This window comes from Enterobacter sp. C3_dUdeg, from assembly GCF_057536195.1.
In genome coordinates this window covers 1-57671 of the sequence record NZ_BAAKFX010000003.1, presented here as the reverse complement: position 1 = coordinate 57671, position 57671 = coordinate 1, and the positions used below count along the sequence as shown (strand labels likewise).

Sequence of the window (57671 nt, the reverse complement as noted above, 5' to 3'; positions counted from 1 at the left end):
TACACTGTGCCGACCGGAAGCCGGATTGCCATCCGTTATCATGAGGATAATCCGCCGGCGCTGGCGGTTCGGATGCAGGAGATGTTTGGTGAAGCCACCACGCCGTCCATTGCGGAAGGGCGTGTGCCGTTAGTGCTTGAGCTGCTGTCGCCTGCGCATCGTCCATTACAAATCACCCGAGATTTGGGAGCGTTCTGGGCGGGAAGCTACCGTGAAGTGCAGAAAGAGATGAAGGGGCGATATCCCAAACATGTCTGGCCGGACGATCCGGCGAATACGGCGCCGACGCGGCGAACGAAGAAATATTCGTAGGTTAGGTGAAAGAGGGAGTGCGGCCTGATGCCCTCACCCCGGCCCTCTCCCACGGGGAGAGGGAGAAAACACTAAAGACTTTCCTGACAGGAAAGTCTTGCTGTTTATTTTGAGAGATTTCTTCTTTCACAGGCCTGTGAAAGAAAAGAAAATCTGGCCTTTGCGCCTGAAAGTTGCGGAGAAAAAGCATGGCGGGGAATGACCGCGAGCCAATAGGACGTAAGGGAAAACCAACGCGTCCGGCGAAAGAAAAGGTAAGCCGTCGTCGCCTCAGAGATGAGGACTATGACGATGACTATGAAGACGATTATGAGGATGAAGAACCGATGCCGCGTAATGGAAAAGGCAAAGGGCGTAAGCCTCGGGGCAAGCGCGGCTGGTTCTGGCTGCTGCTGAAGCTGTTTATTGTTTTTGTTGTCCTGATGGCGATTTACGGCGTGTATCTGGATCAGAAGATCCGTAGCCGTATCGACGGTAAAGTCTGGCAGCTCCCTGCGGCAGTGTATGGCCGTATGGTGAACCTTGAGCCAGATATGTCCATCACCAAAAACGAGATGGTTAAACTGCTGGAAGCCACCCAGTATCGTCAGGTGTCAAAAATGACGCGGCCTGGCGAATTTACCGTGCAGTCCAACAGCATTGAGATGATTCGTCGTCCGTTTGATTTCCCGGACAGCAAAGAGGGGCAGGTGCGCGCGCGTCTGACCTTTGACGGCGATCGTCTGGACACCATCGAGAACATGGATAACAACCGTCAGTTCGGTTTCTTCCGTCTCGATCCGCGTCTGATCACCATGCTTTCGTCAGCAAACGGCGAGCAGCGCCTGTTCGTGGCGCGTAACGGCTTCCCGGATCTGCTGGTTGATACGCTGCTGGCAACCGAAGACCGTCACTTCTACGAGCACGATGGCATCAGCCTCTACTCGATTGGCCGTGCGGTACTGGCTAACCTGACTGCCGGTCGCACCGTGCAGGGAGCGAGTACGCTGACCCAGCAGCTGGTGAAAAACCTGTTCCTCTCCAGCGAACGCTCTTACTGGCGTAAAGCGAACGAAGCCTACATGGCCGTGCTGATGGATGCGCGCTACAGCAAGGATCGTATCCTTGAGCTGTACATGAACGAGGTGTACCTCGGTCAGAGCGGCGATAACGAAATCCGCGGCTTCCCGCTGGCGAGCCTGTACTACTTTGGTCGCCCGGTAGAAGAGCTGAGCCTGGACCAGCAGGCGCTGCTGGTGGGCATGGTGAAAGGGGCGTCCATTTATAACCCGTGGCGTAACCCGAAACTGGCGCTGGAGCGTCGTAACCTCGTTCTGCGTCTGCTGCAACAGCAGCAGGTGATTGACCAGGAGCTGTACGACATGCTGAGCGCGCGTCCGCTGGGCGTTCAGCCGCGCGGCGGCGTGATTTCGCCTCAGCCTGCGTTTATGCAGCTGGTGCGTCAGGAGCTGCAAAGCAAGCTCGGTGATAAGGTCAACGATCTCTCCGGCGTGAAGATCTTCACCACCTTTGACTCCGTGGCGCAGGATGCGGCCGAAAAAGCGGCGGTGGAAGGCATTCCGGCACTGAAGAAACAGCGTAAGCTCTCCGATCTGGAAACCGCGATGGTGGTGGTTGACCGTAACACCGGCGAAGTGCGCGCGATGGTGGGCGGGGCCGAGCCGCAGTTTGCGGGCTACAACCGTGCGATGCAGGCGCGTCGCTCAATCGGCTCTCTGGCAAAACCGGCAACCTACCTCACAGCCCTGAGCCAGCCAAATCAGTATCGCCTGAATACCTGGATTGCGGATGCGCCGATCTCCCTGCGCCAGCCTAACGGCCAGGTCTGGTCACCGCAGAACGATGATAAACAGTTCAGCGGCCAGGTCATGCTGGTGGATGCGTTGACCCGTTCCATGAACGTGCCAACGGTGAACCTGGGCATGTCGCTGGGACTGCCGGCGATTGTCGATACCTGGCAAAAGCTGGGCGTGGCGAAAGATCAGCTGCATCCGGTGCCGGCGATGATCCTCGGTGCGCTTAACCTGACGCCGATCGAAGTGGCGCAGGCGTTCCAGACCATTGCCAGCGGGGGCAACCGCGCGCCGCTGTCTGCCCTGCGCTCAGTGATTGCCGAAGATGGTTCCGTGCTGTATCAGAGCTTCCCGCAGGCGGAGCGTGCCGTTCCTGCTCAGGCCGCCTATATGACGCTGTGGACGATGCAGCAGGTCGTGCAGCGCGGTACCGGCCGTCAGCTGGGCGCGAAGTATCCGGGTCTGCATCTGGCGGGTAAAACCGGGACCACCAACAACAACGTCGATACCTGGTTCGCCGGTATTGATGGCCGTGAAGTGGTGATCACCTGGGTAGGCCGCGACAACAACCAGCCGACCAAGCTGTACGGCGCGAGCGGGGCGATGTCGATTTACCAGCGCTATCTGGCGAATCAGTCTCCTGTGCCGCTGAATCTGGTTGCGCCGGAAGATATCGTCGATATGGGCGTAGACAGCTCCGGTAACTTCGTCTGCGGCGGCGGGATGCGTACGCTGCCTGTCTGGACCGCAAACCCGGACTCGCTGTGCCAGCAAAGCCAGCCAGAACAGCCAACGGGTAACCCGTTCGACCAGTCTTCTCAGCCACAGCAGTCGCAGCAGCAACAGCCGCAGCAGCAGAATGAGAAGAAAGACAGCGACGGTGTCGCGGGCTGGATTAAAGACATGTTCGGCGGTAACTAACCTTTTAAAGCCCTCTTCCCTGGAAGGGGGCTTTTTTTACCCGTAAACCTCATTTCGTTAACCCTCGCTTTAACTCTGATTAACCCTTCGTTTTCTCTTGATGATTTCTTAAACCCTTAATTCTCATAGGGCCGCTTACTGCTTGCTATGCAACCAGCGTTTCGCATATTATTCTGGCGCTCATAATAATAATTCTCGTTTACGTTATCATTCACTTTCACATCAGAGATTCAACATGGCGCTTTCCAATACTGCTCAGCCAATGAACACGTCGCTGCGTAAGCTCGCGGTCGTCGTCGCCACAGCGGTTGCCGGCATGTCTGCTTATGCTCACGCGGCCGAAACCCCGAAAAAAGAAGAAACCATTACGGTAACCGCAGCACCTGCGGCACAGGAAAGTGCCTGGGGGCCTGCTGCGACCATCGCCGCACGGCAATCCGCGACCGGAACCAAAACGGATACCCCTATTCAAAAGGTTCCACAGTCTATTTCTGTGGTCACGGCCGAAGAGATGGCGCTGCATCAGCCGCGCTCGGTGAAAGAAGCCCTGAGCTACACGCCGGGCGTTGCGGTAGGCACGCGCGGCGCGTCTAACACCTATGACTATTTGATCATCCGCGGCTTCGCGGCCGATGGCCAGACGCAGAATAACTACCTCGACGGCATGAAAATGCAGGGGAACTTCTATAACGACGCGGTAATTGATCCTTACATGCTGGAGCGCGCCGAAATCATGCGCGGTCCGGTTTCCGTTCTGTACGGCAAAAGCAGCCCGGGCGGTTTGCTGAACATGGTCAGTAAGCGCCCAACAACCGAGCCGCTGAAAGAGATCCAGTTCAAAGTCGGCACGGATAGCCTGTTCCAGACCGGGTTTGACTTTAGCGATGCGATCGACGACGACGGCGTTTACTCTTATCGCTTAACGGGCGTTGCGCGTTCTAATAACGCTCAGCAGGAGCGTGCGGAAGAGCAGCGTTACGCCATCGCGCCATCGTTCTCCTGGCGTCCGGATGATAAAACCACCTTCACGTTCCTCTCCTACTTCCAGAACGAGCCTGAAACGGGCTACTACGGCTGGTTGCCAAAAGAGGGAACGGTTGAGCCGCTGCCGAACGGCGATCGTCTGCCGACGAACTTCAACGAAGGCGCGAAGAACAATACCTATTCCCGTAACCAGAAAATGGTGGGATACAGCTTCGACCACGAGTTCAACGATACCTTTACCGTGCGTCAGAACCTGCGCTTTGCCGAGAACAAAACCTCGCAAAACAGCGTATATGGCTATGGCGTCTGTACCGATCCGGCAAACAGCGGCAACAAACAGTGTGCCGCGCTAGCGCCATCGGACAAAGGCCATTATCTGGCGCGTAAATACGTTGTCGATAACGAAAAGCTGCAGAACTTTACCGTTGATACCCAGCTGCAGAGCAAATTCTCAACCGGCGAGGTGGACCACGTCCTGCTGACCGGCGTTGACTTTATGCGCATGCGAAATGACATCAACTCCTGGTTTGGTTACGACGACTCTGTTCCGCTGCTGGATCTCTACAATCCGGTGAACAGCGATTTTGATTTCGGCTCAAAAGATCCCGCGACCTCCGGCCCATATCAGATCCTCAACCGTCAGAAACAGACGGGGCTGTACGTTCAGGATCAGGCGCAGTGGGATAAAGTGCTGGTAACCCTGGGCGGCCGTTATGACTGGGCCGATCAGGAATCCTACAACCGCGTGACGAACACCACCTCCAAACGTGATGATACCCAGTTCACCTGGCGCGGTGGCGTTAACTATCTGTTTGATAACGGCGTAACTCCGTACTTTAGCTACAGCGAATCGTTTGAACCGGCTTCGCAGACCGATGCCCAGGGCAAGCTGTTCTCGCCGTCTAAAGGCAAACAGTACGAAGCGGGCGTGAAATACGTGCCGAACGATCGTCCGATCGTCGTCACCGGTGCGTTGTACCAGCTGACCAAAACCAACAACCTGATGGCGGACCCGGCGGGCTCCTTCTTCTCGGTTCAGGGCGGTGAAATCCGCGCGCGTGGCGTAGAACTGGAAGCGAAAGCGGCCCTGTCTGCAAGCGTCAACCTGGTGGGTTCTTATACCTACACCGATGCGGAATACACCACGGACACCACCTACAAAGGCAACACGCCTGCTCAGGTGCCAAAACACATGGCATCGTTGTGGGGTGATTACACCCTGTTTGACGGTGCGCTGTCGGGTCTGACGCTGGGTACCGGCGTGCGTTACACGGGCTCAAGCTATGGCGATCCGGCGAACTCCTTCAAGGTGGGCAGCTACACCGTTGTCGATGCGCTGGTCAGATACGATCTGGCACGCGTTGGCATGGCTGGCTCAAACGTGGCGCTGCACGTGAACAACCTGTTCGATCGTGAGTACGTTGCCAGCTGCTTCAATACCTACGGCTGCTTCTGGGGTGCTGAACGTCAGGTTGTTGCCACCGCGACCTTCCGCTTCTAATCTCTCTTCGGGCACGGTTCGCCGTGCCCTTTTTATTTAAGTTGGCTGATATGCAGGATATTCAAACGCAACCCGACACCACCTTTACGCTCAATCATCTCTCCTTTCGCGTACCCGGGCGCACGCTGCTGCATCCGCTCTCTCTGACGTTCCCTGCCGGTAAAGTGACGGGCCTGATTGGTCATAACGGTTCCGGTAAATCCACGCTTCTCAAGATGCTGGGGCGCCATCAGCCGCCTTCAGAAGGCGATATTCTGCTGGATGACCAACCGCTGGAGAGCTGGAGCAGTAAAGCCTTTGCCCGCAAAGTGGCCTATCTGCCGCAGCAGCTGCCGCAGGCGGAAGGGATGACGGTGCGCGAGCTGGTGGCGATTGGGCGTTATCCGTGGCACGGTGCGCTTGGGCGCTTCGGCGTCGCCGACAGAGAGAAGGTGGAAGAGGCGATTGCGCTGGTCGGGCTAAAACCGCTGGCGCACCGTCTGGTGGATAGCCTGTCCGGCGGCGAACGTCAGCGCGCGTGGATCGCGATGCTGGTGGCGCAGGACAGCCGCTGTCTGCTGCTGGATGAACCGACCTCTGCGCTGGATATCGCCCATCAGGTCGACGTCCTGGCGCTGGTGCATCGCCTGAGCCAGCAGCGTGGCCTGACGGTCATTGCGGTCCTGCACGATATCAACATGGCCGCGCGCTATTGTGACTACCTCGTCGCGCTGCGCGGGGGCGAGATGATTGCCCAGGGGACACCGGCAGAGCTGATGCGCAGCGAAACGCTGGAACATATTTACGGTATTCCGATGGGTATTCTGCCTCACCCGGCCGGGGCTGCACCGGTGAGCTTTGTCTACTGATGCTGAATAACACACGCATTAGCCGCCGTCGCCTGCTGACGGCGATGGCGCTCTCGCCGCTGCTGTTAAAAATGAATACGGCGCGTGCCGCCGCCGTCGATCCGCACCGTATTGTGGCTCTGGAGTGGCTGCCGGTCGAACTGATGATGGCGCTCGGCGTCACGCCCTATGGCGTGGCGGACATTCCTAACTATAACCTCTGGGTGAACGAGCCAAAGCTGCCGGACTCGGTGATCGACGTCGGCCTGCGTACGGAGCCAAACCTTGAGCTGCTCACCCAGATGAAACCCTCGTTCCTGTTCTGGTCCGCGGGCTACGGCCCGTCAGAGGAGACCATGGCGCGCATTGCGCCGGGACGTGGATTTGCTTTCAGCGACGGTAAAAAACCGCTGGCCGTGGCGAAAAACTCGATTAACGAGATGGCGCACTTTCTCAACCGCGAAGCGGAGGCCAAAAAGCATCTCGACGAATTTGATGCCCTGATAGACTCCCTGAAGCCGCGCTTTGCTCACCGGGGCGATCGTCCGCTGCTGATGGTGACGCTGCTGGATGCCCGCCATATGCTGGTCTTCGGTAAAAACTGTCTGTTCCAGGAGGTGCTGGACAGCTTCGGCATTCGCAATGCCTGGGAAGGGGAGATGACCTTCTGGGGCAGTACCGCCGTGGGTATCGACCGCCTGGCGGCGTTTCGCGATGTGGACGTGCTCTGTTTCGACCACGGTAACGAACGCGACATGCAAACCCTGATGGCGACCCCGCTCTGGCAGGCGATGCCGTTTGTGCGCGAGAAGCGCTTCCAGCGCGCCCCGGCGGTCTGGTTCTACGGCGCGACGCTGTCGGCCATGCATTTTGCCCGCGTGCTGGATAACGCCCTGGGAGGTAAAGCATGAGTACGCGTATCGCCCGCTTCCCGGCGCTGCTGTTATCTCTGCTTTTTCTGGTTGCGCTGGTATTAACCGGGTTCAACCTCTCCGCGGCCTTACCGCGCGCGCAGTGGGGGGCCGCTCTGGCCTCGCCGGATATCGACAATATTCAGCAGATGCTGTTCCACTACAGCCTGCTGCCGCGTCTGGCGATCTCCCTTTTGGTCGGGGCCGGCTTAGGGCTGGTGGGCGTGCTGTTCCAGCAGGTTTTACGTAACCCGCTGGCAGAGCCAACCACGCTCGGCGTCGCGACCGGCGCGCAGCTTGGGATCACCATCACCACGCTGTGGGCGCTGCCGGGAGCGTTAACCTCGCAGTTTGCAGCACTCGCGGGGGCGTGCGTGGTGGGCGCGCTGGTCTTTGGCGTGGCCTGGGGCAAGCGCCTTTCTCCTGTGACGCTTATTCTGGCCGGGCTGGTGGTGAGCCTGTACTGCGGGGCGATTAACCAGCTGCTGGTGCTGTTCCATCACGATCGGCTGCAAAGCATGTTCCTGTGGAGTACCGGCACGCTCACCCAGACCGACTGGAGCGTTGTAGAGCACCTCTGGCCGCAGCTGGCTGGCGGCGTCGTGCTGACGCTGCTGCTCCTGCGCCCCCTGACGCTCATGGGGCTGGATGATGGCGTGGCGCGTAACCTGGGGCTGGCGCTGTCGCTGGCTCGTCTGGCGGCGCTGACGCTGGCGATTGTATTGAGTGCCCTGCTGGTCAACGCGGTTGGCATCATCGGGTTTATCGGCCTGTTTGCGCCGCTGCTGGCGAAAATGCTCGGGGCGCGTCGCCTGCTGGCGCGTCTGATGCTGGCGCCGCTGATTGGAGCGCTGATCCTCTGGCTTTCCGATCAGCTTATTCTCTGGCTGGCGCAGGTCTGGAGGGAAGTGTCCACCGGCTCTGTGACCGCGCTTATCGGGGCGCCGCTGCTGCTGTGGCTGCTGCCGCGCTTGCGCAGCATGAGCGCACCGGCGATGGACGCCGGCGATAAAGTCTACGCTGAACGTCAGTCGGTGCTGTGGTTTAGCCTTGCCGGTCTGGCGGTGCTGATTATCGCCTCGTTCGCGGCGCTCTCATTCGGACGCGATGCCATGGGCTGGCACTGGGCAACGGGTGATTTACTCAATGAACTGGTGCAATGGCGCTGGCCGCGTATCTTCGCTGCGCTGATCGCAGGGGTGATGCTGGCAGTGGCGGGGTGCATTATTCAGCGTCTGACCGGCAACCCGATGGCAAGCCCTGAAGTGCTTGGGATCAGCTCTGGCGCCGCCTTTGGCGTGGTGCTGATGCTGTTCTTTGTGCCGGGGAATGCATTTGGCTGGCTGATGCCTGCCGGCAGTATCGGCGCGGCAATCACGCTGATGATTATCCTGATTGCCGCCGGTCGCGGCGGGTTTTCGCCGCACCGCATGCTGCTGGCCGGGATGGCGCTCAGCACCGCATTTACCATGCTGCTGATGATGCTGCAGGCCAGCGGCGATCCGCGTATGGCGAAGATCCTGACCTGGATTTCCGGCTCGACGTACAACGCCACCGGCAGCCAGGTGGTCTGGTCCGGGATCGCGATGCTCGTGCTGCTGGCGATGGTGCCGCTGTGCCGCCGCTGGATGACCATTCTGCCGCTCGGCGGCGAAACCGCGCGTGCGGTGGGAATGGCGCTGACGCCAGCGCGCGTGGCCCTGCTGCTGCTGGCGGCGTGCCTGACGGCTGTGGCAACCCTGACGATTGGACCGCTGAGTTTTGTCGGATTAATGGCGCCGCACATTGCCAGAATGATGGGATTCCGCCGGACGATGCCGCATATCGTCATGTCGGCCCTGACGGGCGGGGTGATGCTGGTGTTTGCGGACTGGTGCGGAAGAATGGTGCTGTTCCCGTATCAGATCCCGGCGGGTCTGCTGTCGACCTTTATCGGTGCGCCGTACTTTATTTATCTGTTGAGAAAGCAGAGTCGGTAATAAAAGTAAACGGCAATCCTTTAATTGCCGTTTTAGTGTTTGCTCCCTCTCCCCGTGGGAGAGGGTTGGGGTGAGGGCATCAAGCCGCACATCTTACAGCTTCGCAAACACCTTGCGCGCCGCGTCGATGGAGTTGTTGATATCTTCTTCGCTGTGCGCCACGGACATAAAGCCCGCTTCGAACGCGGACGGCGCCAGGTACACGCCTTCGTCCAGCATCAGGTGGAAGAAGCGCTTGAAGCGTTCAACGTCGCACTTCACCACGTCCTGATAGCAGGTCACGGTTTTCGCATCGGTGAAGAAAATCCCGAACATGCCGCCCACGTGGTTAACCACCAGCGGAATACCCGCTTCTTCTGCCGCTTCCAGCAGACCGTTTGCCAGCTGCGAGGTCAGGTCGGTCAGGGTTTCGTGAATACCCGGCTGTGCCACTTCGGTCAGGCAGGCAAAGCCCGCCGCCATGGCGATAGGGTTACCGGAAAGCGTGCCCGCCTGGTAAACCGGGCCGGTTGGCGCCAGGGCTTCCATCACGTCCTTACGACCACCGAATGCGCCGACCGGCATGCCGCCGCCGATGATTTTGCCGAGGCAGGTCAGGTCCGGCACGACGTCGTAGTAAGACTGGGCACCTGCCAGCGCCACGCGGAAGCCGGTCATGACTTCATCGATGATCAGCAGCGCGCCGAACTCGTCGCACAGGGCGCGCAGGCCCGGCAGGAAGTCAGGCTGCGGTGGGATACAGTTCATGTTGCCGGCAACCGGCTCAACGATGATGCAGGCGATTTCCTGCGGATACTGCTCGAACGCCGCGCGAACGGTAGCAAGATCGTTGTAGGTGCAGGTCAGGGTGTGCTTCGCGAAATCTGCCGGTACGCCAGGCGAGTTCGGCTGGCCGAGCGTCAGCGCGCCGGAACCGGCCTTCACCAGCAGACAGTCGGCATGGCCGTGGTAACAGCCTTCAAACTTGATGATTTTATCGCGACCGGTAAAACCGCGCGCCAGGCGGATGGCGCTCATGGTGGCTTCGGTACCGGAGTTCACCATACGCACCATGTCCATGGTAGGCACCAGTTCGGTCACCAGCTCCGCCATTTTCACTTCCATTTCGGTTGGCGCACCGAAGCTCAGGCCGCGCTGGGCGGCTTCAATTACCGCGTTACGAATGGCCGGATGGTTGTGCCCCAGCACCATCGGCCCCCAGGAACCCACATAATCGATATAGGCTTTGCCATCGACATCATACAGATACGCGCCGTCAGCACGTTCGATAAACAGCGGCGTACCGCCCACGCCGGTGAAGGCGCGCACAGGTGAGTTCACGCCACCCGGAATAAGCTCGCGGGCTGCACTGTAGAGGTTTTCAGAGTTGCTCATGGCGTCGTTCCTGGTTCGAATAAAATGGTTAAGCCCACTATTCTATGTGATTCGGGGAAGGTTATGAAATTTTTAGCCGGGCAATGCTTTAAGATTTGTTAAGTAATTTTCAGGAGACGGTAGGGCCGTCTCTGGTAAAATCCTCGCGGCTTTTTGTGTGACAAATAAGAACAGGACATGAAATCAGATTCTCCGTCTTTTGAAGAACAACAGTTTACGCGCGCCCAGCACCGAATCAGCATTCGGCGGCTGCTCAATCGCGATAAAACGCCGCTGGCGATCCTGCTGGCCGCTGCCGTGGTGGGTACTCTCGCGGGCCTGGTTGGCGTGGCGTTTGAAAAAGCGGTTAATGCCGTACTCAACTGGCGAGTGGGCACCGTGGCCGGTTTCGCCGACAGCGAATGGCTGGTCTGGGTGTGGGCATTCGGGCTGTCCGCGCTGTTTGCCATGGTGGGGTATTTTCTGGTGCGAAAATTCGCGCCGGAAGCGGGGGGATCGGGCATCCCGGAAATTGAAGGCGCGCTGGAGGAGCTGCGTCCGGTGCGCTGGTGGCGGGTGATTCCGGTTAAGTTCATCGGCGGCATGGGGACTCTGGGCGCGGGAATGGTGCTTGGACGGGAAGGACCCACGGTACAGCTGGGGGGGAACGTCGGCCGTATGGTGGGCGATCTGTTTCGGATGCGAAGCGCCGAAGCGCGCCATACGCTGCTGGCAACCGGCGCGGCGGCGGGGCTTTCCGCCGCGTTTAACGCGCCGCTGGCGGGCATTTTGTTCATTATCGAAGAGATGCGCGCGCAGTTCCGCTACAACCTGATCTCAATTAAAGCGGTATTCACCGGCGTCATTATGTCGAGCATCGTGTTTCGCATCTTTAATGGCGAGGGAGCGGTCATTGAGGTGGGTAAACTGACCAACGCGCCGGTCAACACCCTGTGGCTTTACCTGATCCTCGGCATGATTTTTGGCGTGGTGGGGCCGCTGTTTAACACCTTTATCCTGCGCGCTCAAGATATGTTCCAGCGCATTCACGGCGGGAACACCACGAAATGGGTGCTGATGGGCGGTCTGCTGGGCGGAATGTGTGGCGTACTCGGGTTTATCGAGCCGAATGCCGCAGGCGGCGGGTTCGGGCTGATTCCCATTGCGGCGGCGGGGAATTTCAGCGTGGGTCTGCTGCTGTTTATGTTTATCTCCCGGGTTATCACGACGGTACTGTGCTTCTCTTCCGGCGCGCCCGGGGGGATTTTTGCCCCGATGCTGGCGCTGGGTACGCTGCTCGGCACCGCGTTTGGTATGGCGGCTGAAGTGGGCTTTCCCGCCTATCACCTTGAAGCCGGGACCTTTGCGGTGGCCGGAATGGGGGCGCTGCTTGCCGCGTCCCTGCGTGCGCCCTTGACCGGGATCGTGCTGGTGCTGGAAATGACGGACAATTACCAGCTCATTTTGCCAATGATCATCACCTGTCTCGGCGCGACACTATTAGCCCAGTTCCTGGGTGGAAAACCGCTATATTCCACCATCCTCGCGCGTACCCTGGCGAAACAAGCGGCTGAGCGGGCCGCCACGCAGAATACTTGAATGAATTACCAGGGTATTAGATAATGAGACAAAGAATTGGGTGAATTTTACCCAATGGCAGTATTCATGGGAGCATAAGATGAGTGATGACGTAGTAGCTGTACCGCTCGAATTTACCGAAGCAGCAGCCAACAAAGTGAAAGTCCTGATTGCCGACGAAGACAATCCGGATCTGAAACTGCGTGTTTATATTACCGGTGGCGGCTGCAGCGGCTTCCAGTATGGTTTTACCTTTGACGATCAGGTTAACGATGGCGATATGACTATCGAGAAACAGGGCGTCGCGCTGGTGGTTGACCCGATGAGCCTGCAATATCTGGTGGGTGGTTCGGTGGATTACACCGAGGGTCTGGAAGGTTCGCGCTTTGTGGTCACGAACCCGAATGCGACAAGCACCTGCGGGTGTGGATCTTCGTTCAGCATCTAAGAGAGTGCGGGCTGATGCCGTTACTCCGTCCCTCTCCCACAGGGAGAGGGAGAAAAGACTAAAAACGGTAACCTTGCGGTTACCGTTTTGCTTTTACCTGCCATTATCATCCAGCGCAAACGTCGGCAGCTTCAGGTGCCAGCGTATCGCCGCTAAGCGTATCACCAGCGTCACGACCATCCCCAGCATCGCGGCATTTTCCAGCGGGAGGGCAAAGGTGTAGTACGCGGTAGCGTGAACAATCCCGCCCACGATGCAGGCCGTCGCGTAAATTTCAGTACGCAGGATCATCGGCACTTCACGCGCCAGAATGTCGCGAATGATCCCACCGCCCACGCCGGTTAATACGCCCATGCAGATTGCCACCATCGGACCGGTACCGGCATTAAACGCCTTGTTGACGCCAATACCGACAAACACGGCCAGACCCACGGCATCCAGTACCGGCAATATCCACTTGGGTAAGCGGCGGGGCTGGCGAACCAGCACAATGGTTAACAGGCAGGTGACCATCGCGACCACCAGATCGGTAGGATCTTTCACCCAAAACACCGGGCCATTTGCCAGCGCCATATCGCGGATAGTCCCGCCGCCGACGGCGGTCACGACGCCCAGCACCAGCACGCCAAACGGATCCATGCGTAGTTTTCCGGCGAGCAGAACGCCGGAGATAGCAAAAACGGCTGTGCCAAGAATATCCAGCCAATAAACGAGCATCGTTAAATCCTCGAAAAGGGTCTTATGTTAGTGACTCTCTGCCAGCGCGGCACAGAGCTGTTTTGCGGCGAGGATAATACGCGGGCTGGCGCGTTCAAACCAGTCGCTGTTGAGCGGGATCACCGGAATTTTTAGCTGCTTTTGCCAGAATTGTTCAATTTTAGGAATCTCGCTCGCATTTCCGACCACGACGATGGCCTGCGGCTGGCGCGCCAGCACCTGTTCGCGGCTCACCTGAGGCCACGGCACCCGGCTGGCAGCAAAGATATTTTCACCGCCACAGACTTCCAGCACCTGGTTCTGAATCGACCCTTTTCCTGTGGTGAACAGCGGCTGGCTGCCAAACTGCAGGAAGATGCGTTTTTTAACAGGGGTATCGTATCGGGATTTCAGCGCGGCATAGTCGCTCAGCATCTGTTTCGCCGCAGCCTCGGCTTTTTTGGGCGTAGGGCTGTAGGGTGCCAGGGCGCGTAGCGCCTGAGCGACCTGCTCAATGCTGACGGCATCAATCCACATGACCTTTATGCCAAGCGAGGTGAGCTGGTTGACCTGCCGCTCGGCGTTGCCGCCGCGCCAGGCCAGCACGAGATCCGGTTTAAGCGCCACGATGCGCTCAAGGTTCATCCCCTGCCAGGTTGCCACCTGTTCAATACCCGCGGCTTGTGGTGGGTAATCCGAAAAGCTACTCACGCCAACGGGCGTGATCCCGGCGGCAAACGCCAGTTCCGTATTTGCGGGAGAGAGAGTAATCACGCGCGGTAACGCATAGAGCCACAGCGGGGCGAGAAGAAGCAGGGCGGCCAGCGCCCTGACGGTATGTTTAGCCACGTGCCAGATTCTGCACCAGGCGCTCCACCATCACGGTGGACTGTTTTGCCGCAACGGTCAGGAACTCGTCGAAGCTGATGTGGGACTGCTGGTCTGCCACGTCAGAGATGGCGCGAACCACCACGAACGGTACGCTGAAGTTATGGCAGACATGAGCGATCGCGGTCGCTTCCATCTCAACGGCAACCGCCTGAGGGAAATTATGACGGATTTTCGCCAGCCCAACGGAGCCGTTGATGAAGGCATCACCGCTGACAATCAGACCGCGTACCGCGTTGAGGTTGAGTTCTGCGATGCAGGTCTCTGCCGCCGCAATCAGTTTGTCGTCAGCTTTAAAACCAGCAGGGCAGCCCGGGAGCTGGCCGTACTCGTAACCGAACGCGGTGACGTCGGCATCGTGGTAACGCGCTTCGTCGGAAACAACGATATCGCCCACTTTCAGCGTCGGCGCCAGGCCGCCCGCAGAGCCGGTATTCACGATCACGTCCGGCTTGCAGCGCTCAAGCAGCAGGGTTGCACCCAGCGCAGCAGCCACTTTACCGATGCCTGATTTCAGCAGAGCCACGTCAACACCGTTCAGCTGGCCGGTGTAGATCTCACAACCTCCCAGAGAGAGGGTCTGACGGTTCTCAATTTTGTCACGCAGCAGCGTAACTTCTTCTTCCATTGCACCAATAATGCCGATTTTCATAGATTTACTCGCGATGTGCCTTGTTAAGATGCATAGTCTATCATGCGGTTAAGGGGAAACGCATTCTCACGCGGGGGAGCACATGTCACCAATCGATTTTCGCACCAAAATAAACTGGCACCGACGTTTCCGTTCGCCGCAGGGCGACAAGAGCGAACATGAGATCCTGCGTATCTTCGAAAGCGATCGCGGGCGGATCGTTAACTCGCCTGCCATCCGCCGTCTGCAGCAAAAAACTCAGGTGTTCCCGCTGGAGCGTAACGCCGCGGTGCGCACGCGCTTAACCCACTCGATGGAAGTGCAGCAGGTCGGGCGCTACATTGCCAAAGAGATTTTGAGCCGTCTCAAAGAGCAGCGTTTACTGGAAACCTATGGTCTGGACGAGCTGACGGGGCCCTTCGAGAGCATCGTTGAGATGGCCTGCCTGATGCATGACATCGGCAACCCGCCTTTCGGCCACTTTGGTGAGGCGGCTATCAATGACTGGTTTAAGCAGCGGCTTTATCCTTCGGATGCGGTAAGCCAGCCCCTCAGCGATGACCGCTGCATCGTACGCGATTTACGCCTGCGTGAAGGTGAAGAGGGGCTGAACGATCTGCGCCGCAAAGTGCGCCAGGATTTGTGTCACTTCGAGGGCAACGCGCAGGGGATCCGGCTGGTTCATTCCCTGATGCGCATGAACCTGACCTGGGCACAGGTCGGCTGCATTCTGAAATATACGCGTCCCGCGTGGTGGATGGGGGATACGCCCGCGTCCCACAGCTATTTAATGAAAAAACCGGGCTATTACCTTTCCGAAGAGGCCTATATTGAACGGTTACGTAAAGAACTTTCATTGACGCCAAACGGCCGCTTTCCATTGACGTGGATTATGGAAGCCGCCGATGATATTTCCTATTGCGTGGCCGATCTGGAAGATGCCGTGGAGAAAAGAATCTTCAGCGTCGAGGAGCTTTATCAACATCTTTATGCGTCCTGGGGTACCCATGAAAAAGGTTCGCTGTTTGCGCAGGTGGTCGAAAATGCCTGGGAAAAATCGCGCTCAAATACATTAAGCCGCAGTACGGAAGACCAGTTCTTTATGTATTTGCGGGTCAATACATTAAATAAGCTGGTGCCGTATGCGGCGTCGCGTTTTATTGATAATTTGCCGCTCATTTTCAGCGGGGAATTCAACCACGCGCTGCTGGAAGATGACAGTAGTTTCAGTCAACTCCTTGAGCTTTATAAACATGTGGCGATGCGGCATGTATTCAGCCATCCGGATGTCGAGCAGCTAGAGCTGCAGGGCTATCGGGTAATCAGTGGGTTACTGGAAATTTATTCCCCGTTGCTTCAGCTGTCGGTCGATGAATTCAGCGAACTGGTGGAACACGAGCGCGTGCGCAGAATACCCATCGAATCGCGGCTTTATCAGAAACTTTCTACCCGGCATCGTCTGGCGTATGTCGAAGCGATTGGTAAGCTGGAACGCAACTCTCCCCAATGGCCGGTGATGGAATATTATTATCGCTGCCGTCTTATCCAGGACTATATCAGCGGCATGACGGATTTGTATGCCTGGGATGAATACCGCAAGCTCATGGCGGTGGAATAATTCCGGAGTTTTGTAAAGACGGCCAATAAATTTTTACCTTTTCCATAAACTTATCGCCGGAACTAAGCGGTATAAAATGAATCTGAGTTACACAGCAATTTTGCGTTACCTGTAAATCGAGATTGAGAAACATGAAAAAAACCACATTAGCAATGAGTGCACTGGCTCTGAGTTTAGGTTTAGCGCTGTCTCCTCTGACTGCTACTGCAGCCGAGACCGCGTCGTCGGCAGCAACCGCGCAGCAGATGCCAAGCCTGGCACCGATGCTCGAAAAAGTGATGCCATCGGTGGTGAGTATTAACGTTGAAGGCAGTACGACCGTCAATACGCCGCGTATGCCGCGTAACTTCCAGCAGTTCTTCGGCGACAACTCGCCGTTCTGCCAGGACGGTTCGCCATTCCAGAGCTCTCCGTTCTGTCAGGGCGGCGGTGCCGGGGATGACAGCCAGGGCGGCGGCCAGCAGCAGAAATTCATGGCGCTTGGCTCGGGTGTCATTATTGATGCGGCGAAAGGCTACGTCGTCACTAACAACCACGTTGTCGATAACGCGAACAGCATTAAGGTTCAGCTGAGCGATGGCCGTAAGTTCGACGCCAAAGTAGTGGGTAAAGACCCGCGCTCCGACATCGCGCTGATCCAGATTCAGGATCCGAAAAACCTGACGGCGATTAAAATTGCCGACTCCGACGCGCTGCGCGTGGGCGACTATACCGTGGCGATCGGTAACCCGTTCGGTCTGGGTGAAACCGTGACATCCGGTATCGTCTCAGCGCTGGGTCGTAGCGGCCTGAACGCGGAAAACTACGAAAACTTCATCCAGACGGATGCGGCGATCAACCGCGGTAACTCCGGCGGTGCGCTGGTGAACCTGAACGGTGAGCTGATCGGTATCAACACCGCTATCCTGGCACCGGACGGCGGCAACATCGGCATCGGTTTTGCTATCCCGAGTAACATGGTGAAAAACCTGACCGCGCAGATGGTGCAGTATGGCCAGGTGAAACGCGGCGAGCTGGGTATCCTCGGTACGGAGCTGAACTCCGAACTGGCTAAGGCGATGAAAGTTGACGCTCAGCGCGGGGCATTCGTCAGCCAGGTGATGCCGAATTCTTCTGCGGCGAAAGCGGGCATTAAAGCGGGGGATGTGATCACCTCCCTGAACGGTAAACCGATCAGCAGCTTTGCCGCCCTGCGTGCCGAAGTGGGCTCGATGCCGATTGGCAGTAAAGTGACCCTCGGCCTGCTGCGCGACGGTAAGCCGGTTAACGTGAGCCTGGAGCTGCAGCAGAGCAGCCAGAATCAGGTGGATTCCAGCACCATCTTCAGCGGTATTGAAGGTGCCGAGATGAGCAATAAAGGCGCAGACAAAGGCGTGGTGGTGAACAACGTGAAAGCGAATTCACCGGCAGCCCGTATCGGCCTGAAAAAAGGCGATGTGATCATGGGCGCTAACCAGCAGCCTGTGAAAAACATCGCTGAACTGCGCAAAATTCTCGACAGCAAGCCTTCCGTGCTGGCGCTGAATATCCAGCGTGGTGATACCTCTCTTTATCTGCTGATGCAGTAATCCTCTGAAGCCCCTGTTCGCGGGGGCTTTCTCGTTTTTGTGATTCTTGCCACAACTCCATACTTCTTCCTCTCTCTTTGTGCATTCGCACAATGCAGCCGTCGCTGAACTTCCCTATTCTTGAGCTCTGCTCACGGGAGGGTTACATGGCTGGCTGGCATCTTGATACCAAAATGGCGCAGGATATTGTGGCGCGCACCATGCGCATCATTGATACCAATATCAACGTAATGGATGCCCGCGGGCGCATTATTGGCAGCGGCGATCGCGAGCGTATTGGGGAATTGCACGAAGGTGCGCTGCTGGTGCTTTCTCAGGGGCGGGTCGTGGATATCGACGATGCGGTAGCGAAACACCTGCACGGCGTACGTCAGGGCATCAATTTACCGCTGCGTCTTGAAGGCGAAATTGTGGGGGTAATCGGCCTCACCGGCGAGCCCGAGTCACTGCGAAAATACGGTGAGCTGGTCTGTATGACGGCAGAGATGATGCTGGAGCAGTCGCGCCTGATGCATCTGCTCGCTCAGGACAGCCGCCTGCGTGAAGAGCTGGTAATGAACCTTATTCAGGCGGAAGAGCATACGCCTGCGCTCAGCGAATGGGCGCAGCGTCTGGGGATCGATTTAAACCAGCCGCGCGTGGTGGCGGTCATTGAGGTCGATAGCGGCCAGCTTGGCGTGGACAGCGCGATGGCCGAGCTGCAGCAGCTGCAAAATGCGCTGGCGACGCCGGAGCGCGATAACCTGGTGGCGATCGTTTCTCTGACGGAAATGGTGGTCCTCAAACCGGCGCTCAATGCGTTCGGCCGCTGGGATGCCGACGATCATCGTCGTCGCGTAGAGCAGCTGATCTCCCGGATGGAGGAGAACGGCCAGCTGCGTTTTCGCGTTGCGCTGGGCAACTACTTTACCGGGCCGGGCAGTATCGCCCGCTCCTGGCGTACCGCGCGCACCACCATGATGGTGGGCAAGCAGCGGATGCCGGAGAGCCGCAGCTATTTCTATCAGGATCTGATGCTGCCGGTGCTGCTCGACAGCCTGCGCGGGGGATGGCAGGCCAATGAGCTGGCGCGGCCATTGGCGCGTCTGAAAGCCATGGACAACAACGGCCTGCTGCGCCGGACGCTGCAGGCGTGGTTCCGCCATAACGTGCAGCCGCTGGCGACCTCGAAGGCGCTGTTTATTCACCGTAATACGCTTGAGTATCGGTTAAACCGGATTTCGGAGCTGACGGGGCTGGATCTGGGAAACTTTGACGACAGGCTGCTGCTGTATGTGGCGCTGCAGCTGGACGAACAGAGATGATGCTGTATGCGGTCTGGTGCCCTCACCCCATCCCTCTCCCACGGGGAGAGGGCGCAAACACTAAAAACGGCAATCAAGGATTGCCGTTTTGCTTTTATTTCCGCGTTAATTTCTCAAGATCCGCTTCAATCTCGCTGATCTTATTTGTTACAACGCTTTCAAGGTGACGCAGATCGTCAAGGATCTTACGCTTAAGATCGACTTCGGTGCGGTCGCGCTGGCAGATCTGATCGAGTTCATCGATCACATAGCGCAGGTTAGGGCTGATTTCCTGTACTTCTTTGTAGCCCTGTCCTACACCGTCAGCCACAACGGTCTTACGCTGGCGTGGATATTTAAACTTCACGCTTTTGGCGAAAAACTCTCCTTTGTCCTTGTGAAAATAGATTTTCAGAATATCGTTATTGGCTTCCTGACGGAGGCTGTAACGATCAATTTCATCAGGATTGGTAATGCCCAGACTTTTCAGATTATCGTACATAGCGGTACCCTTGATCTCAACATAACCTTTGAATAATTAACGAAAAAATCTATTTTCGCCACCCTCAGATATAAAAAAAGCGGGGTTGCCCCCGCTTTTTGTTATACCCGATTAATCGATGGTGCGCAGTAATTCGTTGATGCCCACTTTACCGCGCGTTTTCGCATCCACTTTCTTCACGATAACCGCACAGTACAGGCTGTATTTGCCATCTTTTGACGGCAGGTTGCCGGAAACCACCACGGAGCCCGCCGGAACGCGACCGTAGTGAACTTCACCGGTTTCACGGTCGTAAATACGGGTGCTCTGACCGATGTAAACGCCCATGGAGATCACGGAACCTTCTTCAACGATCACGCCTTCAACCACTTCAGAGCGCGCGCCGATGAAGCAGTTGTCTTCGATGATGGTCGGGTTAGCCTGCAGTGGCTCCAGAACACCACCGATGCCCACGCCGCCGGACAGGTGAACGTTTTTACCGATCTGCGCGCAGGAACCGACGGTCGCCCAGGTATCAACCATGGTGCCTTCGTCAACGTAGGCACCGATGTTCACGTAGGATGGCATCAGCACGGTGTTGCGTGCGATGAATGCGCCCTGACGCACTGCCGCAGGCGGTACCACGCGGAAGCCTTCTTTCTGGAAACGCGCTTCGTCGTAGTCAGCGAATTTCATTGGCACTTTATCGAAGTAGCGGCTTTCTGCTCCGTCGATAACCTGGTTATCGTTGATACGGAAAGAGAGCAGCACGGCTTTCTTCAGCCATTGATGAGTGACCCACTGACCGTCGATTTTTTCTGCCACGCGCAGCGCGCCGGAATCCAGAAGGGAAATCACCTGGTTTACCGCTTCACGGGTCACGGTATCCACATTTGCCGGGGTAATCTCGGCGCGACGCTCAAAAGCGGACTCAATAACGTTCTGTAACTGCTGCATTGTTTACTCTTTCCATTTCACTAAAAAACATATCACCCTTTATCGTTTGGATTGAGGGCTGCTGTCAACCGTTGTTGCACTTCAAGCTGCAGGTCATTATTAAGGGCACGCCGGTCAGCGGTGGCGATTATAAATAAATCTTCTACTCGCTCGCCAATCGTTGTAATTCGGGCGCCGTGGAGCGAAATTCCCAGATCGGCAAAAACCTGGCCGACGCGGGCAAGCAGCCCTGGCTGGTCGAGCGCGATCAGCTCCAGGAACGATTTACGGTCGGTGTGGGTCGGCAGGAAATTGACCTCGGTATCGACGGTAAAGTGGCGCAATTTCGCCGGCTGGCGACGCGGCTGCGGGGGCTGCCAGCTGCGCTGGGTAATCGCCTGTTCCAGACCAAAACGTATCCCTTCATGCCTGTCCGACGAGAGCGGGCTGCCGTCCGGCTCAAGCACGATAAAGGTGTCCATCGCCATGCCGTCGCGGGTGGTGAAAATCTGCGCGTCGTGAACGCTCAGGTTACGCCTGTCCAGCTCGGCGCAGACCGCAGCAAACAGATAAGGTCGGTCCGGGCTCCAGATGAAAATCTCCGTCCCGCCGCGGGTAGCCTGCGGGCTCAGCAGGATCATCGGCTGGGACAGATCGTGCTTCAGCAGATGCCGCGCGTGCCACGCAAGCTGGTTTGGGCTATGGCGGACAAAATAGTTGGCGCGGCAGCGGGCCCAAATCTGATGCAGTGCCTCTTCATCAATATTATCCATCCGCAGCAGCGCCAGCGCCTGCAGCTGGTGATGGCGCACGCGCTCGCGCATGTCCGGGGTGTTTTGCATCCCGCGACGCAGCTGTTTTTCGGTGGCGAAGTACAGCTCGCGCAGCAGGCTCTGCTTCCAGCTGTTCCACAGGGTCTCGTTGGTGGCGCAGATATCGGCCACCGTCAGGCAGACCAGATAGCGCAGACGGTTTTCCGTCTGAACCTCTTCCGCGAACTGCTTGATCACTTCCGGATCCTGAATGTCACGACGCTGCGCGGTGACCGACATCAGCAGGTGATGGCGCACCAGCCAGGCCACCAGCTGCGTTTCACGCGAGTTCAGGCCGTGCAGTTCGGCAAATTTCAGCACGTCCTGCGCGCCCAGCACCGAATGGTCACCGCCGCGACCTTTGGCGATATCGTGGAACAGGGCGGCAATCAGGATCAGTTCCGGATGGGTCAGGCGCGGCCACAGTTCGACGCAGAGCGGGTGGCGGGAGCGCGTCTCTTCTCTCGCAAAGCTTTCCAGCTTTAGCATCACGCGGATCGTGTGTTCATCCACCGTGTAGGCGTGGAACAGATCGAACTGCATTTGCCCGACAATGTGCGACCACTGCGGCATATAGGCCCACAGCACGCTGTGGCGGTGCATCGGCAGCAGGCCGCGGCTGACGGCGCCCGGGTGGCGGAGCATGCTCAGGAATAGCGAACGCGCTTCCGGGATATAGCACAGCGGCTGCGTCAGATGACGGCGCGCGTGGCGCAGATGGCGAAGGGTGGTGGAGTAGATCCCGGTGATGGTGCTGTTGCGCACCATGGTATAGAACATTCGCAGAATCGCTTCCGGCTCGCGGATGAACAGCGTTTCGTCGCGCAGGTCGATAAGCGTGCCGCGCAGCTGGAATTCGTCATCAATCGGACGCGGTTTTTCGTCCGCCGTCAGAGCCAGAATGGCCTCGTCGAACAGCTGCAACAGCATCTGGTTCAGCTCGGTCACCCGGCGGGTGACGCGGAAGAAATCCTTCATCATGTGCTCAACCGGCTCGTTGCCTTCGCCCTGATAATTCAGACGCTGAGCCACGCTGAGCTGGCGGTCAAACAGCAGGCGGTTATCGTAGCGGGTGACTTCCAGATGCAGGGCAAACCGGATGCGCCACAGCAGGTGCAGGCACTCGTTCAGCTCGTTACGCTCGGCCTCGGTTAAAAAGCCGAAGCCGACCATCTCGTCCATCGAGGTGGCACCAAAATGGCGGCGGGCGACCCACTGCAGGGTGTGGATGTCGCGCAGGCCGCCGGGGCTGCTTTTAATATCGGGTTCAAGATTATAGCTGGTGCCGTGGTAGCGCTGGTGGCGCTGGTTTTGCTCCTCGACCTTCGCGGCGAAGAACTTTTCTGACGGCCAGAAGCCGTCGCTGAAGATGTGTTTTTGCAGCTCCAGGAACAGGGCGACGTCACCAATCAGCAGGCGGGTTTCAATCAGGTTGGTGGCGACGGTCAGGTCCGATAACCCTTCCAGCAGACACTCTTCCAGGGTACGCACGCTGTGGCCGACTTCCAGCTTTACGTCCCAGAGCAGCGTCAGCAGTTCGCCAATTTTTTGCGCCTGTTCGTCCGGCAGCTTTTTGCGGCTTAAGATCAGCAGATCGATATCGGAAAGCGGATGCAGCTCACCGCGGCCATAGCCCCCGACGGCAACCAGCGCAACATCACTGATTTGCCCAAACCCGTAATCGATCCACAGGCGCTGCAGCAGCTGGTCGATAAATTCGGTGCGCGCTTCAATGAGCTGCTCGGCCGACACGCCTGCGTCAAACGCGCTGCCCAGCCAGCGATGGAAAACATCCATATGGGCTTTAATATGCGCGCAGGTCAGCTCGTGCGACGGCCAGACGCCCGGGTTATCGGGCTGGTCGGGGAGGGTGGGAAGTGCTGTGTTAGCATACTGTTCGGGTAAAAGATTACTCATCGTGCGCCACCCATAAGAAAAAGCTATAGCCATTAAAAAAGCCGGCATTTGCCGGCTTTTTTATCATTCATCGTGCGTCAGTATCGCCGGGATGGTGTCATCCTTGCGCAACGTCATAATTTCGCAGCCGTTGTCTGTTACCACAATAGTATGCTCGTACTGCGCAGACAAGCTTCTGTCTTTGGTTTTCACCGTCCAGCCGTCTTTCATGGTGCGGATGCGGTAATCACCCGCGTTGACCATCGGCTCAATGGTAAAGGTCATGCCTTTTTGCAGCACCACGCCGCCGTCATCTGCATCATAGTGCAGGACCTGCGGTTCTTCATGGAAGACGCGACCAATGCCGTGACCGCAGTACTCGCGCACCACGGAGAAACCTTCGGCTTCCACAAACTTCTGGATTGCCGCACCGAGGGTACGCAGGCGAATACCCGGTTTAACCATTTTCAGCGCCAGGTAGAGGCTCTCTTGCGTCACTTTGCACAGACGCTCGCCGAGAATCGTCGGCTTGCCAACGATGAACATTTTTGAGGTGTCACCGTGGTACTCGTCTTTAATGACGGTTACGTCGATGTTGACGATGTCGCCATCTTTCAGCAGTTTTTCGTCATCCGGAATGCCGTGACACACCACTTCATTAATAGAGATGCAGACGGATTTCGGGAAACCGTGGTAGCCGAGGCAGGCGGAAACCGCGTGCTGCTCGTTCACGATATAGTCGTTACAGATACGGTCCAGTTCACCGGTGCTGACGCCCGGCTTCACGAACGGCTCGATCATTTCCAGCACTTCCGCGGCCAGACGACCGGCGATGCGCATCTTTTCAATTTCTTCAGGTGTCTTAATAGAGATAGCCATGTAATCTGTCCATCGGTGTCGATTTTTTCGACAATACTAGTCTAAGTGTCGTCAATGGTATCAGTCAGGCACGCTCCGTGCCAAATTGAGAATCATTAACAGCACACTCCGCCAACAACTGTTGGTTTCTGGTCGTGTTTTGTGGTATAAAGCGCGCCGGACTTCCGATCCATCTCAGATACACAGGCTGGACGGAAGCGACAAATCTCACTTTGTGTAACAACACACACGTATCGGCACATATTCCGGGGTGCCCTTCGGGGTCGGTAATATGGGATACGTGGAGGCATAACCCCAACTTTCAATATAGAGGTTTTAAACATGGCAACTGTTTCCATGCGCGACATGCTCAAGGCTGGTGTTCACTTTGGTCACCAGACCCGTTACTGGAACCCGAAAATGAAGCCTTTCATCTTCGGCGCGCGTAACAAAGTTCACATCATCAACCTTGAGAAAACTGTACCAATGTTCAACGAAGCCCTGGCTGAGCTGAACAAGATCTCTTCCCGTAAAGGTAAGATTCTGTTCGTTGGTACTAAGCGCGCTGCAAGCGAAGCTGTGAAAGATGCTGCTAACAGCTGCGACCAGTTCTTCGTGAACCATCGCTGGTTGGGCGGCATGCTGACCAACTGGAAAACTGTTCGTCAGTCCATCAAACGCCTGAAAGATCTGGAAACCCAGTCTCAGGACGGTACTTTCGACAAGCTGACTAAGAAAGAAGCGCTGATGCGCACTCGTGAACTGGACAAGCTGGAAAACAGCCTGGGCGGTATCAAAGATATGGGCGGCCTGCCAGACGCGCTGTTCGTAATCGATGCAGACCACGAGCACATCGCAATCAAAGAAGCTAACAACCTGGGTATCCCGGTATTCGCTATCGTTGATACCAACTCCGATCCGGACGGTGTTGACTTCGTTATCCCGGGTAACGACGACGCAATCCGTGCTGTTAGCCTGTACCTGAGCGCTGTAGCTGCTACCGTTCGTGAAGGCCGTTCCCAGGATCTGGCTTCTCAGGCGGAAGAAAGCTTCGTAGAAGCTGAATAATAAGGTTTTACCCCTTATTAGTACCGTGTATGAATAGGGGCCCATTACCGGCCCCTTTTTTCAATTTACACTGTTTGGCCCCCGGCCGGGCAGTTCACATCTCCCGAGGATTTAAGAATGGCTGAAATTACCGCATCCCTGGTAAAAGAGCTGCGCGAGCGTACTGGCGCAGGCATGATGGATTGCAAAAAAGCGCTGACTGAAGCGAACGGCGACATCGAGCTGGCAATCGAAAACATGCGTAAATCCGGTGCGATCAAAGCAGCTAAAAAAGCAGGCAACGTTGCTGCTGACGGCGTGATCATCACTAAGATCGACGGCAACTACGGCATCATTCTGGAAGTTAACTGCCAGACTGACTTCGTTGCTAAAGATGGCGGTTTCCAGGCATTTGCTAACAAAGTTCTGGACGCAGCTGTTGCTGGTAAAATCACTGACGTTGAAGTTCTGAAAGCACAGTTCGAAGAAGAACGTGTTGCGCTGGTTGCTAAAATCGGTGAGAACATCAACATCCGTCGCGTATCTTCTCTGGAAGGCGACGTTCTGGGCTCTTACCAGCACGGTGCACGTATCGGTGTTCTGGTTGCGGCTAAAGGCGCTGACGAAGAGCTGGTTAAACAGCTGGCTATGCACATCGCTGCAAGCAAACCAGAATTCGTTAAGCCAGAAGACGTGTCTGCTGAAGTGGTAGAGAAAGAGTACCAGGTTCAGCTGGACATCGCGATGCAGTCTGGTAAGCCAAAAGAAATCGCAGAGAAAATGGTTGAAGGCCGCATGAAGAAATTCACCGGCGAAGTTTCTCTGACTGGCCAGCCATTCGTAATGGACCCAAGCAAGTCTGTTGCTCAGCTGCTGAAAGAGCACAACGCTGACGTAACTGGCTTCATCCGCTTCGAAGTGGGCGAAGGCATCGAGAAAGTTGAGACTGACTTCGCAGCAGAAGTTGCTGCAATGTCCAAGCAGTCTTAATGATTGAAAAGGAGCCGCCTGAGGGCGGCTTCTTTTTGTCACCCGTCACAGGAAATCAGACAGGCTCCAGTATCGCTGTGCTGATTTGCGGCATATCATGTCGCCAGAATTAACCCCCATCTTAATCGTTGACAGTCTCAGGAAAGAAACATGGCTACCAATGCAAAACCCGTGTACAAACGCATTCTGCTTAAGCTGAGTGGCGAAGCGCTGCAGGGATCGGAAGGCTTCGGTATTGACGCAAGCATCCTTGATCGCATGGCACAGGAAATCAAAGAACTGGTCGAACTGGGTATCCAGGTTGGCGTGGTCATTGGCGGTGGCAACCTTTTCCGTGGTGCTGGTCTGGCGAAAGCGGGGATGAACCGCGTTGTGGGCGACCACATGGGTATGCTGGCAACCGTCATGAATGGCCTGGCAATGCGTGATGCACTGCATCGCGCCTATGTGAATGCCCGCCTGATGTCCGCGATTCCCCTGAATGGCGTTTGCGATAATTACAGCTGGGCAGAAGCCATCAGCCTGCTGCGCAATAACCGCGTGGTGATCCTCTCCGCCGGTACGGGTAACCCGTTCTTTACAACCGATTCCGCTGCCTGCCTGCGCGGTATCGAGATCGAAGCCGATGTGGTACTGAAAGCGACCAAAGTAGACGGCGTGTTTACTGCCGACCCGGCAAAAGATCCTTCTGCCACCATGTACGATCAGCTGAGCTACAGCGAAGTGCTGGATAAAGAGCTGAAAGTGATGGATCTTGCCGCCTTCACGCTGGCTCGCGACCACAAACTGCCGATCCGTGTCTTCAACATGAACAAGCCTGGCGCACTGCGTCGCGTGGTCATGGGCGAAAAAGAAGGCACTTTGATCACGGAATAATTTCCGTTGACGATAAATACAGGTAAGATTCCGCTTTATTTTGTAGTGGTATCTTACCCGGACGCGCCTTTGGCGTTGTCATGAATTAAACGCGACTATACTTAGCACACCTGTAGCGCTGTGCTGGCGGATAGTCTGCCTGAGACAAGTTTTCAAGGATTCGTAACGTGATTAACGACATCAGAAAAGATGCTGAAGTACGCATGGACAAATGCGTAGAAGCGTTCAAAAACCAAATCAGCAAAATCCGTACTGGCCGTGCTTCCCCAAGCCTGCTGGATGGCATCATCGTAGAATATTACGGTACGCCAACCCCTCTGCGCCAGCTGGCGAGCGTGACGGTTGAAGATACCCGTACGCTGAAAATCAACGTCTTCGACCGCTCTATGAGCCCGGCCGTTGAGAAAGCGATTATGGCCTCTGACCTCGGACTGAACCCAAGCTCTGCGGGCGCAGACATCCGCGTTCCACTGCCTCCGCTGACGGAAGAACGTCGTAAAGATCTTATCAAAGTGGTTCGTGGCGAAGCTGAGCAGGGTCGTGTATCCGTGCGTAACGTCCGTCGCGACGCGAACGATAAGGTGAAAGCACTGCTGAAAGAAAAAGAGATCAGCGAAGATGACGATCGTCGTTCTCAGGACGACATTCAGAAAATGACCGACGCGGCCATCAAGAAAATTGATGCGGCGCTGGCAGAAAAAGAAGCGGAACTGATGCAGTTCTGATTTCTGTCGTACACTGATAAACGCCGTTCAGAAGGACTTCGGGTCTTGCTGGCGGCGTTTTGCTTTTATCTGGTCTAACTTTTTTCGGGCATCTCATGAAGCATTTAACACTCCTCGGCTCAACCGGCTCTATCGGTTGCAGCACTCTCGACGTCGTTCGCCATAATCCTGAACTTTACACCGTGACAGCGCTGGTGGCCGGTAAGAATGTGCAGCGAATGGTCGAACAGTGCCTGGAGTTTGCGCCCCGCTATGCGGTGATGGATGACGAAGAGAGCGCGCGTCTGCTGAAAGCACAGCTGCGTGAAAAGGGCAGTCGAACCGAGGTGCTGAGCGGCCAGCAGGCGGCCTGCGAGATGGCGGCGCTGGATGAGGTGGATCAGGTCATGGCGGCCATTGTCGGCGCGGCAGGGCTGCTGCCGACGCTTGCTGCGATTGATGCCGGTAAGGATGTTTTGCTGGCCAATAAAGAGTCGCTGGTCACCTGTGGACGCCTGTTTATGGATGCGGTGAAGCAGCGCGGCGCGCGTCTTCTGCCGGTCGACAGCGAGCACAACGCGATTTTTCAGAGTTTACCGCAACCTTTTCAACAGAACCTGGGGTACGCTGACCTGGAGCAGAATGGCGTGGTGTCTATTCTGCTTACCGGGTCTGGTGGCCCGTTCCGTGAAACGCCACTGTCTGAACTGCGTGCGATGACACCGGATCAGGCGTGCCGTCATCCGAACTGGTCGATGGGGCGTAAAATCTCCGTTGATTCTGCCACCATGATGAACAAAGGTCTGGAATACATTGAAGCGCGCTGGCTGTTTAATGCGTCAGCGAAACAGATGGAAGTACTGATTCACCCGCAATCGGTGATTCACTCGATGGTGCGTTATCAGGATGGCAGCGTGCTGGCACAGCTGGGCGAGCCGGACATGCGTACGCCGATTGCCCATTCAATGGCGTGGCCAAATCGAGTGAAATCCGGCGTGAAGCCGCTTGATTTCTGCAAGCTAAGTTCCCTGACGTTCAGTGAACCAGACTACGACCGCTATCCTTGTCTGAAGCTTGCGATGAATGCCTTTGACCAGGGGCAGGCGGCGACGACGGCACTTAATGCAGCTAATGAAATTACCGTTGAGGCATTTCTGAATCAGCAAATTCGTTTTACCGATATCGCATCGTTAAATTTATCGGTACTGGAGATGATGGATTTGCGCGAACCACAAAGCGTGGAAGAGGTGCTGGCGGTGGATGCAGCTGCGCGTAATATTGCGCGCCAACGGGTGACACGTCTCGCAAGCTGGTGATAAAGCAAGCACTAGTCGTCGTGCTATTTGTTAGCGTTGGGCTTCAGTGATATAGTCTGCGCCACCTGATCGCAGGTATTTGACTTAATGTGGTCAGGTGAGCCGTGGTTTGACACGGCTTTTTTATGTATAGGCTTCAGTATTCCTGAGTACCGTTAAATCCTTTTCAGGGACAAAAAACGCGTTATGTTGTCTGCGAATCAACCAATAAGCGAAAATTTGCCAGCTCATGGCTGCCGTCATGTAGCAATCATTATGGATGGCAATGGCCGCTGGGCGAAAAGACAAGGGAAGATACGAGCCTTTGGGCATAAAGCGGGGGCGAAATCCGTTCGTCGCGCCGTTTCTTTTGCCGCCAACAACGGCATTGATGCGTTAACGCTCTATGCTTTTAGCAGTGAAAACTGGAATCGACCTCTGCAGGAAGTGACTGCGTTGATGGAATTGTTTGTGTGGGCGCTAGACAGCGAAGTAAAAAGCCTGCACCGCCACAACGTCCGCCTGCGTATCATTGGCGATACCAGTCGTTTTAACTCACGTTTGCAGGAACGGATTCGCAAAGCTGAAGCGCTGACGGAAAATAATACCGGTTTGACGCTGAATATTGCGGCGAATTACGGCGGACGCTGGGATATTATCCAGGGCGTTCGGCATCTGGCCGAACAGGTTCAGGAAGGGCTGTTGAGACCCGACCAAATTGATGAAGAGGCGCTGAGCAAGCAAATCTGCATGAATGAACAGGCACCTGTGGATTTGGTAATTAGGACAGGGGGGGAACATCGCATAAGTAACTTTTTGATATGGCAAATTGCCTATGCCGAACTTTACTTTACGGATGTTCTTTGGCCCGATTTTGATGAACAAGACTTTGAAGGTGCGCTGCATGCCTTTGCCAATCGAGAGCGTCGTTTCGGCGGCACCGAGCCTGGTGGCGACAAAGCCTGATGGGGGTAGCTTTTGCTGAAGTATCGCCTGATTTCCGCTTTTGTATTAATACCCATTGTCATTGCGGCGCTGTTTTTACTGCCCCCGGTGGGATTCGCTATTGTCACGCTGGTGGTGTGCATGCTCGCCGCGTGGGAATGGGGACAGTTTAGCGGCTTTACCTCGCGCACTCAGCGAGTATGGCTTGCGGTACTTTGTGGCTTTATCCTGGCCATAATGCTGTTTACGTTACCTGAATATCACCATGATATTCATCAGCCCCTGGTTGCCGGTTCCTTGTGGATATCGCTGGCCTGGTGGGTTGCTGCGCTGTTGCTGGTTCTTTTTTATCCGGGTTCCGCGGCATTGTGGCGTAATTCAAAAGTGCTGCGACTGATTTTTGGCTTGCTCACAATTATTCCTTTTTTCTGGGGTATGGTTGCGCTGCGAGCGTGGCACTACGACGAAAACCACTACAGCGGTGCGATCTGGCTGCTTTATGTGATGATTCTGGTCTGGGGGGCTGACTCCGGGGCCTATATGTTTGGTAAACTGTTTGGCAAACATAAGCTGGCACCGAAGGTTTCTCCGGGCAAAACCTGGCAAGGATTCATCGGCGGCCTGTTTACGGCAGCGATCATCTCCTGGGGCTACGGCGTCTGGGCGAATCTTGAAGTGGCACCGTCAATACTGCTGGTGTGCTCGATTTTTGCTGCGCTTGCCTCCGTGCTCGGTGATTTAACCGAAAGTATGTTTAAGCGTGAAGCAGGGATTAAGGACAGCGGACACCTGATTCCAGGGCATGGCGGTATACTGGATCGCATTGATAGCCTGACAGCGGCTGTTCCAGTGTTTGCGTGTTTGCTTTTACTGGTATTCGGGACGATTTAACGGAAGGTTTTATGCTGAGCATTCTCTGGAATCTGGCGGCGTTCATTGTTGCACTGGGTGTACTGATTACCGTGCATGAATTTGGCCATTTCTGGGTTGCTCGCCGCTGTGGCGTGCGCGTAGAGCGATTTTCCATCGGTTTTGGTAAATCACTCTGGACGCGCACCGACCGCCACGGCACGGAATTTGTCATCGCCCTTATCCCGCTGGGCGGCTACGTCAAAATGCTCGACGAACGCGTCGAGCCTGTCGCTCCTGAGCTGCGACACAGCGCATTCAACAATAAAACCGTTGGACAACGCGCCGCCATCATTGCTGCCGGACCGGTAGCCAACTTCATCTTTGCGATTTTCGCTTACTGGCTGGTGTTTATCATCGGCGTCCCTGGCGTACGTCCGGTGGTGGGTGAAATTGCCCCCAATTCCATCGCGGCGAGTGCGCAAATTACATCCGGGATGGAACTTAAAGCGATTGATGGCATCGAAACCCCTGATTGGGATGCCGTGCGACTGCAGCTGGTAGCCAAAATTGGCGATGCGCAGACCACCATCAGCGTATCGCCGTTTGGTTCAGATACGCGTCAGGACAAAGTACTCGATTTACGTCACTGGCGTTTCGAGCCAGACAAAGAGGATCCCGTCGCTGCGCTGGGTATTCGTCCACGCGGCGCGCAGATCGAGCCGGTATTAGCCGAAGTACAGGCAAATTCGGCGGCGAGCAAAGCGGGTTTGCAAGCGGGCGACAGGATCGTTAAAGTCGATGGTCAACCATTAACAGAGTGGATGACCTTTGTTACTCTGGTGCGCGATAATCCGGGAACGTCTCTCGCGCTGGAAGTTGAAAGGCAGGGCAGTCCGCTTTCGCTGACGCTGATCCCGGATACGAAGTCGGTCGGCAAAAAGGCAGAAGGGTTTGCAGGCGTTGTGCCAAAAGTGATCCCGCTGCCAGATGAGTACAAGACAATACGCCAGTATGGGCCGTTCAGCGCCATCCTTGAAGCCACGGATAAAACATGGCAACTGATGAAGCTGACGGTCAACATGTTGGGGAAATTGATAACCGGTGATGTGAAACTGAACAACCTCAGTGGGCCAATTTCGATTGCTCAGGGGGCTGGGATGTCAGCGGAATTCGGGGTGATTTACTATCTCATGTTCCTCGCGCTCATTAGCGTGAACCTTGGGATAATCAACCTGTTCCCGCTTCCCGTTTTAGACGGGGGTCATCTGCTGTTTTTGGCGATTGAAAAGCTAAAAGGCGGACCGGTATCCGAGCGAGTTCAAGACTTTAGTTATCGCATTGGCTCGATTTTGCTGGTGCTGTTAATGGGGCTTGCACTTTTCAATGATTTCTCTCGGTTGTAAGAGAGTGTTAGGAAGAACGCATAATAACGATGGCGATGAAAAAGTTGCTCATAGCGTCGCTGCTGTTTAGCAGCGCCACCGTATACGGTGCTGACGGGTTCGTAGTGAAAGACATTCATTTCGAAGGCCTCCAGCGTGTCGCCGTTGGTGCGGCCCTCCTCAGTATGCCTGTACGCCCCGGCGATACGGTTAATGATGATGATATCAGTAACACCATCCGTGCTCTGTTTGCCACCGGCAACTTTGAGGACGTCCGCGTCCTGCGCGATGGTGATACGCTGCTGGTACAGGTAAAAGAACGTCCGACGATCGCCAGTATCACTTTCTCCGGTAACAAGTCGGTGAAAGATGACATGCTCAAGCAGAACCTTGAAGCATCTGGTGTTCGTGTGGGTGAGTCCCTGGACCGCACAACCCTTTCAGACATTGAAAAAGGTCTGGAAGACTTCTACTACAGCGTCGGTAAATACAGCGCCAGCGTGAAAGCGGTTGTCACTCCGCTGCCACGTAACCGTGTTGACCTGAAGCTGGTCTTCCAGGAAGGTGTTTCTGCGAAGATCCAGCAGATCAACATTGTCGGCAACCACGCGTTCAGCACCGACGAACTGATCTCCACCTTCCAGCTGCGCGATGAAGTGCCATGGTGGAACGTGGTGGGCGATCGCAAATACCAGAAACAGAAACTGGCGGGCGACCTCGAAACCCTGCGCAGCTACTATCTCGATCGTGGCTATGCGCGTTTCAACATCGACTCGACTCAGGTCAGTCTGACTCCGGACAAGAAAGGCATTTACATTACGGTTAACATCACTGAAGGCGAGCAGTACAAGCTTTCTGGTGTTGAAGTGAGTGGTAACCTGGCGGGGCATTCTGCTGAAATCGAATCGCTGACCAAAATTCAGCCGGGCGATCTGTATAGCGGTTCCAAGGTAACCAAAATGGAAGACAGCATTAAGAAGCTGCTCGGCCGCTACGGTTATGCCTATCCGCGCGTACAGACTCAGCCGGAAATCAATGACGCGGATAAAACCGTTAAGCTGCACGTGAATGTTGATGCGGGCAACCGTTTCTACGTGCGTAAGATCCGCTTCGTTGGTAACGACACCTCCAAAGATTCCGTTCTGCGCCGCGAAATGCGTCAGATGGAAGGCGCATGGTTGGGAAGCGACCTCGTTGATCAGGGTAAAGAGCGTCTGAACCGTCTGGGCTATTTTGAAACGGTGGATACCGATACCCAGCGCGTACCGGGCAGCCCGGATCAGGTTGATGTCGTATATAAAGTGAAAGAGCGCAACACCGGTAGCTTCAACTTCGGTGTGGGCTACGGTACTGAAAGCGGCGTCAGCTTCCAGGTAGGCGTGCAGCAGGATAACTGGCTGGGTACGGGTTACTCTGTCGGTATTAACGGCACCAAAAACGACTACCAGACCTACTCTGAGTTCTCTGTGACTAACCCATACTTCACCGTAGACGGTGTGAGCCTGGGCGGTCGTATCTTCTATAACGACTTTAAAGCAGATGACGCGGACCTGTCTTCATACACCAACAAGAGTTACGGTGTCGACGGTACGCTTGGCTTCCCGGTTAACGAATACAACACCCTGCGTGCGGGCTTGGGTTACGTGCATAACGACCTGTCCAACATGCAACCGCAGGTGGCGATGTGGCGTTATCTGGACTCTATCGGCCAGTCAACCAGTAAAAATGGTAATGACAATGGCTTCGCGGCGGATGACTTCACCTTTAACTACGGCTGGACCTATAACCGTCTCGACCGTGGTTACTTCCCAACGGAAGGTTCTCGCGTCAACCTGAACGGTAAAGTTACCGTGCCGGGTTCCGATAACGAGTTCTATAAGGTCACGCTGGATACCGCGTCCTACTTCCCGATCGATGACGATCATAAGTGGGTGGTTCTGGGTCGTACCCGTTGGGGCTATGGCGATGGTCTGGGTAGCAAAGAACTGCCGTTCTATGAAAACTTCTATGCGGGTGGCTCCAGCACCGTTCGTGGTTTCCAGTCCAACAACATTGGTCCGAAAGCGGTTTACTACGGCGGAAACGACAAAGATAACTGTGATAAGTCTTCCTCGTCAGAAGTCTGTAGCTCCAATGACGCGGTGGGCGGTAACGCCATGGCCGTTGCCAGCCTGGAGTTCATCACGCCAACGCCGTTTATCAGTGATAAATATGCGAACTCGGTCCGTACGTCCTTCTTCTGGGATGCCGGTACCGTGTGGGATACCAACTGGCAGAATACTGCCCAGATGCGCGCAGAAGGCATTCCTGACTACAGCGATCCGAGCAATATTCGCATGTCTGCCGGTATCGCATTACAATGGATGTCACCGCTGGGGCCGTTGGTCTTCTCCTACGCCCAGCCGTTTAAGAAATATGATGGAGACAAAGCGGAGCAATTCCAGTTTAACATTGGTAAAACCTGGTAATAATCCGCTGCAAAGGAATGCGTTGGCAGTGTAGCGCTGACAACTGGCGATCGGTTACACGGTCGCCTTGCCACGCAAAGAACGGTACCTTCTGGTGCCAATGGGATGGTAAGGAGTTAATTGTGAAAAAGTGGTTATTAGCTGCAGGTCTCGGTTTAGCGATGGCAACTTCTGCTCAGGCAGCAGACAAAATTGCAATCGTCAACATGGGTAATTTGTTCCAGCAGGTTGCACAGAAAACGGGTGTTTCTGCGACTCTGGAAAACGAATTCAAAGGCCGTGCAAGCGAACTGCAGGGTATGGAAAACGATCTTCAGTCCAAAATGCAGCGTCTGCAGCGTGATGGTTCTACCATGAAAGCAAGCGACCGCAGCAAGCTGGAAAAAGACGTAATGGCTCAGCGCCAGACGTTCTCCCAGAAAGCGCAGGCTTTCGAGCAGGATCGTCAGCGTCGTTCTAACGAAGAACGCGGCAAGCTGGTAACTCGCATTCAGACTGCTGTTAAAGCAGTGGCTGCCGATCAGAGTATCGATCTGGTTGTAGATGCGAACGCCGTTGCTTATAACAGCAAAGATGTTAAAGACATCACTGCTGATGTTCTGAAACAGGTTAAATAAGTAATGCCTTCAATTCGACTGGCTGATTTAGCTCAGCAGTTGGATGCAGAATTACACGGTGATGGCGATATCGTCATCACCGCTGTTGCGTCCATGCAATCTGCTAAAGCTGGCACGATTACCTTCATGGTAAGCCCTAAGTACCGTGAGCAACTGGCTCAATGCCAGGCGTCAGCTGTTGTACTGACGCAGGACGATCTTCCATTTGCCACTGTAAGCGCGCTGGTAGTGAAAAACCCCTATCTGACGTATGCACGCATGGCTCAAATTCTTGATACCACGCCGCAGCCGGCTCAGAACATTGCGGCCAGTGCAGCGATTGATGCGACGGCCAGGCTTGGTAACAACGTCGCCGTTGGCGCGAATGCAGTTATCGAATCCGGCGTTGTGCTGGGCGATAACGTCGTCATTGGCCCGGGCTGCTTCGTTGGGAAAAATACGAAAATCGGCGCCGGAACCCGTTTATGGGCCAATGTGTCCGTTTATCATGATGTTGAAATTGGCGAAAATTGCCTCGTCCAGTCCAGCACCGTTATTGGTTCTGATGGCTTTGGTTACGCTAACGATCGTGGTAACTGGGTTAAGATCCCGCAGCTTGGTCGCGTTATTATTGGCGATCGCGTAGAGATCGGCGCCTGTACCACCATTGACCGTGGCGCGCTTGACGACACAATCATTGGCAATGGTGTTATCATCGATAACCAGTGCCAGATTGCGCATAACGTTGTGATTGGCGACAATACCGCGGTTGCGGGTGGCGTCATCATGGCAGGCAGCCTGAAAATTGGCCGTTATTGCATGATTGGCGGCGCGAGCGTGATTAATGGCCATATGGAAATATGCGACAAGGTGACTGTGACGGGAATGGGCATGGTAATGCGTCCTATCACTGAACCTGGCGTCTATTCCTCAGGTATTCCGCTACAACCCAACAAGGTATGGCGTAAAACAGCAGCTCTGGTGATGAACATTGATGATATGAGCAAGCGCCTCAAGTCTCTTGAGCGTAAGATCGATCAACAAGATTAAGCGTCATCCGTTGAACGCTATTTTTCCCGGCCTGTCGGCTTTCTAATAAACCGGCAGGCCGTGTTATTATTGTTATCAGTACATTTTGACAGGAAGAGTATTTTGACTACTGACACTCATACTCTGCATATTGAAGAGATTTTAGAACTTCTGCCGCACCGCTACCCGTTTCTGCTGGTAGACCGTGTGCTGGATTTTGAAGAAGGTCGTTTTCTGCGCGCAGTGAAAAATGTTTCCGTGAACGAGCCGTTTTTCCAGGGACACTTCCCTGGTAAGCCTATCTTCCCGGGGGTGTTGATTCTGGAAGCGATGGCTCAGGCTACCGGTATTCTGGCGTTTAAAAGCGTTGGCAAACTGGAGCCAGGTGAGCTGTATTACTTCGCGGGTATTGATGAAGCGCGCTTTAAGCGCCCTGTCGTGCCTGGTGATCAGATGATCATGGAAGTCACTTTTGAAAAAACGCGTCGTGGCCTGACTCGCTTCAAAGGCGTAGCGCTGGTTGACGGCAAAGTTGTTTGCGAAGCGACGATGATGTGTGCTCGTAGCCGGGAGTCCTGATACGTGATTGATAAATCCGCCTTTATTCATCCTACCGCTATTGTGGAAACCGGTGCCATCATCGGCGCTAACGTCCACATTGGCCCGTTTTGTATTGTTGGACCCCATGTCGAAATTGGTGAGGGTACAGTACTGAAATCTCACGTTGTCGTGAATGGTCACACGACCATTGGCTGCAATAACGAGATCTATCAGTTCGCTTCCATCGGCGAAGTTAACCAGGATCTGAAATATGCTGGTGAGTCGACCCGTCTGGAAATTGGCGATCGTAACCGTATTCGCGAAAGCGTCACTATTCATCGTGGAACAGTACAGGGTGGTGGGTTGACGAAGGTGGGCAGCGATAACCTGTTTATGGTTAATGCGCACATCGCGCACGACTGTACCGTGGGTGACCGCTGTATTCTTGCCAACAACGCAACGCTGGCAGGACACGTATCGGTTGATGACTTCGCAATTATTGGCGGCATGACCGCAGTCCATCAGTTCTGCATCATTGGTGCGCACGTGATGGTTGGCGGATGCTCCGGTGTGGCGCAGGACGTCCCACCGTATGTGATTGCGCAGGGCAACCATGCCACGCCGTTTGGCGTGAACATCGAAGGCCTCAAGCGTCGTGGTTTTAGCCGCGAAGCGATTACTGCTATCCGCAACGCGTACAAACTGCTGTACCGTAGCGGTAAAACGCTGGAAGAGGCGAAGCCGGAAATTGCCGAGCTGGCGAATAAGTACCCGGAAGTGAACGCGTTCATGGAATTCTTTGACCGTTCAACAAGGGGTCTGATTCGTTAATGGTCGACAGTCGTCCGCTTACGATAGCCCTGGTCGCCGGAGAAACCTCCGGCGATATTCTTGGTGCCGGTCTCATCCGCGCGCTTAAGGCGCGTGTACCCAATGCTCGCTTTATCGGCGTTGCTGGCCCGCTGATGCAGGCCGAAGGCTGTGAAGCCTGGTATGAAATGGAAGAACTCGCCGTGATGGGCATCGTTGAGGTGCTGGGACGGCTACGCCGTTTGCTGCACATCCGCGCCGATCTCACCCGCCGTTTTACCGAACTCAAACCCGATGTGTTTGTCGGTATCGATGCGCCTGATTTCAACATTACCCTCGAAGGGAATCTGAAAAAGCAGGGTATCAAAACGATTCACTACGTCAGTCCGTCCGTCTGGGCGTGGCGACAGAAACGCGTTTTCAAAATCGGACGGTCCACCAACCTGGTGCTGGCTTTCCTGCCTTTCGAAAAAGCGTTTTACGACAGATTTAATGTTCCGTGCCGTTTTATCGGTCATACCATGGCGGATGCGATGCCATTGGATCCGGATAAAAACGCGGCGCGCGACGCGCTGGGCATCCCGCACGATGTGCACTGTCTGGCACTGCTGCCAGGCAGCCGTGGTGCAGAAGTTGAGATGCTGAGCGCCGATTTCCTCAAAACAGCGCAAATTCTTCGCCAGACCTATCCGGATCTTGAAGTGGTTGTTCCGCTGGTAAATGCCAAACGCCGCGAGCAGTTTGAGCGCATCAAAGCGGAAGTCGCCCCGGATCTTCACGTCCGTCTTCTGGACGGGAAAGGGCGGGAAGCGATGTATGCGAGCGATGCCGCGCTGCTGGCCTCCGGCACGGCGGCTCTGGAATGCATGCTGGCGAAATGCCCGATGGTGGTCGGTTATCGCATGAAGCCGTTCACTTTCTGGCTGGCAAAACGTCTGGTTAAAACGGATTATGTCTCCCTGCCAAACCTGCTTGCCGGGCGCGAGCTGGTGAAAGAGCTGCTGCAGGATGAGTGCCAGCCGCAGGCGCTTGCTGATGCACTACTGCCGCTGCTCGCCAACGGCAAGACCAGCCACCAGATGCACGATACCTTCCGCGAACTGCATCAACTGATCCGCTGTAATGCTGATGAGCAAGCGGCTGATGCGGTGCTGGAGTTAGCAAAATGATGGAATTTGTTTATCCTCACACTCGCCTTGTGGCGGGCGTGGACGAAGTGGGTCGTGGCCCGTTGGTCGGGGCTGTGGTGACTGCCGCGGTGATCCTCGATCCGGCTCGCCCGATTATCGGGCTGAACGACTCAAAAAAATTGTCTGAAAAACGCCGTCTGGCGCTGTTCAGTGAGATTCAGGAGAAGGCGCTGGCCTGGAGCCTGGGGCGCGCTGAACCGCATGAAATAGACGAGCTGAATATTTTGCATGCCACGATGCTGGCGATGCAGCGTGCGGTAGCAGGTCTGAAAATTTCCCCGGAATATGTCCTGATTGACGGCAACCGCTGTCCGGCATTGCCCATGCCTTCAATGGCGGTCGTCAAAGGCGATAGTCGGGTCGCAGAAATTAGCGCAGCTTCTATCATTGCCAAAGTGACGCGCGACGCCGAAATGGCCGCGCTGGACCTCACTTATCCTCAATATGGTTTCGCCCAGCATAAGGGTTATCCCACACCTTTCCATCTGGAAAGGCTGGCTGAACATGGCGCAACCGAACATCACCGGCGCAGTTTTGGCCCGGTGAAACGCGCGCTGGGACGGGTGTCCTGAATCAATACGCAAGCAATTAAGTAACGCGGAATCTGAAGATGGCTGAACCACGTTTCGTACACCTGCGGGTGCATAGCGACTACTCCATGATCGATGGGCTGGCGAAGACCGGGCCGCTGGTAAAAAAGGCGGCCTCCCTTGGCATGCCCGCGCTGGCGATCACCGATTTTACCAACCTGTGTGGCCTGGTGAAGTTCTACGGAACGGCGCACGGTGCGGGAATGAAGCCTATCGTCGGCGCAGATTTTCATGTCCAGAGCGATCTCGTCGGCGATGAAATGACGCAAATCTCCGTGCTGGCGATGAACAACACGGGCTATCAAAACCTCACTCTGCTTATCTCAAAAGCCTATCAGCGCGGATATGGTGCGCTGGGCCCGTGGATCGACAGGGACTGGCTGGCTGAGCTGAACGAAGGGCTGCTGCTGATCTCTGGCGGCCGTATGGGCGATGTCGGTAAATGCCTGCTGCGCGGCAATAGCGCGCTGGTGGATCAATGCGTCTCGTTCTATGAGGAGTATTTCCCGGATCGTTATTATCTGGAGTTGATCCGCACCGGTCGCCAGGACGAAGAGAGCTATCTCCATGCGGCGGTCGCACTTGCGGAAGAACGCGGGCTGCCCGTCGTCGCGACAAACGATGTACGCTTCCTCGAGCCGGGAGATTTTGACGCTCACGAAATTCGCGTGGCGATCCACGATGGCTTCACGCTCGACGATCCGAAACGGCCGCGTAATTACTCCGCTCAACAGTACATGCGCAGCGAGGAGGAGATGTGTGAACTCTTCTCCGATATCCCCGAAGCGCTGGAAAACAGCGTAGAGATCGCCAGGCGCTGTAACGTTACCGTCCGCCTCGGTGAATACTTCCTGCCGCAGTTCCCGACGGGTGACATGACCACGGAAGATTTCCTGGTCGTGAAATCAAAAGAAGGTCTGGAAGAGCGTCTGGAATTCCTGTTCCCGGATGAGGCCGTTCGCAAAGAGAAGCGGCCGCCGTACGATGAGCGCCTGGATATTGAACTCCAGGTAATCAACCAGATGGGCTTCCCGGGCTACTTCCTGATCGTAATGGAGTTTATCCAGTGGTCGAAGGATAACGGCGTACCGGTTGGACCGGGACGTGGCTCCGGTGCGGGATCGCTTGTGGCCTATGCGCTTAAAATTACCGACCTCGATCCGCTGGAATTCGACCTGCTGTTCGAACGTTTCCTTAACCCGGAACGTGTCTCCATGCCCGACTTTGACGTCGACTTCTGCATGGAGAAACGCGACCAGGTGATCGAGCACGTTGCCGATATGTACGGCCGTGATGCGGTATCGCAGATTATTACGTTCGGTACGATGGCGGCGAAAGCGGTTATCCGCGACGTCGGCCGCGTGCTGGGCCACCCGTACGGGTTTGTCGATCGTATTTCGAAGCTGGTGCCGCCCGATCCGGGCATGACGCTGGCAAAAGCGTTTGAAGCCGAACCTCAGCTGCCGGAAATCTACGAAGCTGACGAAGAAGTGAAAGCGCTGATCGACATGGCGCGCAAGCTGGAAGGCGTCACGCGTAACGCCGGTAAGCATGCGGGGGGCGTGGTTATCGCCCCGACCAAAATTACTGATTTTGCGCCGCTCTACTGCGATGAAGCGGGTGAGCATCCGGTTACTCAGTTTGATAAGAACGACGTAGAATACGCCGGGCTGGTTAAGTTTGACTTCCTCGGCCTGCGTACGCTGACGATCATCGACTGGGCGCTGAAGATGATCAACCCGCGCCGGGAAAAGCAGGGCCTTGAGCCGATAGACATTGCCGCCATCCCGCTGGATGACAAGAAAAGTTTCGACATGCTGCAGCGCTCGGAGACGACGGCCGTCTTCCAGCTTGAATCCCGCGGCATGAAAGATCTGATTAAACGCCTGCAGCCCGACTGCTTCGAAGATATGATCGCACTGGTCGCCCTGTTCCGTCCGGGCCCACTGCAGTCAGGGATGGTAGATAACTTTATCGACCGTAAGCACGGTCGCGAAGAGATTTCTTACCCGGACGTTCAGTGGCAGCATGAAAGCCTGAAGCCGGTGCTGGAGCCAACCTACGGCATTATCCTGTATCAGGAACAGGTCATGCAGATTGCTCAGGTGCTTTCCGGCTATACGCTCGGCGGCGCGGACATGCTGCGTCGTGCGATGGGTAAGAAAAAGCCGGAAGAGATGGCCAAGCAGCGCTCCATCTTTGAAGACGGGGCGAAGAAAAACGGCGTTGACGGCGAGCTGGCGATGAAAATCTTCGACCTGGTGGAGAAATTCGCCGGGTACGGATTTAACAAATCTCACTCCGCCGCCTATGCTTTGGTGTCGTATCAAACGCTGTGGCTGAAAGCGCACTATCCTGCAGAATTTATGGCGGCGGTAATGACGGCCGATATGGACAACACCGAGAAGGTGGTTGGCCTGGTGGACGAGTGCTGGCGCATGGGGCTTAAGATCCTGCCGCCGGATATTAACTCAGGGCTCTACCACTTCCACGTCAACGACGATGGAGAGATCGTTTACGGGATCGGCGCGATCAAAGGCGTGGGCGAAGGTCCGATCGAGGCGATCATCGAAGCGCGTAACAACGGCGGGTATTTCCGCGAGCTGTTCGATCTTTGCGCCCGTACCGATACCAAAAAACTGAACCGTCGCGTGCTGGAAAAACTGATCATGTCCGGCGCGTTTGACAGGCTGGGGCCGCACCGCGCCGCGCTGATGAATTCCCTCGGCGACGCCCTGAAAGCGGCGGATCAGCACGCAAAAGCGGAAGCCATTGGTCAGGCGGATATGTTCGGGGTGCTGGCGGAAGAGCCAGAGCAGATCGAGCAATCTTATTCCAACTGCCAGCCGTGGCCAGAACAGGTGGTATTGGATGGGGAGCGTGAGACGTTAGGCTTGTACCTGACGGGGCACCCGATCAACCAGTACATCAAAGAAATTGAGCGCTATGTCGGCGGCCACAGGCTTAAAGACATGCATCCGACAGAACGTGGTAAAATCACCACGGCTGCGGGGCTCGTGATTGCCGCAAGGGTTATGGTCACCAAGCGCGGCAATCGTATCGGCATCTGTACGTTGGATGACCGTTCTGGGCGTCTGGAGGTGATGTTGTTCACCGACGCGCTGGATAAATACCAGCAATTGCTGGAAAAAGACCGCATACTTATCGTCAGCGGACAGGTCAGCTTTGATGACTTCAGTGGGGGGCTTAAAATGACCGCCCGCGAAGTGATGGACATTGACGAAGCCCGGGAAAAATATGCTCGCGGGCTTGCTATCTCGCTGACGGACAGGCAAATTGATGACCAGCTTTTAAACCGACTCCGTCAGTCTCTGGAACCCCACCGCTCGGGGACAATTCCAGTACATCTCTACTATCAGAGGGCGGATGCACGTGCGCGGTTGCGCTTTGGTGCAACGTGGCGTGTCTCTCCGAGCGATCGTTTACTGAACGATCTCCGTGGCCTCATTGGTTCGGAGCAGGTGGAACTGGAGTTTGACTAATACAGGAATACTATGAGTCTGAATTTCCTTGATTTCGAACAGCCGATTGCTGAGCTGGAAGCGAAAATCGATTCTCTGACAGCGGTAAGCCGTCAGGATGAAAAACTGGATATTAACATCGACGAAGAAGTGCATCGTCTGCGCGAGAAAAGCGTAGAGCTGACGCGCAAAATCTTTGCCGATCTCGGCGCATGGCAGGTGGCCCAGCTGGCTCGCCATCCACAGCGTCCGTACACCCTGGATTATGTCCGCCTGGCGTTTGACGAATTTGACGAACTGGCAGGCGATCGCGCATACGCTGACGATAAAGCTATCGTTGGTGGTATCGCGCGTCTGGACGGACGCCCGGTGATGATCATTGGTCATCAGAAAGGTCGTGAAACCAAAGAGAAAATCCGTCGTAATTTCGGTATGCCAGCACCAGAAGGCTACCGTAAAGCCCTGCGTCTGATGGAGATGGCTGAGCGTTTCAACATGCCAATCATCACCTTCATCGACACCCCGGGTGCATACCCTGGCGTGGGCGCGGAAGAGCGCGGTCAGTCTGAAGCTATCGCGCGCAACCTGCGCGAGATGTCTCGTCTGAAGGTGCCGGTCATCTGTACCGTTATCGGTGAGGGTGGTTCCGGCGGTGCGCTGGCGATTGGCGTGGGCGATAAAGTGAATATGCTGCAGTACAGCACCTATTCCGTTATCTCCCCGGAAGGCTGTGCGTCCATTCTGTGGAAAAGCGCCGACAAAGCGCCGCTGGCTGCAGAAGCAATGGGCATCATTGCGCCACGCCTGAAAGAGCTGAAGCTGATCGACTCCATCATCCCGGAACCGCTGGGTGGTGCGCATCGTAAGCCGGAAGTAATGGCGGCTTCTCTGAAAGCGCAGCTGCTGGCTGACCTGGCAGATCTGGACGTGCTGAGCAAAGACGATCTGCTCAACCGCCGCTACCAGCGTCTGATGACCTACGGTTACGCGTAAGCTTCACAATTATCTGAAAAGCCGCACAATGTTGCGGCTTTTTTTATACCTGCGGTTTAGCCGGACTATGCTTAGCTAATGTTTTTTAAGGAGGAAGCCCATGAATATCATTGCCATTATGGGGCCACACGGCGTCTTTTATAAAGATGAGCCGATTAAGGAGCTGGAGCAATCCCTGCAGTCGCGCGGGTATCAGCTAATCTGGCCGCACAACAGCGCCGATCTGCTGAAGTTCATCGAGCATAACCCGCGTATCTGCGGCGTGATCTTCGACTGGGACGAATACGATCTCGAACTGTGCAGCGATATCAACAAGCTGAACGAATACCTCCCGCTGTACGCGTTTATTAATACTCACTCAACCATGGACGTCAGCGCCAATGATATGCGTATGGCGCTGTGGTTCTTTGAATATTCCCTCGGCGTTGCGGAAGATATTGCGACCCGCATTCAGCAATACACGAATGAATATCTCGATAACATCACACCCCCCTTTACCCGCGCGCTCTTCACCTACGTGAAGGAGGGCAAATATACCTTCTGTACGCCTGGTCATATGGCGGGAACGGCCTATCAAAAAAGCCCGGTGGGCTGCCTGTTCTATGATTTCTTCGGTGGCAACACGCTGAAAGCGGACGTGTCTATTTCAGTCACCGAACTAGGCTCTCTGCTGGATCACACCGGCCCGCATCTTGAAGCCGAAGAGTATATCGCCCGCACCTTTGGCGCCGAGCAGAGCTATATGGTGACCAACGGCACGTCGACCTCGAACAAAATTGTCGGGATGTACGCTGCGCCTGCTGGCAGCACCTTGCTGATTGACCGTAACTGCCATAAATCGCTGGCACACCTGCTGATGATGAGCGACGTCGTACCGCTCTGGCTGTCGCCCACGCGTAACGCGCTCGGTATTCTTGGCGGCATTCCGCGCCGGGAGTTCACCCACGAAGCCATCGAAAGTAAGGTCGCGGCAATTTCTGGCGCAAGCTGGCCTGTCCATGCGGTCATCACCAACTCCACCTACGACGGTTTGCTGTACAACACGAACTGGATCAAACAGACGCTGGACGTGCCGTCGATCCACTTCGATTCCGCATGGGTGCCTTACACTAATTTCCATCCGATTTACGCAGGCAAAAGCGGCATGAGCGGTGAACGGGTGCCGGGGAAAGTGTTCTTCGAAACGCAGTCGACGCATAAAATGCTGGCGGCGTTTTCCCAGGCTTCGCTTATTCACATCAAAGGCGAGTACGACGAAGACACGTTCAACGAAGCCTTTATGATGCACACCACCACCTCGCCGAGCTACCCGCTGGTGGCCTCTATTGAAACGGCCGCGGCGATGCTGCGCGGCAATCCCGGTAAGCGTCTCATCAATCGTTCGGTGGAACGCGCGCTGCATTTCCGTAAAGAGGTGCAGCGGCTGAAAGACGAAGCCGACGGCTGGTTCTTTGATATCTGGCAGCCGGAAGAGATTGATGAAGCAGAATGCTGGCCCGTCTCGCCCGGCGAAGGCTGGCATGGCTTCCGGGATGCCGATAGCGACCATATGTTCCTCGACCCGGTAAAAGTGACGATCCTGACGCCGGGCATGGATGAACAGGGCAAGATGAGCGATGAAGGTATTCCGGCCGCGCTGGTCGCGAAATTCCTTGATGAACGTGGCGTGGTGGTGGAAAAAACCGGTCCCTATAACCTGCTGTTCCTGTTCAGCATCGGGATCGACAAAACCCGGGCGATGGGGTTGTTGCGCGGCCTGATGGAGTTTAAGCGGGCCTACGATCTCAACCTGCGGGTGAAGAACATGCTGCCGGATCTCTACGCGGAGGATCCCGACTTCTATCGAAATATGCGCATTCAGGATCTGGCCCAGGGGATCCACAGGCTGATCCGTCAGCACGATCTGCCGCGTCTGATGCTTCAGGCGTTCGATGTCTTACCGGAGATGAAGTTTACCCCGCACAAAGCATGGCAGCGCCAGGTGAAAGGGGAGGTCGAAACCGTCGAGCTGGAAAACCTGGTCGGCCGCGTATCGGCTAACATGATCCTGCCTTACCCGCCGGGCGTTCCGCTCCTGATGCCGGGAGAGATGATTACCGAAGAGAGTCGGGCGGTGCTTGATTTCCTGCTGATGCTCTGTTCGGTAGGGCGGCACTATCCCGGTTTTGAGACGGATATACACGGTGCGAAGCGCGACGAGAGCGGCGTTTACTGGGTGCGAGTCCTAAAATAAGGGTGACCGCTTGCCAGGCGCGGGTTTTCGGTTGTAACGTTCAGGCATCATAAAAAGGAGAAGCTATGCTGGGTTTAAAACAGGTTCATCATATTGCGATCATTGCGACCGACTACGCGAAAAGTAAGGCCTTCTACTGCGACATCCTGGGCTTTACGCTCATGAGCGAGGCCTACCGCGAGGAGCGCGACTCCTGGAAGGGCGACCTGGCGTTAAACGGGCAATATGTGATTGAGCTGTTCTCTTTTCCTTTTCCCCCTGCGCGTCCGTCCCGCCCGGAAGCCTGCGGCCTGCGTCATCTTGCCTTCAGCGTCGATGACCTGGATAGCGCAGTTAAGCATCTGGAAGCGCACGGCGTGACGTGCGAAGCGATACGCGTCGATCCGTTCACCGACAAGCGCTTTACTTTTTTCAACGATCCGGACGGCCTGCCGCTGGAGCTTTATCAGCAGTAATGGTGGTCCTGTGTGATAATGCCCGCTCAGTTCGGGCATTTTTTATGTGTAATCTCCTATGACCTTACCCGCTATCGCACAAGCCGTTTCACCGTACCGCCAGCTGCTGGTGGGGTTTAGCGGTGGCCTGGATTCTACCGTGTTGCTGCATCGTCTAAAGCTTTGGCGCGATCGGGAACCTGACGTCCAGCTTCGGGCGATGCATATTCACCACGGATTAAGTCCTCACGCAGAGGCGTGGGTGGCGCACTGCGAAGCCTTATGTGTGGCCTGGGCGATCCCGCTCATCGTTGAGCGAGTGACGCTTGCGGAGGAAGGGCTGGGCATCGAGGCGCAGGCGCGGAAAGCCCGCTATGCCGCGTTTGCCGGGGCATTACGTGCTGGAGAAGCGCTGGTCACGGCCCAGCATCTGGACGATCAGTGTGAAACCTTTCTGCTGGCGCTTAAGCGGGGCAGCGGGCCGGCGGGACTTTCTGCCATGCCGGCGCGTTCTGAATTTGCCGGCACAACGTTACTGCGTCCGCTGCTTGGCGAGACGCGTGCCTCGCTGGAAAAGTGGGCGCGAGAACATCAGCTGAACTGGATCGAAGATGAGAGTAACCAGGATGACGGCTATGACCGTAACTTCCTGCGTCTGCGCGTCCTCCCGCTTTTAGGCGAGCGCTGGCCGCATTTCGCCGACGCGACGGCAAGAAGCGCCATGCTGTGCGCCGAACAGGAATCGTTGCTGGATGAACTGTTGAGCGACGAGCTGGCTGCACTCATTTCTGCCGACGGGGCGTTGGCGATCGCACCGATGAAAGCGATGAGCCCGGTACGTCGCGCCGCGCTGTTACGGCGCTGGCTGGCCTTTCATCGCGCCGCGATGCCGTCGAGGACAATGCTGAGCCGTATCTGGGACGAAGTCGCACTGGCGCGGGATGATGCTTCTCCGTGCGTCCACCTGAACGGTTTTGAGGTTAGACGTTATAAAGGGGAGCTCTGGTGGATAAAATCCATGCCCTCACTGACCGATGTGGTGCTCGACTGGCTTTCTCCTGACGCGCCGCTGATATTGCCCTGTGAGGCAGGACGCGTTTCTCTTCTGTCGTCTGGTCATGTGCGGCTGCCTAAGCCCGATGAACCTGTCACCGTGCGCTTTAAGGCTGGCGGCATGCTGCATATCGTCGGGCGCAACGGGGGACGAAAGCTGAAGAAAATATGGCAGGAGTGTAACGTGCCGCCGTGGCTGCGCGACACCATGCCGCTACTGTTCTACGGTGAAACGCTTATCGCTGCGGCAGGGGTGTTCATCACGGAAGAGGGGTGGTCAGAAAAGGGCGTTCGTTTTGAGTGGCAGAAAGCGTAACGGGCAGCCAGGCTGCCCGTTAGTGTCATCAGGATTCGCTCACCACGACGGTGCCGATTTGCGGGTGGCTGAAGCTGGCTATTTTGTCCAGACGCAGCTCACGCGTCGCACCTGCGTCTTCCACTATCAGGTATTCCACATTCTTTCGTGAAACCAGATCGCTGGCTTTCGCCTTCAACACTTCGCCATCTTTTAGCTCCAGCGTCAGTAATAAATGATGCTGGCAGGCGAGTTCGAGGTTGTCATAGTCATCACAATTGATGGGTTGATAAGTATCATTCATCGACATAATCGCTCACCAGTAAATTCGCCGCAGCATACGCTGCTTTTTCCCTGACCGACTCTGAAAGGCTCTCATCAGAGGCCACTTCATTAAGCACCTTCAATACACAGCCCAACGCGTCCGGGACATACCCCAGATCTCCGCTGGCGATTTCCGCATACCGTTTGCGAATTAACTCACAATAATTATTCACATCCCCTCCCGCCAGCGCACTGACTTACTGTGAGATATCATTAAGCCTACGAAGATAAACTCGGTTTAGCAAGGTGACTATACCATACTCATTTAAGCAATATCAGGGCCTTGATAGCGGTGTATTTAACACCCTGTAACAGCCTTTTGCCGCGGTTTTCGCTACAATGTGCGCCTGATTCGAATGGAGTTCTCTCATGGCGCTGAAAGCGACAATTTATAAAGCTGTGGTCAATGTGGCCGATCTGGATCGCAACCAGTTCCTCGATGCGTCGCTTACGCTGGCACGCCACCCCTCCGAAACTCAGGAGCGCATGATGCTGCGCCTGCTGGCGTGGATTAAGTATGCCGACGAGCGTCTGCAGTTTTCCCGTGGGTTAAGCGCAGAAGACGAGCCTGAAGCCTGGCTGCGCAACGATCATCTGGGTATCGATTTGTGGATCGAACTCGGCCTGCCTGACGAGCGCAGAATTAAGAAGGCCTGCACCCAGTCCGCTGAAGTGGCCTTATTCGCGTATAATCAGCGCGCTGCGGAGATCTGGTGGCAGCAAAACAAGAGCAAGTGCGGACAGTTTAAAAATCTCACGGTCTGGTATCTGGATGATGAGCAGCTGGCGCAGTTGAGCGAATTTGCCAGCCGGACCATGGTTTTGCAGGCGACGATTCAGGATGGCGCCATCTGGCTCTCTGATTCTCAGAATAATCTGGAAATTCATTTAGCAGCGTGGCAACCCGCGTCATGATCGTCTTGTCCCGAAACGTCAGCATTCCTGACAGCGAGCTGGAGATCACCGCCATCCGTGCGCAGGGAGCAGGCGGGCAGCACGTCAACAAGGCGTCGACGGCTATCCATTTGCGTTTTGACATTCGGGCCTCAAGCCTGCCAGAGTATTATAAAGAAAGCCTGCTTGCCGCCAGCCATCACCTGATCACCAGCGATGGCGTGATTGTGATCAAAGCCCAGGAGTACCGCAGCCAGGAGCTCAACCGGGAAGCGGCGGTAGCCAGGCTGGTGGCGGTCATCAAAGAGCTAACGGCAGTACAAAAAAGCCGCCGGGCAACGCGGCCGACCCGCGCATCGAAAGAGCGTCGGTTGTCCTCGAAGGCCCAAAAATCCACAGTGAAAGCACTACGCGGTAAAGTTCGTCGCCCGACAGAGTGACGAAAGGGAACACACTTTTCATAAGGAATTCATTGTGAAAAAAGCATTATGTTCAGCGCTGGCAGTGAGTACGCTGTTTGCGCTTTTTGGGTGTAACAACCGCTCCGAAACGCAGGTTTTACAACCCACGCAAACGGAAGAATTAAAACCGATGCAGCAAAGCTGGCGCGGCGTATTGCCTTGCGCGGACTGCGAAGGCATTGAAACGTCTCTGTTCCTGCAAAAAGACGGCACCTGGGTGATGAATCAGCGCTATCAGGGCGCTAAAGAGCCTTCTTCTTTTGCCACTTATGGCACCTGGGCGCGTACGGCAGAGAAGCTGGTCCTGACGGATACCTCCGGTGAGAAAACCTTTTTCCGCGCCAAAGGTGAGGGGATGGAGATGCTCGACCGCGAAGGCAACCCGATTGAATCCCAGTTCAACTACACGCTTGCGCCGGTAAAAGCGGCTCTGCCTGCCACGCCGATGGCAATGCGGGGGATGTACTTCTATATGGCGGATGCGGCGATCTTTACCGACTGCGCAACCGGCAGGAAGGTCAGCGTGGCAAACAATGCGCAGCTTGAACGTGATTACGCTGTGGCACGCGGCAATGACAGCAAGCCGGTATTGCTGACGGTTGACGGTCACTTTACGCTGGAGCCAAACCCGGATAGCGGGGAGATGGTGAAAACGCTGGTGGCAGATAAAGACGCGAAGTTTGTTGCGGGTAAAGACTGTAACAGTAAATAAGCTGACGCTGAGTCATTAAAAAACCCCGCCTGAGCGGGGTTTTTTGTTTAGCCTTTGATGGCTTTCACCAGGTAATCAAGAATGTCGCCGGTCTTGATCATCTGTTTTTCGCCGCTGCGACGGTATTTGTATTCAATCTCATCGCTGTCGAGGTTACGGTCGCCGATGACGACGGTGTGCGGGATACCGATCAGTTCCATATCGGCAAACATCACGCCCGGACGCTCTTTACGGTCATCCATCAGCACTTCGATACCCTGAGCGCGCAGCTCGGCATACAGCTTCTCGGTCAGCTCCTGCACGCGGTAAGACTTGTGCATGTTCATTGGCAGAATGGCCACCTGGAACGGCGCAATATTGTCCGGCCAGACGATGCCGCGTTCGTCGTAGTTCTGCTCAATCGCCGCAGCCACCACGCGCGTCACCCCGATACCGTAGCAACCCATGGTCAGGATCTGGTTACGGCCATCTTCACCCTGAACGGCCGCGTTCAGCGCGCGAGAGTATTTATCACCCAGCTGGAAGATATGACCCACTTCGATGCCGCGCTTAATCATCAGGGTACCCTGGCCGTCCGGGCTTGGATCGCCTGCAACCACGTTACGGATGTCAGCCACTTCCGGCGTCGCCACGTCGCGATCCCAGTTGATGCCAAAGTAATGTTTACCGTCGATGTTCGCACCTGCGGAGAAGTCGCTCATTGCCGCAACCGTGCGGTCAATGACAACAGGCACCGGTAGATTGACTGGACCCAGTGAACCTGGACCCGCATTCACCACGGCGCGGATTTCCGCTTCCGTTGCGAAGGTCAGCGGGCTGGCTACCTGCGGCAGCTTCTCGGCTTTCACTTCGTTCAGCTCGTGATCGCCACGCACCAGCAGGGCAACCAGCGGGTAAGCGCTGCCTTCGGTGGATTTCACCAGCAGCGTTTTCACGGTTTTTTCGACAGGCAGATTGAACTGCTCAACCAGCTCGGCAATGGTTTTAGCGTTTGGCGTATCAACCAGCGTCATCTCTTGCGTTGCCGCCCCGCGTGGTTCTTTTGGCGCCAGCGCTTCTGCAAATTCGATATTCGCCGCGTAATCTGAAGAGTCAGAGAAGATCACATCGTCTTCACCGCTCTGCGCCAGGACCTGGAACTCATGGGATGCGCTACCGCCGATGGAGCCGGTATCAGCCTGCACAGCACGGAAATCCAGACCCATGCGGGAGAAGATTTTGCTGTACGCCGCGTACATTGCGTCGTAGGTCTCTTGCAGTGATTCCTGAGAGGTATGGAAAGAGTAAGCATCTTTCATCAGGAATTCGCGAGAGCGCATAACGCCGAAACGCGGGCGAACTTCGTCACGGAACTTGGTCTGGATCTGGAAGAAGTTCAGCGGCAGCTGTTTGTAAGAGCTCAGCTCATTACGAATCAGGTCGGTAATGACTTCTTCATGCGTTGGGCCGAGAACGAACGGACGCTCGCCGCGATCGACAAAGCGCAGCAGTTCAGGACCATATTGCTCCCAACGGCCGCTCTCCTGCCACAGGTCAGCGGGCTGAACCACAGGCATGGACACCTCGATAGCACCGGCGTTGTTCATCTCTTCACGCACGATGTTTTCGACTTTTTTCAGGACGCGCACGCCGGTCGGCAGCCAGGTGTATAACCCGGAGGCCAGCTTGCGGATCATCCCGGCGCGCAGCATCAGCTGATGGCTGATCACTTCGGCGTCGGCAGGCGTCTCCTTCAGAGTGGAGAGCAGATATTGGCTAGTACGCATGTTGTTACGGTTCCATTTCGACGATTGGAACAGGCTGAAACACCAGCCTGACACAAAAAAAGTGGTTTAGTTTACCAGTGTGGCAAAGATGCCAAAAGAGAGGAGAACAAAATTACCTGGGTTCAAGGGCAAACACTTCAAAACCTGCCCCGGTGACGCGCCAGCGAACGTTGAAATCGAGCAGCCAGACGGCGTACGTTTTTCCTTCTTCCTCTTCTTTACGGTAGGCCGGACGCGGGTCCTGTGCCAGAACTTCAGTGATGAAATCCCGTAAGCGAGGATAGCGTTTCTCCAGCTGGCCGATCTGCGCGGTTATCTCTGGCGTAAAATAAACAGGCATGTCCGCCTGCGGCGCGTCCTGAGCATAACTTGCACGCGCGTCCGGGAGGGCTTCGGCGAAGGGCAGATAGGGTTTGATGTCGATTACCGGCGTGCCGTCTACCAGGTCCAGGCTACCTAACTCAAGTATCACCCGATCTTTCTGGCAGCGTATGCCTTTCAGTTCAACCAGCGACATGCCAACCGGGTTTGGGCGGAAGGTCGAGCGAGTTGCAAACACGCCCATTCTCGCATTTCCGCCAAGACGAGGAGGGCGCACGGTAGGACGCCAGCCGCCTTCCATCGTCTGGTGAAACACGAACACCACCCATAAATGGCTGAAAGCCTCGAGCCCGCGTACCGCATCGGCCTGATTGTAAGGCGCAATCAGGTGAAGCTCACCGCTTCCGCTGGTCACAAGACCGGGCTGGCGGGGGACGGCGAACTTCTCTTTATAAGGAGAGTGGATAACGCCTATCTGCTCGAACTGAAATGCACTCATTTCGCCGTGATGTTCAGCGCTGAACCGATGCAAACCGCCTGACGGTAGCAGCCCGGCGTGCCGCTGGTGACTTCGCAGCTGTGCAGCAGAACCGCGTTGGCTTTCATTTTTGCGGCATTAATCTGCATACGTTTACGCGCTGTCGGAATATTCGGTGGTGAGTCCTGATTGGTTGCCTGACAGGATTCGCCGCTCACTTCGCCCAGTTCACGGAACGGTTTACCGACGAGTTCGTCTGCTTTCGTGATAATGCGAACCGGCGCAGGGCGAACCACTTTCGGTTTTGCAGGCTCGGTTTTTGGCGGGGTTGCCGTGCTTTGAACAGGTTCAACGGGAGATCTGCTTAGCATAGAACAGCCGCTCAGCATGAGTGCTAAAAGACAGATCGGTAAAGCACGCATAATAGTTCCTCAATGGATAATCAAAACGTCAGATATTGAATCAGTTGACTGCACAAATGACAAGACGGGCATAAGCCCGTCCTGATGATATTACACTGAGGTGAGATTACCAGCCTTTAACAGCGCCGCCGTTAAACACTTTGTTGGCTTCCTGGTAAACTTCATCAGACTGATAAGCCTGAACGAATTTCTTCACGTTTTCCGCGTCCTTGTTGTCTTCGCGAGTCACGATCAGGTTAACGTACGGGGAGTCTTTATCTTCAACGAAGATACCGTCTTTAGCTGGCGTCAGGCCAATCTGGCTGGCATAGGTGGTGTTGATCACGGCCAGGGCAATCTGCGCATCGTCCAAAGAACGTGGCAGCTGCGGTGCTTCCAGTTCAACAATTTTCAGATTTTTCGGGTTCTCGGTGACATCCAGAACGGTTGGCAGCAGGCCAACACCGTCTTTCAGTTTGATCAGGCCCACTTTCTGCAGCAGCAGCAGGGAACGGCCAAGGTTGGTTGGGTCGTTAGGCACGGCAACCTGAGAACCCGGCTGCAGCTCGTCCAGCGATTTAATTTTCTTAGAGTAACCGGCAATTGGATAAACGAAGGTGTTACCAACACCCACCAGTTTATAGCCACGATCTTTGATCTGCTGATCCAGGTATGGCTTATGCTGGAAGGCGTTAGCGTCGATATCGCCTTTGCTCAGCGCTTCGTTCGGCAGAACGTAATCGTTGAAGGTCACCAGCTCAACGTCCAGGCCATACTTCTCTTTCGCCACTTTCTGAGCAACTTCAGCAACCTGTTGTTCTGCACCCACGATAACGCCCACTTTGATGTGGTTTGGATCTTTTTCGTCCTGACCGCAACCCACCAGTGCCAGAGAGCCGATCAGCGCGCCTACTGCTGCAAAGGTCTTTAATTTAAACGCCATGTTTTATCCTTAACTCGTAGAGTTTGTGTTGTGTGTAACGTTATTTGTGAGTAACGGTCCGGACGATGCGATCGCCGGAGAACTGGATTAAATAAACCAGAACAACCAGCAATACCAGAACGGTATTCATCACGGTAGCGTTATATCCAATATAGCCGTACTGGTAACCAATCTGGCCTAAACCGCCAGCGCCAACTGCGCCACCCATTGCGGAATAACCGACCAGCGTGATGAGCGTGATGGTTGCCGCGTTCACCAGGCCTGGCAGTGCTTCCGGGAGCAGGACTTTGCGGACGATCTGCATCGGCGTTGCGCCCATCGCGCGTGAGGCTTCGATCAAACCGGTTGGGATCTCCAGCAGGGCGTTTTCCACCATACGGGCGATAAACGGCGCAGCCCCCACGGTTAGCGGAACAATGGCCGCCTGCAGACCGATAGACGTTCCGACGATCACGCGGGTAAACGGAATCATCCACACCAGCAGAATAATGAAGGGAATAGAACGGAAGATGTTCACCAGCGCAGAGAGCGTACGGTACAGCTTCGCGTTCTCAATGATTTGACCCGGACGCGTCACGTACAGCAATACGCCGACCGGCAGGCCAATCACAAAACCAAAGAAGCCAGAAACAAAGGTCATTGCCAGCGTTTCCCAAACGCCGCGAACCAGCAGCCACATCATCGGCTCAGACATAACCCAGTACCTCTACTTTTACATGGTGTTCTTGCAGCCAGGCAATCGCGGCCTGGGTTTCTTCTTGTGTGCCGTGCATTTCTGTCAACATGATGCCGAACTTCACGCCACCGGCGTAATCCATCTGCGCGCTGATGATGTTGTTGTTCACGTTAAAGCGACGCGCGGTTTCGGAAAGCAGGGGAGCGTCAACGGACTGACCGGTGAACTCCATGCGCAGCATCGGGACGCTGTCTGCTGCGGGTTCGGTTTTCAAACGCTCCAGATAATCTTCCGGAATATCCAGATGCAGCGTGGACTGGATGAACTGCTGTGCCAGCGGCGTCTTCGGATGCGAGAACACTTCACTTACCGTGTCCTGCTCGATCAGTTCACCGTTGCTGATGACCGCCACGCAGTCGCAGATGCGTTTCACCACGTCCATCTCATGCGTAATAAGGAGGATCGTCAGGCCCAGGCGACGGTTAATGTCTTTCAGCAGTTCCAGAATCGAACGCGTGGTTGCCGGATCCAGTGCGCTGGTGGCTTCATCACACAGCAGTACCTTAGGATTACTTGCCAGCGCGCGGGCAATGGCCACACGCTGCTTTTGCCCACCGGACAGATTTGCCGGGTAGCTATCATGCTTGTCGCCCAGACCCACGAGATCGAGCAGTTCGGTGACGCGACGCTTCACTTCTTCTTTTGGCGTGTTATCCAGCTCAAGCGGCAGGGCAACGTTGCCGAATACGGTGCGGGAAGCCAGCAGGTTAAAGTGCTGGAAGATCATGCCAATCTGACGACGCGCTTTGGTGAGTTCTTTCTCTGAAAGGGCGGTAAGTTCCTGGCCGCCAACTTCTACGCTGCCCTGGGTTGGGCGCTCAAGCAGGTTAACACAACGAATCAGCGTGCTTTTACCTGCACCCGATGCGCCAATGACGCCATAAATTTGACCAGCAGGAACATGCAGGCTGACGTTGTTCAGCGCCTGAATGGTTCGGTTCCCCTGCTGGAACACTTTGGTGATATTGGAAAGTTTAATCATTAGATTATTTTTATCGTATGTAAGTTAGCCGTGGCATTTTCTTCTGCCAGATACGGGTGATGACCGTAAACAAAACGGATGTTAAGGCATCCAGACGTCTAAATCAATCCAACTCTGTACGATGAGCACTTTATTGCGCTGCGATTCATGAGATACTAGTCGAACATGCCTTTTTCAGGAGCAAACCGGTGGCAAAATCAGTACCCGCAATTTTTCTCGATCGTGATGGCACTATTAATGTGGATCACGGTTATGTTCATGAGATTGATGAGTTCGAGTTTATCGAGGGCGTAATAGATGCCATGCGCCAGCTGAAAGAGATGGGTTATGCGCTGGTGGTTGTGACGAACCAGTCCGGTATTGCACGCGGTAAATTCACCGAGGCGCAGTTCGAGACGCTGACGGAATGGATGGACTGGTCGCTAGCCGACCGCGGTGTGGATCTCGACGGCATCTACTATTGTCCGCACCACCCGCAGGGAACCGTTGAAGCGTATCGTCAGACCTGTGACTGCCGTAAGCCGCATCCCGGGATGTTCATCTCTGCACAGGAGTTCCTGCACATTGATATGTCTGCTTCTTATATGGTGGGCGATAAACTGGAAGATATGCAGGCAGCCGCCGCAGCGGGTGTAGGAACCAAAATATTAGTTCGCACCGGTAAGCCAGTGACGCCAGAAGCAGAAAATGCAGCGGATTGGGTGATTAATAGTCTGGCCGATCTGCCAAAAGAGATTAAAAAGCACCAAAAATAGCCTTTTTGGTGAAAAGATGAGCGGTTGAAATAAAAATGCATTTTTCCGCTTGTCATTCCTCGGCGGCCCCCTATAATGCGCCTCCATCGACACGGCGGATGTGAATCACTTCACACAACAGCCGGTTCGGTTGAAGAGAAAAATCCTGAAATAACGGGTTGACTCTGAAAGAGGAAAGCGTAATATACGCCACCTCGCAACAGTGAGCGAAAGCCGCGTTGCACTGCTCTTTAACAATTTATCAGACAATCTGTGTGGGCACTCAAAGTGACATGGATTCTTAACGTCGCAAGACGAAAAATGAATACCAAGTCTCTGAGTGAACATACGTAATTCATTACGAAGTTTAATTCACGAGCATCAAACTTAAATTGAAGAGTTTGATCATGGCTCAGATTGAACGCTGGCGGCAGGCCTAACACATGCAAGTCGAGCGGTAGCACAGAGAGCTTGCTCTCGGGTGACGAGCGGCGGACGGGTGAGTAATGTCTGGGAAACTGCCTGATGGAGGGGGATAACTACTGGAAACGGTAGCTAATACCGCATAACGTCGCAAGACCAAAGAGGGGGACCTTCGGGCCTCTTGCCATCAGATGTGCCCAGATGGGATTAGCTAGTAGGTGGGGTAATGGCTCACCTAGGCGACGATCCCTAGCTGGTCTGAGAGGATGACCAGCCACACTGGAACTGAGACACGGTCCAGACTCCTACGGGAGGCAGCAGTGGGGAATATTGCACAATGGGCGCAAGCCTGATGCAGCCATGCCGCGTGTATGAAGAAGGCCTTCGGGTTGTAAAGTACTTTCAGCGGGGAGGAAGG

51 protein-coding genes and 1 rRNA gene (1 of these 52 running past the window's edge) are annotated in these 57671 nt (G+C 55.4%); 36 read left to right on the top strand and 16 right to left on the bottom strand.

Features of this window, described 5'->3' with window-relative positions; translation table 11 throughout:
- The 6 genes from hrpB to fhuB form a co-directional block, all read left to right on the top strand.
- Positions 1-312, top strand: partial view of an ATP-dependent helicase HrpB gene (hrpB, locus tag AC27FC_RS10310; protein ID WP_196354883.1) — the end only. 2118 nt of this gene lie to the left of the window's left edge; 312 of the gene's 2430 nt are visible here — the last part of the coding sequence; its start codon lies off the left edge, out of view; its stop codon occupies positions 310-312.
- Between the two features lie 188 nt (positions 313-500).
- Positions 501-3026: a bifunctional glycosyl transferase/transpeptidase gene (mrcB, locus tag AC27FC_RS10305; RefSeq protein WP_196354884.1), complete on the top strand. Its 2526-nt coding sequence runs from the start codon at positions 501-503 to the stop codon at positions 3024-3026.
- A gap of 235 nt (positions 3027-3261) precedes the next feature.
- Entirely contained in the window at positions 3262-5511 is a 2250-nt protein-coding gene (fhuA, locus tag AC27FC_RS10300) for a ferrichrome porin FhuA (RefSeq protein WP_033144662.1), read from the top strand.
- Between the two features lie 50 nt (positions 5512-5561).
- The gene (gene fhuC / locus AC27FC_RS10295; RefSeq protein WP_033144663.1) at positions 5562-6359 is read left to right on the top strand and encodes a Fe3+-hydroxamate ABC transporter ATP-binding protein FhuC; all 798 of its coding nucleotides are present in this window, start codon (positions 5562-5564) and stop codon (positions 6357-6359) included.
- Positions 6359-7249, top strand: coding sequence for a Fe(3+)-hydroxamate ABC transporter substrate-binding protein FhuD (fhuD, locus tag AC27FC_RS10290; protein WP_033144664.1), 891 nt, complete (start codon positions 6359-6361; stop codon positions 7247-7249). The genes fhuC and fhuD overlap by 1 nt, the downstream gene beginning before the upstream one ends.
- A complete protein-coding gene (gene fhuB, locus AC27FC_RS10285; protein ID WP_094934546.1) occupies positions 7246-9228 on the top strand; it encodes a Fe(3+)-hydroxamate ABC transporter permease FhuB in 1983 nt (660 codons plus the stop codon). The genes fhuD and fhuB overlap by 4 nt, the downstream gene beginning before the upstream one ends.
- 93 nt (positions 9229-9321) lie before the next feature.
- Here the strand turns inward: fhuB and hemL are convergent, their stop codons facing one another.
- On the bottom strand, positions 9322-10602 hold the full coding sequence (gene hemL / locus AC27FC_RS10280) for a glutamate-1-semialdehyde 2,1-aminomutase (RefSeq protein WP_094934547.1): 1281 nt from the start codon (positions 10600-10602) through the stop codon (positions 9322-9324).
- A gap of 177 nt (positions 10603-10779) precedes the next feature.
- Here hemL and clcA point away from each other — a divergent pair, with 177 nt between their 5' ends.
- Positions 10780-12180 (top strand): H(+)/Cl(-) exchange transporter ClcA, encoded by a 1401-nt coding sequence (gene clcA / locus AC27FC_RS10275; protein ID WP_196354885.1) that lies wholly within the window; start codon positions 10780-10782, stop codon positions 12178-12180.
- 79 nt (positions 12181-12259) lie between these two features.
- On the top strand, positions 12260-12607 hold the full coding sequence (gene erpA / locus AC27FC_RS10270; RefSeq protein WP_023310446.1) for an iron-sulfur cluster insertion protein ErpA: 348 nt from the start codon (positions 12260-12262) through the stop codon (positions 12605-12607).
- A gap of 93 nt (positions 12608-12700) precedes the next feature.
- On the opposite strand, the gene AC27FC_RS10265 is transcribed toward erpA, so the two are convergent.
- From AC27FC_RS10265 to mtnN, 3 genes are read right to left on the bottom strand one after another with little or no spacing between them, the layout of a single operon-like run.
- Positions 12701-13324 carry a TRIC cation channel family protein gene (locus AC27FC_RS10265; RefSeq protein ID WP_023310447.1) on the bottom strand — a complete coding sequence of 208 codons (624 nt, stop codon included), beginning with the start codon at positions 13322-13324 and terminating at the stop codon, positions 12701-12703.
- 27 nt (positions 13325-13351) lie between these two features.
- Positions 13352-14152 carry a vitamin B12 ABC transporter substrate-binding protein BtuF gene (btuF, locus tag AC27FC_RS10260; protein ID WP_047060090.1) on the bottom strand — a complete coding sequence of 267 codons (801 nt, stop codon included), beginning with the start codon at positions 14150-14152 and terminating at the stop codon, positions 13352-13354.
- Positions 14145-14843 carry a 5'-methylthioadenosine/S-adenosylhomocysteine nucleosidase gene (gene mtnN, locus AC27FC_RS10255; RefSeq protein WP_014882620.1) on the bottom strand — a complete coding sequence of 233 codons (699 nt, stop codon included), beginning with the start codon at positions 14841-14843 and terminating at the stop codon, positions 14145-14147. Before mtnN ends, btuF begins: the two co-directional genes overlap by 8 nt.
- Before the next feature lie 82 nt (positions 14844-14925).
- On the opposite strand from mtnN, the gene dgt reads away from it, so the two are divergent.
- The 3 genes from dgt (at position 14926) to cdaR (ending at position 19312) form a co-directional block, all read left to right on the top strand.
- On the top strand, positions 14926-16440 hold the full coding sequence (dgt, locus tag AC27FC_RS10250; RefSeq protein WP_033144669.1) for a dGTPase: 1515 nt from the start codon (positions 14926-14928) through the stop codon (positions 16438-16440).
- Between the two features lie 131 nt (positions 16441-16571).
- Positions 16572-18008 carry a serine endoprotease DegP gene (gene degP / locus AC27FC_RS10245; protein ID WP_024907518.1) on the top strand — a complete coding sequence of 479 codons (1437 nt, stop codon included), beginning with the start codon at positions 16572-16574 and terminating at the stop codon, positions 18006-18008.
- Between the two features lie 146 nt (positions 18009-18154).
- The gene (gene cdaR / locus AC27FC_RS10240) at positions 18155-19312 is read left to right on the top strand and encodes a DNA-binding transcriptional regulator CdaR (RefSeq protein WP_023310452.1); all 1158 of its coding nucleotides are present in this window, start codon (positions 18155-18157) and stop codon (positions 19310-19312) included.
- A 94-nt stretch (positions 19313-19406) separates the two neighbouring features.
- Here the strand turns inward: cdaR and AC27FC_RS10235 are convergent, their stop codons facing one another.
- The 4 genes from AC27FC_RS10235 to map form a co-directional block, all read right to left on the bottom strand.
- Positions 19407-19793, bottom strand: coding sequence for a DUF3461 family protein (locus AC27FC_RS10235; RefSeq protein WP_014168696.1), 387 nt, complete (start codon positions 19791-19793; stop codon positions 19407-19409).
- Positions 19794-19904: 111 nt separating this feature from the next.
- Complete coding sequence (dapD, locus tag AC27FC_RS10230) at positions 19905-20729, bottom strand: 2,3,4,5-tetrahydropyridine-2,6-dicarboxylate N-succinyltransferase (RefSeq protein WP_008501915.1); 825 nt, start codon at positions 20727-20729, stop codon at positions 19905-19907.
- Between the two features lie 32 nt (positions 20730-20761).
- Positions 20762-23437 carry a bifunctional uridylyltransferase/uridylyl-removing protein GlnD gene (gene glnD, locus AC27FC_RS10225; RefSeq protein ID WP_039260604.1) on the bottom strand — a complete coding sequence of 892 codons (2676 nt, stop codon included), beginning with the start codon at positions 23435-23437 and terminating at the stop codon, positions 20762-20764.
- A 63-nt stretch (positions 23438-23500) separates the two neighbouring features.
- The gene (gene map / locus AC27FC_RS10220; protein WP_033144670.1) at positions 23501-24295 is read right to left on the bottom strand and encodes a type I methionyl aminopeptidase; all 795 of its coding nucleotides are present in this window, start codon (positions 24293-24295) and stop codon (positions 23501-23503) included.
- A 321-nt stretch (positions 24296-24616) separates the two neighbouring features.
- Between map and rpsB the strand changes: the two genes are divergently transcribed.
- From rpsB to tilS, 20 genes are all read left to right on the top strand, one after another.
- Entirely contained in the window at positions 24617-25342 is a 726-nt protein-coding gene (gene rpsB / locus AC27FC_RS10215) for a 30S ribosomal protein S2 (protein WP_003856207.1), read from the top strand.
- A 117-nt stretch (positions 25343-25459) separates the two neighbouring features.
- Positions 25460-26311 carry a translation elongation factor Ts gene (tsf, locus tag AC27FC_RS10210; protein ID WP_014882627.1) on the top strand — a complete coding sequence of 284 codons (852 nt, stop codon included), beginning with the start codon at positions 25460-25462 and terminating at the stop codon, positions 26309-26311.
- Between the two features lie 150 nt (positions 26312-26461).
- Positions 26462-27187, top strand: coding sequence for a UMP kinase (gene pyrH / locus AC27FC_RS10205; RefSeq protein ID WP_008501910.1), 726 nt, complete (start codon positions 26462-26464; stop codon positions 27185-27187).
- Between the two features lie 167 nt (positions 27188-27354).
- The gene (gene frr, locus AC27FC_RS10200) at positions 27355-27912 is read left to right on the top strand and encodes a ribosome recycling factor (RefSeq protein WP_003856180.1); all 558 of its coding nucleotides are present in this window, start codon (positions 27355-27357) and stop codon (positions 27910-27912) included.
- Positions 27913-28007: 95 nt separating this feature from the next.
- Positions 28008-29207, top strand: coding sequence for a 1-deoxy-D-xylulose-5-phosphate reductoisomerase (ispC, locus tag AC27FC_RS10195; RefSeq protein WP_196354886.1), 1200 nt, complete (start codon positions 28008-28010; stop codon positions 29205-29207).
- A 186-nt stretch (positions 29208-29393) separates the two neighbouring features.
- A complete protein-coding gene (gene ispU / locus AC27FC_RS10190; protein ID WP_024907522.1) occupies positions 29394-30152 on the top strand; it encodes a (2E,6E)-farnesyl-diphosphate-specific ditrans,polycis-undecaprenyl-diphosphate synthase in 759 nt (252 codons plus the stop codon).
- A 12-nt stretch (positions 30153-30164) separates the two neighbouring features.
- The gene (gene cdsA / locus AC27FC_RS10185) at positions 30165-31022 is read left to right on the top strand and encodes a phosphatidate cytidylyltransferase (RefSeq protein ID WP_023310457.1); all 858 of its coding nucleotides are present in this window, start codon (positions 30165-30167) and stop codon (positions 31020-31022) included.
- A gap of 11 nt (positions 31023-31033) precedes the next feature.
- Entirely contained in the window at positions 31034-32386 is a 1353-nt protein-coding gene (rseP, locus tag AC27FC_RS10180) for a sigma E protease regulator RseP (protein WP_033144672.1), read from the top strand.
- 29 nt (positions 32387-32415) lie between these two features.
- Positions 32416-34833: an outer membrane protein assembly factor BamA gene (gene bamA / locus AC27FC_RS10175; protein ID WP_033144673.1), complete on the top strand. Its 2418-nt coding sequence runs from the start codon at positions 32416-32418 to the stop codon at positions 34831-34833.
- Between the two features lie 122 nt (positions 34834-34955).
- Positions 34956-35450, top strand: a complete 495-nt coding sequence (skp, locus tag AC27FC_RS10170; protein ID WP_032644135.1) for a molecular chaperone Skp — start codon at positions 34956-34958, stop codon at positions 35448-35450.
- Positions 35451-35453: 3 nt separating this feature from the next.
- Positions 35454-36479 carry a UDP-3-O-(3-hydroxymyristoyl)glucosamine N-acyltransferase gene (gene lpxD, locus AC27FC_RS10165; protein ID WP_032644136.1) on the top strand — a complete coding sequence of 342 codons (1026 nt, stop codon included), beginning with the start codon at positions 35454-35456 and terminating at the stop codon, positions 36477-36479.
- Between the two features lie 102 nt (positions 36480-36581).
- On the top strand, positions 36582-37037 hold the full coding sequence (fabZ, locus tag AC27FC_RS10160; RefSeq protein WP_010426706.1) for a 3-hydroxyacyl-ACP dehydratase FabZ: 456 nt from the start codon (positions 36582-36584) through the stop codon (positions 37035-37037).
- A gap of 3 nt (positions 37038-37040) precedes the next feature.
- Complete coding sequence (gene lpxA / locus AC27FC_RS10155; RefSeq protein WP_049005315.1) at positions 37041-37829, top strand: acyl-ACP--UDP-N-acetylglucosamine O-acyltransferase; 789 nt, start codon at positions 37041-37043, stop codon at positions 37827-37829.
- Positions 37829-38977: a lipid-A-disaccharide synthase gene (gene lpxB, locus AC27FC_RS10150; RefSeq protein WP_087823350.1), complete on the top strand. Its 1149-nt coding sequence runs from the start codon at positions 37829-37831 to the stop codon at positions 38975-38977. The genes lpxA and lpxB overlap by 1 nt, the downstream gene beginning before the upstream one ends.
- Complete coding sequence (gene rnhB / locus AC27FC_RS10145) at positions 38974-39570, top strand: ribonuclease HII (RefSeq protein WP_024907528.1); 597 nt, start codon at positions 38974-38976, stop codon at positions 39568-39570. The genes lpxB and rnhB overlap by 4 nt, the downstream gene beginning before the upstream one ends.
- A gap of 38 nt (positions 39571-39608) precedes the next feature.
- On the top strand, positions 39609-43091 hold the full coding sequence (dnaE, locus tag AC27FC_RS10140; protein ID WP_033144674.1) for a DNA polymerase III subunit alpha: 3483 nt from the start codon (positions 39609-39611) through the stop codon (positions 43089-43091).
- Positions 43092-43103: 12 nt separating this feature from the next.
- Positions 43104-44063: an acetyl-CoA carboxylase carboxyl transferase subunit alpha gene (gene accA, locus AC27FC_RS10135; RefSeq protein WP_023310466.1), complete on the top strand. Its 960-nt coding sequence runs from the start codon at positions 43104-43106 to the stop codon at positions 44061-44063.
- Positions 44064-44163: 100 nt separating this feature from the next.
- A complete protein-coding gene (locus tag AC27FC_RS10130) occupies positions 44164-46296 on the top strand; it encodes a lysine decarboxylase LdcC (protein WP_196354887.1) in 2133 nt (710 codons plus the stop codon).
- A gap of 65 nt (positions 46297-46361) precedes the next feature.
- Complete coding sequence (locus AC27FC_RS10125; protein ID WP_029741193.1) at positions 46362-46751, top strand: VOC family protein; 390 nt, start codon at positions 46362-46364, stop codon at positions 46749-46751.
- A gap of 58 nt (positions 46752-46809) precedes the next feature.
- On the top strand, positions 46810-48099 hold the full coding sequence (tilS, locus tag AC27FC_RS10120; RefSeq protein WP_094934552.1) for a tRNA lysidine(34) synthetase TilS: 1290 nt from the start codon (positions 46810-46812) through the stop codon (positions 48097-48099).
- Positions 48100-48127: 28 nt separating this feature from the next.
- Here the strand turns inward: tilS and rof are convergent, their stop codons facing one another.
- Positions 48128-48388, bottom strand: a complete 261-nt coding sequence (rof, locus tag AC27FC_RS10115; protein WP_008501890.1) for a Rho-binding antiterminator — start codon at positions 48386-48388, stop codon at positions 48128-48130.
- Positions 48375-48575, bottom strand: coding sequence for a YaeP family protein (locus AC27FC_RS10110; protein WP_008501889.1), 201 nt, complete (start codon positions 48573-48575; stop codon positions 48375-48377). The genes rof and AC27FC_RS10110 overlap by 14 nt, the downstream gene beginning before the upstream one ends.
- A gap of 196 nt (positions 48576-48771) precedes the next feature.
- On the opposite strand from AC27FC_RS10110, the gene AC27FC_RS10105 reads away from it, so the two are divergent.
- Genes AC27FC_RS10105 through nlpE form a run of 3 tightly spaced genes read left to right on the top strand, consistent with a single transcriptional unit; the run spans position 48772 to position 50469 of the window.
- A complete protein-coding gene (locus AC27FC_RS10105; protein ID WP_048974974.1) occupies positions 48772-49317 on the top strand; it encodes a YaeQ family protein in 546 nt (181 codons plus the stop codon).
- Positions 49314-49736 carry an alternative ribosome rescue aminoacyl-tRNA hydrolase ArfB gene (gene arfB, locus AC27FC_RS10100; protein WP_048978981.1) on the top strand — a complete coding sequence of 141 codons (423 nt, stop codon included), beginning with the start codon at positions 49314-49316 and terminating at the stop codon, positions 49734-49736. Before AC27FC_RS10105 ends, arfB begins: the two co-directional genes overlap by 4 nt.
- 34 nt (positions 49737-49770) lie before the next feature.
- Positions 49771-50469: an envelope stress response activation lipoprotein NlpE gene (gene nlpE / locus AC27FC_RS10095; RefSeq protein ID WP_196354888.1), complete on the top strand. Its 699-nt coding sequence runs from the start codon at positions 49771-49773 to the stop codon at positions 50467-50469.
- Between the two features lie 47 nt (positions 50470-50516).
- On the opposite strand, the gene proS is transcribed toward nlpE, so the two are convergent.
- The 6 genes from proS to metN all read right to left on the bottom strand — a co-directional run bounded on the left by proS (position 50517) and on the right by metN (position 56096).
- On the bottom strand, positions 50517-52235 hold the full coding sequence (gene proS, locus AC27FC_RS10090) for a proline--tRNA ligase (protein WP_196354889.1): 1719 nt from the start codon (positions 52233-52235) through the stop codon (positions 50517-50519).
- A 112-nt stretch (positions 52236-52347) separates the two neighbouring features.
- Positions 52348-53055 (bottom strand): tRNA (N6-threonylcarbamoyladenosine(37)-N6)-methyltransferase TrmO, encoded by a 708-nt coding sequence (gene tsaA / locus AC27FC_RS10085; RefSeq protein WP_064673261.1) that lies wholly within the window; start codon positions 53053-53055, stop codon positions 52348-52350.
- On the bottom strand, positions 53052-53456 hold the full coding sequence (gene rcsF / locus AC27FC_RS10080; protein WP_008501883.1) for an Rcs stress response system protein RcsF: 405 nt from the start codon (positions 53454-53456) through the stop codon (positions 53052-53054). Before rcsF ends, tsaA begins: the two co-directional genes overlap by 4 nt.
- A 106-nt stretch (positions 53457-53562) precedes the next feature.
- Positions 53563-54378 carry a methionine ABC transporter substrate-binding lipoprotein MetQ gene (gene metQ / locus AC27FC_RS10075; RefSeq protein WP_014168729.1) on the bottom strand — a complete coding sequence of 272 codons (816 nt, stop codon included), beginning with the start codon at positions 54376-54378 and terminating at the stop codon, positions 53563-53565.
- Positions 54379-54418: 40 nt separating this feature from the next.
- The gene (locus tag AC27FC_RS10070; RefSeq protein ID WP_014168730.1) at positions 54419-55072 is read right to left on the bottom strand and encodes a methionine ABC transporter permease MetI; all 654 of its coding nucleotides are present in this window, start codon (positions 55070-55072) and stop codon (positions 54419-54421) included.
- A complete protein-coding gene (gene metN, locus AC27FC_RS10065; RefSeq protein WP_023310475.1) occupies positions 55065-56096 on the bottom strand; it encodes a methionine ABC transporter ATP-binding protein MetN in 1032 nt (343 codons plus the stop codon). Before metN ends, AC27FC_RS10070 begins: the two co-directional genes overlap by 8 nt.
- Before the next feature lie 188 nt (positions 56097-56284).
- Between metN and gmhB the strand changes: the two genes are divergently transcribed.
- A complete protein-coding gene (gmhB, locus tag AC27FC_RS10060) occupies positions 56285-56851 on the top strand; it encodes a D-glycero-beta-D-manno-heptose 1,7-bisphosphate 7-phosphatase (protein ID WP_029741186.1) in 567 nt (188 codons plus the stop codon).
- A gap of 368 nt (positions 56852-57219) precedes the next feature.
- A 16S ribosomal RNA gene (locus tag AC27FC_RS10055) occupies positions 57220-57671 on the top strand; the annotation flags it as partial.

Bases quoted from the DNA above. Each gene is read 5' to 3' on its own strand.
- hemL (WP_094934547.1), bottom strand. From the start codon at position 10,602: ATGAGCAACTCTGAAAACCTCTACAGTGCAGCCCGCGAGCTTATTCCG.
- metN (WP_023310475.1), bottom strand. From the start codon at position 56,096: ATGATTAAACTTTCCAATATCACCAAAGTGTTCCAGCAGGGGAACCGA.
- AC27FC_RS10125 (WP_029741193.1), top strand. From the start codon at position 46,362: ATGCTGGGTTTAAAACAGGTTCATCATATTGCGATCATTGCGACCGAC.
- AC27FC_RS10265 (WP_023310447.1), bottom strand. From the start codon at position 13,324: ATGCTCGTTTATTGGCTGGATATTCTTGGCACAGCCGTTTTTGCTATC.
- fhuB (WP_094934546.1), top strand. From the start codon at position 7,246: ATGAGTACGCGTATCGCCCGCTTCCCGGCGCTGCTGTTATCTCTGCTT.
- ispC (WP_196354886.1), top strand. From the start codon at position 28,008: ATGAAGCATTTAACACTCCTCGGCTCAACCGGCTCTATCGGTTGCAGC.
- map (WP_033144670.1), bottom strand. From the start codon at position 24,295: ATGGCTATCTCTATTAAGACACCTGAAGAAATTGAAAAGATGCGCATC.
- cdaR (WP_023310452.1), top strand. From the start codon at position 18,155: ATGGCTGGCTGGCATCTTGATACCAAAATGGCGCAGGATATTGTGGCG.
- tsf (WP_014882627.1), top strand. From the start codon at position 25,460: ATGGCTGAAATTACCGCATCCCTGGTAAAAGAGCTGCGCGAGCGTACT.
- arfB (WP_048978981.1), top strand. From the start codon at position 49,314: ATGATCGTCTTGTCCCGAAACGTCAGCATTCCTGACAGCGAGCTGGAG.
- dgt (WP_033144669.1), top strand. From the start codon at position 14,926: ATGTCACCAATCGATTTTCGCACCAAAATAAACTGGCACCGACGTTTC.
- rnhB (WP_024907528.1), top strand. From the start codon at position 38,974: ATGATGGAATTTGTTTATCCTCACACTCGCCTTGTGGCGGGCGTGGAC.
- mrcB (WP_196354884.1), top strand. From the start codon at position 501: ATGGCGGGGAATGACCGCGAGCCAATAGGACGTAAGGGAAAACCAACG.
- dapD (WP_008501915.1), bottom strand. From the start codon at position 20,729: ATGCAGCAGTTACAGAACGTTATTGAGTCCGCTTTTGAGCGTCGCGCC.
- metQ (WP_014168729.1), bottom strand. From the start codon at position 54,378: ATGGCGTTTAAATTAAAGACCTTTGCAGCAGTAGGCGCGCTGATCGGC.
- mtnN (WP_014882620.1), bottom strand. From the start codon at position 14,843: ATGAAAATCGGCATTATTGGTGCAATGGAAGAAGAAGTTACGCTGCTG.
- accA (WP_023310466.1), top strand. From the start codon at position 43,104: ATGAGTCTGAATTTCCTTGATTTCGAACAGCCGATTGCTGAGCTGGAA.
- AC27FC_RS10235 (WP_014168696.1), bottom strand. From the start codon at position 19,793: ATGTACGATAATCTGAAAAGTCTGGGCATTACCAATCCTGATGAAATT.
- degP (WP_024907518.1), top strand. From the start codon at position 16,572: ATGAAAAAAACCACATTAGCAATGAGTGCACTGGCTCTGAGTTTAGGT.
- fhuA (WP_033144662.1), top strand. From the start codon at position 3,262: ATGGCGCTTTCCAATACTGCTCAGCCAATGAACACGTCGCTGCGTAAG.
- ispU (WP_024907522.1), top strand. From the start codon at position 29,394: ATGTTGTCTGCGAATCAACCAATAAGCGAAAATTTGCCAGCTCATGGC.
- lpxB (WP_087823350.1), top strand. From the start codon at position 37,829: ATGGTCGACAGTCGTCCGCTTACGATAGCCCTGGTCGCCGGAGAAACC.
- fhuC (WP_033144663.1), top strand. From the start codon at position 5,562: ATGCAGGATATTCAAACGCAACCCGACACCACCTTTACGCTCAATCAT.
- tilS (WP_094934552.1), top strand. From the start codon at position 46,810: ATGACCTTACCCGCTATCGCACAAGCCGTTTCACCGTACCGCCAGCTG.
- fhuD (WP_033144664.1), top strand. From the start codon at position 6,359: ATGCTGAATAACACACGCATTAGCCGCCGTCGCCTGCTGACGGCGATG.
- pyrH (WP_008501910.1), top strand. From the start codon at position 26,462: ATGGCTACCAATGCAAAACCCGTGTACAAACGCATTCTGCTTAAGCTG.
- AC27FC_RS10130 (WP_196354887.1), top strand. From the start codon at position 44,164: ATGAATATCATTGCCATTATGGGGCCACACGGCGTCTTTTATAAAGAT.
- glnD (WP_039260604.1), bottom strand. From the start codon at position 23,437: ATGAGTAATCTTTTACCCGAACAGTATGCTAACACAGCACTTCCCACC.
- rcsF (WP_008501883.1), bottom strand. From the start codon at position 53,456: ATGCGTGCTTTACCGATCTGTCTTTTAGCACTCATGCTGAGCGGCTGT.
- dnaE (WP_033144674.1), top strand. From the start codon at position 39,609: ATGGCTGAACCACGTTTCGTACACCTGCGGGTGCATAGCGACTACTCC.
- rpsB (WP_003856207.1), top strand. From the start codon at position 24,617: ATGGCAACTGTTTCCATGCGCGACATGCTCAAGGCTGGTGTTCACTTT.
- clcA (WP_196354885.1), top strand. From the start codon at position 10,780: ATGAAATCAGATTCTCCGTCTTTTGAAGAACAACAGTTTACGCGCGCC.
- proS (WP_196354889.1), bottom strand. From the start codon at position 52,235: ATGCGTACTAGCCAATATCTGCTCTCCACTCTGAAGGAGACGCCTGCC.
- bamA (WP_033144673.1), top strand. From the start codon at position 32,416: ATGGCGATGAAAAAGTTGCTCATAGCGTCGCTGCTGTTTAGCAGCGCC.
- rof (WP_008501890.1), bottom strand. From the start codon at position 48,388: ATGTCGATGAATGATACTTATCAACCCATCAATTGTGATGACTATGAC.
- rseP (WP_033144672.1), top strand. From the start codon at position 31,034: ATGCTGAGCATTCTCTGGAATCTGGCGGCGTTCATTGTTGCACTGGGT.
- tsaA (WP_064673261.1), bottom strand. From the start codon at position 53,055: ATGAGTGCATTTCAGTTCGAGCAGATAGGCGTTATCCACTCTCCTTAT.
- erpA (WP_023310446.1), top strand. From the start codon at position 12,260: ATGAGTGATGACGTAGTAGCTGTACCGCTCGAATTTACCGAAGCAGCA.
- AC27FC_RS10105 (WP_048974974.1), top strand. From the start codon at position 48,772: ATGGCGCTGAAAGCGACAATTTATAAAGCTGTGGTCAATGTGGCCGAT.
- AC27FC_RS10070 (WP_014168730.1), bottom strand. From the start codon at position 55,072: ATGTCTGAGCCGATGATGTGGCTGCTGGTTCGCGGCGTTTGGGAAACG.
- lpxD (WP_032644136.1), top strand. From the start codon at position 35,454: ATGCCTTCAATTCGACTGGCTGATTTAGCTCAGCAGTTGGATGCAGAA.